Origin of the sequence: Enterococcus sp. DIV2419, assembly GCF_051711865.1 — a bacterium.
Classification (GTDB): Bacteria; Bacillota; Bacilli; order Lactobacillales; family Enterococcaceae; genus Enterococcus; species Enterococcus faecalis.
In genome coordinates this window covers 1,863,203-1,920,873 of sequence record NZ_JBIONS010000001.1, presented here as the reverse complement: position 1 = coordinate 1,920,873, position 57,671 = coordinate 1,863,203, and the positions used below count along the sequence as shown (strand labels likewise).

Here is a 57,671-nt window from a genome sequence, read left to right as displayed (position 1 = left end):
ACGAGAGAAGCGCTACTTCTCCTATTGAGAAGTAGCTTTCTTAATAATAATTGTTATAATGTGCATGTTGTTTCTATCATAAGATACTATCGCTATCATTGAGTGTGATGGATAAAGAAGGACAGCATTGTCTAGTTTTACAAGATGTTGTAAAAACGTAACATCCTTGTAATGACGTTAATTTGGTAACTATCTAGCATAATTTATAATTTGTGTTATACTAAGTGTGAGGTTTCAGAAATACTGTTAATTTTATAATATTAAATAAAAAAATGGCTCCACCTACTGGCATAGGTAGAGCCGTCAGAAATTCAGTTAAACAAACACGTAATTATTGGTGTGGTGCATTGCCACGAACTGAAATTCCAGTTAATAAAGCAAGTAAATCAAACATATATTTCACCTCCTTTATTATGATAGCTTCATTATAACATTATCTGTAAAATGATGGTATGTTTAATACAAAAAAAATAGAAAGATTGGAGTTTTGACTGTGAGAGTAGCGGGAGAAAAAATCAAAACAGCGCGTAAAAAGAAAAAATTATCGCAAGCTGAATTGGCAAAAGGAATTTGTACACAAGCAACAATTAGTAACATTGAAAACAAAAATGTGTGTGACAGTTTAGACATTTTCTCATCTGTATGTCTACGTTTAGACTTACAAGTGGAAGAATGTATCGAAGGTTCTAGTGAGAAAAAACTCGAAAGCTTATTAAATAAAGTAGAAGAATTATGCTTTTACTTTAAGCACGATGAAGCCTATGATTTGTTGAAAGACTATCCAGATGATATCGAAAGTTCAAACAGAATTTTAGAAACAAAATTTTTCTATTATAAAGGAATTACGAGTTTATTAGGTAAGAAAAATAATAGCGAAGCATTGTTCTATTTACATCGTGGTTCTGAAATTAGTCGTGATATTAATATTTATAATATTTTGAGCATGAATGCGATTGGTATTTTATATGAATTAGAAGATGATATTGAAAAAGCAAAAGTTTATTACGATAAATCTTTACAATTGCTAAGCGAATTCAAATTAGATTATCCATTAGAACAATGCCGTATTTATTATAATACCGCAAAATTCTATTCATTAATTAAAGACTATGCAAAGAGTATTGAATTAAGTGATAAAGGAATCGAAATTAATCGGACACACAGTTCTATTTACTCTTTAGATTGCTTATTATACGAAAAAGCGTTTAATAAACAAATGCTAGGACTAGATGCTGTTGAAGATTATCGTATTGCGTACTACTTTACACGTTTCTTTGAAAATAAAAAATTACTTGCTTATATTGAAAAAGATATGCAAGAGTTTAACATCAGTTTTAAATAATGAATTATCGTTTCAGATTTTAAAAAGAACAACCTAACTCAAGAGGAGTTAGGTTGTTCTTTTTTTCTCTTTATGACTTTAGTCAGTTGAAATCTCTAAAGAGATTCCGACAAAAAAACCACGCGTACTGCGCGTGGAGGCCAGAGCTTTAGCGATAAAAACTCCTTTCGATATAATAGATAAAGGCTACCAACCGTTATCAAATCGAAAGGAGTTTTTGAATGTCGAACGACGATAAAAGTTTAGCACATACTCGTTGGAATTGTAAGTATCATCTTGTGTTTACACCAAAATATAGAAGAAAAGTAATCTATGGTAAATTGAGGCGAGATATAGGGAAAATACTAAGGAAATTGTGTGAGATGAAAGAAGTCGAGATCATTGAAGCACATGCAATGCCCGACCATATCCATATGTTGGTAAGAATTCCGCCGAAGTTGAGTGTATCAGGTTTTATGGGTTTCTTAAAAGGAAGAAGTGCAGTAATCATTCATGAACGTCATGCGAATTTAAAATACAATTATGGAAATCGATCCTTTTGGTCAAAAGGCTATTATGTGAGCACTGTAGGATTGAACCAAAAAACGATAGCTAAGTATATACGAGAACAAGAAGCAGAAGATCGAGTAAGGGATAGTATAAACAAAAGAGAGTATAAAGATCCATTTAGGAAGTAACAACTAGATAAGAATAGAATGGTAGCGGTTGGCGGTCTCTAAAAAAAGCTCCCTTAAAGGGAGCAGCAGGTAGCGAGCCCTTCTAGGGCTATTAAAAAGCCACCCGCTATGCGGGTGGATATTTACTTTTAATTTGTTTCTTTGACAGCGTTACGGACGCTTTCGGCGACGACTTTTGCGACTCCTTCTTGGAATGGATCGGGAATAATATTGGTCGGCGTGAGTTCATTATCGGGAATCAATTTTGCAATACCTTTGGCAGCGGCAATTTGCATTTCAATCGTAATCTTTTTCGCCCGAGCATCTAAGGCACCACGGAAGATACCAGGGAAGGCTAACACATTATTAATTTGATTCGGAAAGTCACTACGACCAGTGCCGACAATATAAGCGCCTGCCGCTAAAGCTTCATCAGGAAAAATTTCAGGAACTGGGTTAGCCATTGCAAAAATAACTGGCTGCTCATTCATCTGTTGAATCCACTCGGGTTTTAAAACACCTGGTGCCGAAACACCAACAAAGACATCAGCGCCTTCAAGAGCAGTAGCTAAATCACCAGTACGATGTTCCCGATTGGTTAGCTTCGCAATTTCTGCATGGTGTGGTGGCAGAGCTGTATCTGTTTCACTCAGAATCCCTGTACGGTCAACAATGATAATATGTTTTACGCCAGCAGCTAAAAATTTTCTTGTGATCGAAAGACCAGCGGAGCCACCGCCGTTGATTACCACATGAATGTCCTCTATTTTCTTGTTGATTAATTTTAAGCTGTTGTACAAAGCTGCTAAAACAACAATCGCTGTCCCGTGTTGATCATCATGGAAAACGGGAATATCTAGTTCATCGATTAAACGCTGTTCAATTTCAAAACAACGAGGAGCGCTGATATCTTCCAAGTTAATCCCCCCAAAGGTTGGAGCCAAAAACTTCACTGTTTGGATGATTTCTTCAGTATCTTGTGTATCTAAAACAAGGGGAATCGAATCCACACCAGCAAAGCGTTTAAACAATGCAGCTTTTCCTTCCATGACAGGCATCGCTGCTTCAGGACCAATGTTACCTAAACCTAAAACTGCTGAACCATCACTGATAACGGCGACGGTGTTTTTCTTTGTTGTTAATTCGTAGGCGCGTTCTTTTTTTTCATGTATGGCAGAAGAAACAGCTGCAACACCTGGTGTGTAGGCAATTCCTAAATCTGCTTTTGTTTCAATCGGAACTTTAGGACAGACTTCTAATTTTCCCCCAAATTTTTTTGCTTGCTCAATCGCTAATTCTTTTACATCTTTTGTTGACATATCATTTTCCTCCTAAATAATTCACTTATGGTTAAAAAAGCATTCTAAAAATAGCAGTCATTGTTATTACTGTAATGGCACCGCCTAAACGTGTCGCAACTTGTGCAAACGGCATTAAGTTCATTCGATTGGCTGTACTTAAAATAGCCACATCGCCAGTCCCACCCATACCACTCTGGCAAGCGGAGACAATGGCAGCCTCAACGGGATTCATATTCATGAAGCGTGAAACGAAAAATCCTGTAGCAATAACAGTGAAAACGACACTAATTACCACAACGAAATATTGCCAGCTAAGCATTCCTACGACATCTTTTAAAGGAATATATAACATACCTAAGCCGACCATTAACGGGAACGTAAAATTGCCAGAGATAAATTTATAAAGCTGTTTTGATCCGCGTTGGGTTTCTTTCGGTACTACGTTTAAGTATTTTAAAAAGGCTGCGACAACAATCATCAAAACAGGACCAGGAAAGCCTGTTAAGTGTTGTAATAAACCGCCTGTAATAAATAAGGTACACGCAATTAAAACACCAGCACCCATTAATTTTACATCAATTGGTGCTTTGTCTTCTTCTAAAGCATCACTTAAATCATCTGAATTAGTAATTTTGATCAACTGACCTTGTCCAGAAAGTTCAGGGCGTTTTTCTCCTAAACGACTAAGTAAACCAGAACACATAATAGCAAAAAAATTACCAATAATGGTTGCGGGAATTAATTGCCCCACTAATTGTTCACTTGGCAATCCAGTAATGGCACTATAACCAAGGGATAAAGGAAGAATGCCTTCACCAATTCCACCAGCTAAAACAGGAGTGACAATATAGAAAAGGCTATGTTTCCAACCGAGACCTAACAGCGTTCCAACTAGGGTCCCAACACCCATTGCTAAAATCATTCCTAATGCCATCGGGACAATCATGCGCATTAAACCTTGGACTAAAATTTTGCGGTTCATTCCAAGGATACTTCCACAGACCAAACATGCAATATAGAAATAGAGAAAGTTTGCTTGTTTCATTAAAATATCTGTTGAGTCTAAGACATTTTGGTTGAGTAAATTGAAAAAGACCATAATTGATGGTACTAATAAAGATAAAATTGCGGGACCGCCAAAATGTTTCAAAATAGGAATATTTCCACCAATTGTTCCAAGTAACCAACCCATTGTTAAAATTACGGCAAAACCACCTAACATATTGACTGGTAGTTGTTCTAATAGAGCCGTAACAAGAATAATGCTAGCTGTTACAAGATAAACAGGTAACGTAACCGAACCAATCCTCGTTTTGGTTAATTTGTTGCGCCAATCTGTTTCATTAGCAGCTGTTGCGTGCAATTTCTTTTCCATGCTATTTCCTCCTATAACTTTAATCTATATTCATCATAATGTAAACGTTTTCTGTAGAGTAGATTATTTAATTAATTTAACTAAAGAAAAGTTTTTTAACCAAATCTTCCTATGCTATACTTTATTTGAAGAGAAAAGAGGGATGGAATGAAGCGTGGCGGGAAATTATGGTGCTTCTTATCAGTGATTTTTATTGCAACATTAATTATTATGATTACTTTCTTTTACGGAGTAACGACGGTCCAAACAATTAAAGAAGTTCGTAAAAACCAAGAGCAAGCACTTTTAGCCGTCGGGGAACAGTTGGCTATTGAACCGAATGTTATTGAAGCCTTAAAGAATGATCACTATTCAGATGAATTGGAAGCGTATACGGTTCGTTTAGGTGAAATCCATCAGTTGGATTTTATCGTGATTATGAATATGCAGGGGATTCGTTTAACACATCCTGATCGCCAAAAAATAGGTAAGCATTTTGAAGGTGGCGATGAAGTGCGAGCATTAAAAGGGGAGGAACATTTGTCTGTTAGTCAAGGGAGTTTAGGAGAATCATTACGAGGTTTTGTCCCAGTCTATGATCAAGGAAAACAAATTGGGGTTGTGGCAATGGGCATTAAAATGACCTCGCTTTCACAATTGATTGAACGAACAAAAAATGATTACACAGTGAGTGTCCTTTTAAGTGTTGGTTTTGGCTTTATATTAGCCATCGTGGTTTCTTATTATTTAAAAAAACAACTTCACGATTTAGAGCCAAGAGAAATTGCTCGTCTATTAGAAGAGCGAAACGCCATGCTTGAGGAAACGAAAGACGCAATCCTTGTGATTGATACCGATCAAAATATTTTATTAGCAAATATTGAGGCGACTAAAATGTATCATAATATAACAAATAGTGAAGAAAATTTACTAGGAAAGAAACTTTCAGCATTGGTTTTATCTCCTGAAAAATTAGTCGTACATTCAAAAACAGAGCAATTCTATCGTCAAAATGGCCAGGATTATTTCGTCTCAATCGCCCCGATTAATGTCCGTAAAAGAACAATTGGGCATGTTATCTTTCTGAAAAATGCGACGGAAACGTTTATTGTCGCAGAACAGCTTGTCAGCACAACGACATATGCTTCGGCATTACAAAGTCAATCACACGAATTTATGAATAAGATGCATGTCATTTATGGCTTAGTCGATTTAGAAGATTATGAGGCGCTAAAACATTATCTAGCCGATTTATTGAAACCAGAAAAGGAATTTGCACAGCGCTTAGCTATTTTGGTTAGGAATCCTATTCTAGCAGGTTTTTTAAGTGGGGAAAGAATCAAGTTTGCAGAAATTAAAACACAATTAGCTATTGAAATTTATCCAGAAATTCCACCAAATAAACGAGATGAAGATACGCAAAATTTGATTGCTATCTACCGTTATATTCATCGTTTCCTGATGGAGCAAACGTTGCCAGAAGAGATCATTGAAACCATTGATTATCAGCCAGGAAGTTTGACGACGACTTATTCGTTTGCTTATCCAAAAGAACAACTGGAACGCTTTGAACAAGAGTTTTTCACTTCTTATTTGGCAAGATTATTAGAGAATGCGGAAGCGACATTGACTTGGGAAAACCAACAAAACAATTGGCTTGTCCTTCGCATAAATGTTCATTACGAAGGAGCAGAGGAAAATGAACCTATTGATTATTGAAGACGATCCTATGGTTGCATATATACATCAAAAATATCTTGAAAAATTAATTCACCAACCGACTATTTTTACGGCGGCAACAATTGCTGAAGGTCTACAACTAACGAAAGAAAAACAACCAGCACTTGTTTTATTAGATGTTCATTTAAAAGATGGCAATGGCTTGACCTATCTGGCAACAATTAGAGATGAAAAAATTGATACAGAAGTTATCCTGATTACGGCTGCCAATGAGTTGGAAAACGTTAAACGAAGCTTACATTTAGGCGTTTTAGACTATTTAGTTAAACCCTTTTCTTTTGAGCGATTTCAACAAAGTATCGAAAACTATCAGAAAAAAGCTGCTCAATTCACGCTGGAAACGAAGGAGCTTTCGCAAACAAAAGTGGACCAATTGTTTCATTCTTCACAGACAAACGCACGTAAAAATGAACAAGCTCTTCAAAACCTGTCCTTAGAAAAAGGACTAACACAAGCAACATTACAATTATTGTTAAAAAAAATAGACGAATTTACCGACTATTTTACGATTCAAGAATTATCAGAAGCGAGTCAGCTTTCACATGTTTCTGTTCGCAAATATGTGTTGTTTCTAGAAAAGAATAACCTTTTAGAAAGTAAAAATAGCTATTTAAAAGTGGGGCGTCCCTATCAATCGTATCGGAGAATTTAGTATTTTTTATTTTTTAGTAAATAAAAAAAGTAATTGAAAAGTGGCGAAATACAGAGGATACTCCTTTTTATTCTCATTTAAAGAACTTAATTGAGAATGGAAAAGAGGATATTATTTGTAATTTTTTGAGAATATATGATATTCTTTATTATGTAAGAAATAATATTATATGGGAGGAACGAGCGATGAAAGTTATTGTTTTAGGATCATCACATGGAGGTTATGAAGCGGTAGAGGAATTACTAAATCTTCATCCTGATGCAGAAATTCAATGGTATGAGAAAGGTGATTTTATCTCATTCTTGTCTTGTGGCATGCAGTTGTACCTAGAAGGAAAAGTGAAAGATGTTAATTCTGTTCGCTATATGACTGGCGAAAAAATGGAGAGTCGTGGTGTGAATGTCTTTTCTAATACTGAAATTACAGCGATTCAACCAAAAGAACATCAAGTGACAGTGAAAGATTTAGTGTCAGGTGAAGAACGTGTTGAAAATTATGATAAATTAATCATCAGTCCCGGAGCTGTCCCATTTGAATTAGATATTCCAGGTAAAGATTTGGATAATATTTACTTGATGCGTGGTCGTCAATGGGCCATTAAATTAAAACAAAAAACAGTAGATCCAGAAGTCAATAATGTGGTTGTGATTGGTAGTGGTTATATTGGGATTGAAGCTGCCGAAGCATTTGCAAAAGCCGGCAAAAAGGTTACTGTTATTGACATTTTAGATCGTCCATTAGGGGTATATCTAGATAAAGAATTTACAGATGTTTTAACAGAAGAGATGGAAGCTAATAATATTACCATTGCAACTGGTGAAACAGTTGAACGTTACGAAGGCGACGGTCGTGTGCAAAAAGTCGTTACAGATAAAAATGCGTACGATGCTGATTTGGTCGTTGTAGCGGTTGGTGTCCGTCCAAACACTGCTTGGTTAAAAGGTACCTTAGAATTACATCCGAATGGCCTAATCAAGACAGATGAATACATGCGGACAAGTGAGCCAGATGTATTTGCAGTAGGGGATGCTACGTTAATTAAATACAATCCTGCAGACACAGAAGTAAATATTGCCTTAGCAACGAATGCTCGTAAACAAGGTCGCTTTGCTGTGAAAAACCTAGAGGAACCAGTTAAACCTTTCCCTGGTGTTCAAGGATCTTCTGGCTTGGCCGTCTTTGATTATAAATTTGCTTCAACAGGGATTAACGAAGTCATGGCTCAAAAATTAGGAAAAGAAACAAAAGCGGTGACAGTAGTAGAAGACTACTTGATGGACTTCAATCCAGACAAACAAAAAGCTTGGTTTAAATTAGTGTATGATCCTGAAACAACACAAATTTTAGGCGCTCAATTAATGTCGAAAGCAGATTTAACTGCAAACATTAATGCTATTTCATTAGCGATTCAAGCCAAAATGACGATTGAAGACTTAGCCTATGCGGACTTCTTCTTCCAACCAGCGTTTGACAAACCTTGGAACATTATTAATACAGCGGCTTTAGAAGCGGTGAAACAAGAACGTTAATAGAAGAGAAAATAAAACCCATGAGTATTTATAGTACTCGTGGGTTTTATTTTTATTTATGACTTTAGTCAGTTGAAATCTCTAAAGAGATTCCGACAAAAAAACCACGCGTACTGCGCGTGGAGGCCAGAGCTTTAGCGATAAAAACTCCTTTCGATATAATAGATAAAGGCTACCAACCGTTATCAAATCGAAAGGAGTTTTTGAATGTCGAACGACGATAAAAGTTTAGCACATACTCGTTGGAATTGTAAGTATCATCTTGTGTTTACACCAAAATATAGAAGAAAAGTAATCTATGGTAAATTGAGGCGAGATATAGGGAAAATACTAAGGAAATTGTGTGAGATGAAAGAAGTCGAGATCATTGAAGCACATGCAATGCCCGACCATATCCATATGTTGGTAAGAATTCCGCCGAAGTTGAGTGTATCAGGTTTTATGGGTTTCTTAAAAGGAAGAAGTGCAGTAATCATTCATGAACGTCATGCGAATTTAAAATACAATTATGGAAATCGATCCTTTTGGTCAAAAGGCTATTATGTGAGCACTGTAGGATTGAACCAAAAAACGATAGCTAAGTATATACGAGAACAAGAAGCAGAAGATCGAGTAAGGGATAGTATAAACAAAAGAGAGTATAAAGATCCATTTAGGAAGTAACAACTAGATAAGAATAGAATGGTAGCGGTTGGCGGTCTCTAAAAAAAGCTCCCTTAAAGGGAGCAGCAGGTAGCGAGCCCTTCTAGGGCTATTAAAAAGCCACCCGCTATGCGGGTGGATATTTACTTTGTATTCAATTGATTTTTCAACTCTTGTTGGACACGATTTAATTCTTGTTCATCCACACGTTGATAGGAAACTCCATCTTGCATAAAACCAGTACCTTGAAGTTGGTCTTGTTTCACTTTACCAAAGGCACTGCGATAATCTAAGGCAATTTTTTTCATGTCATCAAAACTTAAATCTGTCTTCATATTATCAGAAACAGCTGTTAAAATTTCTTGATAGTTGCTCACGCTATTAAGACTTAAGACTTTTTGGACGATGCCTTCAATCACTTTTCTTTGACGTTCTTGGCGGCCGTAGTCACCATTAGGATCTTCGTAACGCATTCTTGAATAGGAGAGTGCTTGTTCACCATCCAATGAAATTTTACCAATCGTAAAATCATACCCGTCTTGAGAAAAAGTCAGATTATTGTTCACTTCGATTCCGCCAACCGCGTTGACTAATTCTTTTAAACCAGCCATATTAATTGAAACATAATGATTAATAGGTATGTTTAAATAGTTTTCAACTGTATCCATTGCTAAAGATGCCCCACCAAAAGCATAGGCGTGATTCAATTTATCTTGTTTTCCTTGACCTGGAATATCAACATAGGTATCGCGAGCAAGACTGACTAAGGTTGTTTGCTTGTCACGAGGATTAACTGTTGCAACAATTGTTGTATCCGAACGACCTTGCTCGACACGCCCATCATCGCCTGTATCAATCCCTAATAATAAAACAGAAAAAGGTTCCTTATTGTTTAAATTGACCTGACTTTTTTTAGATCGTTCTACTGTTTCATAGGTTTTATCCATTGATTTAGAAACATCCCAATAAAGTTTTGCCCCCATTCCAACAACTGCAAGAAATAGAACCAAGATAATTCCAAAGATAATGGCAAAAATTTTCTTCCCTTTTGACATATTTTTCCTCCAATAATTTATCACAGGTTGTGATTTTTTTCTTATAGGTTAATCTTACTAATTTTTAGTGAAGAAGTATATAATAATTGTTGAAAGACTATAAAACTTTAAGGTATTTTGCATTATTTTTGCTTAATCTTTTGAAATATCTCAATTCTATTAAAATATGCGAATTAGTATATTACACGTTTTCAAGGTGTTTCATTGTTGATTAATTAGAATTTTAGTGGTATTTTTGTATTTGTAATTAGTACAGATTTTAATCGGAGGTATAACAGTGAGTAAAAAAGGATCAGATATCATAGTAGAAAGTTTAATCAATCACGAAGTGCCCTATATTTTTGGGATTCCCGGTGCAAAAATTGATGGAGTTTTTGATGCATTAGTTGATAAAGTCCCAGAATTAATTTTAGCTCGACATGAACAAAACGCTGCTTTTATGGCACAAGGGATTGGTCGTTTGACGGGAGAGCCTGGCTTAGTTATTGCAACTAGTGGACCTGGTGCCAGCAATTTAGCAACTGGGTTAGTAACTGCGACTGCAGAAGGGGACCCTGTTTTAGCATTGGCTGGACAGGTGAAACGGTCCGATTTGTCAAAATTAACTCACCAAAGCATGAATAATGCTGCATTATTTAGTCCAATAACAAAATTCAGTACAGAAATTCAAGATCCAGAAACATTATCTGAAAATATTGCCAATGCTTACCGTATCGCCAAAACAGCGAAAAAAGGTGCAACATTCTTATCGATCCCACAAGATGTCACAGATAGTCCGGTGACAGGCGAAGCAATTAAGCCTTTGTCGGCTCCGAAACTGGGCCATGCATCAGCAGAAACAATCGCAGCTTTAGCTGAACGAATCAAGCAAGCGAAATTACCTGTTTTACTTTTAGGAATGCGGGCCTCTGCACGAAAAGTTACCGCAGCCATTCGTGAATTGGTTGCTATAACTGGTTTGCCAGTCGTGGAAACGTTCCAAGGAGCAGGAATTATTTCAAAAGAATTAGAAGAACATTTCTTTGGGCGTGTTGGTTTATTTCGAAACCAACCTGGGGATCGTTTGTTAAAAAGAAGTGATTTAGTGATTGCGATTGGTTATGACCCAATTGAATATGAAGCACGTAATTGGAATGCAGAAAAAGATGCGCGCGTTATTGTTATTGATGAAGTTCAAATGGAAATTGATCAATATATGCAACCGGAAGAAGAGCTAATTGGTGATATGTCTAAAAATATTTTGAAATTATCAGAAGCATTTAGTGAACCAATATTAACAGAAGATGCGCAAGATTATTTAGAAACGCTTCAAGAAAAATTAACGATTAAAGAAGTAAAAACAAGTACAATTGAAAATCGATTACATCCATTAGAAATTGTTCAAACGCTTCAAGAAAAAACCACGAATGAAATGACAGTTACTGTTGACGTAGGGAGTCACTACATTTGGATGGCTCGCCACTTTAGAAGTTATGAACCGCGTCATTTATTATTTAGTAACGGTATGCAAACATTAGGTGTCGCTTTGCCTTGGGCAATCTCGGCTGCGCTGGTTCGTCCGAATACACAAATTATCTCTGTTTCTGGGGACGGCGGTTTCCTATTTTCGGCGCAAGAATTAGAAACAGCGGTTCGTTTAAAGCAAAATATCGTGCATATTATTTGGAATGATGGTAGTTATGATATGGTTAAATTCCAAGAAGAAATGAAATATAATCGATCCTCTGGCGTAGATTTTGGTCCAGTTGATTTTGTGAAGTATGCTGAAGCTTTTGGAGCCAAAGGGGTTCGAGTACATTCACAAGCAGAATTTGCCGCAGCTTTAGAAGAAGGAATGCAAACAGAAGGCCCAGTGATTATTGATGTTCCTGTGGATTATTCAGATAATCAAGAATTAGGTAAAACATTGTTACCAGATCAACTTTATTAGGAGATGGAAAAATGAGCGAACAATATGTTTATCAACATGGTACGCTAGGCGGTTTAATGGAAAGTTTGATGGCAGGAACGGCAGAAATTGGTACGTTACTCACGCAAGGTGATTTTGGAATTGGGACATTAGAAGGATCAAATGGCGAAATTATTTTATTGGACGGTACATTGTATCATGCAAATCAAACTGGCGAAATTACTATTCTAGAAGGCGAAGAATTAACGCCATATGCCGCAGTTACTCGTTTTCAAGAAGATGGCGCATTCCCTGTATCAACGGAAACCGATGAAAATATTAAAGCACAAATTTTAGAAAAAATTAGTCCTAATTTTTTTGCGGCAATTAAAATTAGCGGTCTTTTTGCGAAGATGCATGTCCGTGTGGCACCTAAACAAGAAAAACCGTATCCACCATTTGTAGAAGCAGCACGCAATCAACCTGAATTTACAGCGGAGAATATTCAGGGAACAGTTGTAGGGTTCTTTACACCTAAATTATTTCATGGTGCCTCTGCCGCAGGGTTTCATTTGCACTTTATCAGTGAGGATCACCAATTTGGTGGGCACATTCTTGATTTTGGCATTAAACAAGGGACTGTTTCGTGGATGGAAACAGCTGAATTGCGGCAGCATTTTCCAGTTCATGATGCTGATTATCGGAATAAAGAAATTGATATTGCAAAAGCTTTGTCCGCAATTGAAGAAGCGGAATAACTGAATAACAAGGCACATTTCTCCACGCCCATTCAAGTTGACTAACTAGGTCAACTTGAATGGGCTTATTGCTGTTCGTCGCTTTTTGTTGTTATTTTTCAAAAAAAAATAGTATCCTTTTTATAATAAGCAAATAACAATTGGAAAGGATGGCGTAATGGACACACTTTATAGAAGTTGGCAATTATCTGGTTGGCTCTATCATGACATTTTTGTCATCATTGTAGCAATTATTTTTATAGTAATTAGTGGTATTTTGGTTATTTCCTTAATAAGAAGGCGGAGTACAAGGAGACTGGTTCCCTATGCGTTAATTTTGTTGGTTTATCTTGCAGTGGTACATTTTGCTGGTTTAATCTTTTTCGGAATGTTTCGTTCAGTAACGATTGAAGAGAAAAGTGCGACGTTTTATTCTGAAAAAACGAAAGGCTTAACTTCAATCGAGCGAATGATTATTCCAAATGGACGAACGAATGGCATTAGCACTAGTAACTCATTGTTCCAAGTGATTTCTGTTAATAGTCAGACGGGCGAACGAATGTGGAGTAAACGTTTAGGCTGGCGTGATTATTTAATTGGTCAAACAGATCAATATGTGGTTTTGAATAATGCTGATAACGAGGCCATTTACTTACTAGATACAAAAACAGGGAAAAAAGAGTTTTCCGAAGCGGATTTAGTGAAGAAATTCCCTGAATTAAAAGACTATTTAAGCTCTAATTTCGTTGATTATCGTTTTATGGATAATCGCTATCTCTATATTTATGGATTAAACAATCGATATTATCAATTAGATTTGAAAAATTGGCAGTTAAAACAAAACCCAACCTTCAAAGAAGTCTTTTAAACACAAGAAGCGCCTAAATGGACGGTAGATTCAAATGAGAGTCAAATTGGTCAAGAGCTGTCATCGGAAGAACGTACAACAGTGCAAGGGAAACTAGAAGAGCAACTAATAGCACCAGTCTTATTAGGCAAGAAAGATGAAGCAAATTATTATGTTCTGTCATACAAGAAAAGACAAAGTAATCAAGCGATAGTTGGCTTATACAATTGGCAGAAAAAAACATACGAGTGGCAAACACCGTTGCTTTTAACTAAAGAAAATGTACCTATTGAAGCTTTTCAAGTAGAGGATGCGTTATTCATTAAAGTCCCGCGTTATTTATACAAAATTAACCTGAATAATGGTAATCAAGAGTATCAGTTTGATTACCGTTGGGGCCAAGTGATTCGTTAAACGAAAAGCGGTAAAGCATACTTAGACAAATAGAAGGAGCAAATAGTCCTTATGATATAAAAAAACGCTTAGAAGAGTAGTGATTCCGCTAGTTTTCTAAGCGCTTTTTTATTTTATGCAGGTCCAGAGATTAAATTCCAGATAATCGAACCTGTATATGCGCCAGGAAATAATTGTGAAACAGGGGTTTGGATTGCAAGAGAAATATCGGTCATGCGGCCACACCACATTCCTTGTCCTTTTCTATCACCAGCGTTACTCATTAAAGTCGCACCGTTACCGATAATAATTGGGTTGGTCGGGAAGTCGGGTGCAGCAGGATCTTCTGAAAAATCCAGTCCATACATTGTATTTGTCATAAAGAAACGCCTTAACGTTTTGTCATAGCGGGCATAGCCGCCTGTTAATTGAAACGTAATGATGCCTAGTAAAGAATGAGCTTCGTTTCGCATGTGTGGGATTTCAGCAGTGACATGCCAACCAGTTAAGGCTCCGCGAACATCCCCCATCCCGAAGTGTCTTATTGTATGAGTATTGCCTTCAGAAGGTCGGATAGGAACTGCCGTTAAATCACCAGAAATCGCTTGGGTTTTAAAAGTAAATTCTTTCGGAATAAAGAGCAAGTCAAAACTAGTGTTAGGATTTTCTAAATCAGGATCAATGGCATCGTTAACCGATTCATCGCCAGGCAGCCCTCCAAGTTCTAGTTTAACTGAAACAGGCGTTTTTCCAGAACGGGTGGCAAAAGAAACCGATGGGTCAAAACTAAAGAGACTGAATACTAGCAACAAGACGGCAAGTGATTGATAAGTGAGTAGATTGTTTTGCTTCAAGAAAGTTCCTCCTTTAGGTGCTGATAATCTAAGTATACGCAAAAGGAGCTGTTTTTATTTATCAGTAATTTACAGGTAATTCGAAAATATTGAGATAGATAGTGTTTAATATTAGTAGAGAAAGATGAGTCGACAATTTTTACTTGTTGATTCTGTCTTTTTTGAGCACAATTCGTTATATCAAGCATGCTAAAATATAAAAGAAATCATCAAGTATCACTAATCAAAATGGAGAGGAGGAGAAAAATTGAGTAAGTGTTTCGGGTTGTTGATGATTTTATTTGTATTATCTGGCTGTTCAGGAAGTAGGAATTCGCAACAGGAAGTCGTTATAGAAAGGTCTGCTAATAATGACAAAGCAAGACAATTTGTTGATCAAAAAAATCCGCATTTAGGAACGCAATTAGAAGCAGAATCTTATACTAAACAGGAAGCGATTGAATTTTTACAAAATGGTTTAGGGATACCAACGAATGACTCGGCGTTACATTATACGTTTAAGCAGTCAAATAAAGGAAGTTATGTTGTTCAAATTATATCTGGAAAGAATAGTGTCTCAAAAGAGAATGAATTGTTCGGATATTATCAGGTGTATCAAGATGGTATTATAGTGAAAATGATGGAAAAGGATCAAACGTTCCAAGAAAATTAAATGATAAATAAAAAAGTTGACAAAAAACACAAACAGTTTTGTTTGTGTTTTTTTGTTTAATGTTCGTGTTTTATTTTTTAATAACCTTTTCCGAAAAAATATACGAACGTTCGGGTTTAAAAACGAACAAAAAGATGAAAATGTGTTGAAATATACGTTTTCCTTGCGTATACTGATGAAGTGAAAAAACGAACGAGGAGTGTACGAATGAACAAGAAAGTTCCTTATTTAATTGTGGCACCGGGGCTAGTACTATTATTATTTTTCTTAATGATTCCATTAATTACTAGCATTTTGCCAACCATTTTTACTGATCATGGCTTGACACTAAATCAGTATGTTACTTTTTTTAAAGATGACTATAATGTTTCAATTTTCTGGCGAACGATAAGAGTTTCGTTAATTGTGACGGGTATTTCAATCGTGTTGGGCATTCCAACGGCATACTTTATTGCTGGAGTTTCCAAAAAATGGCGTGGCTTTTTAATGGCTATGACCTTGTTTCCACTATTAACCAACTCAGTTATTCGAAGTTTTGCTTGGATTAACATTTTAGGAAAAAACGGTGTAGTGAATACGTTGTTATTAAAAACGGGCTTAATTGAGCAACCGCTGAATTTATTGTATACAGAATTTGCAATTATTATCGGTTCAGTGTATTTATTTTTACCGACAATGATTATGACCTTAGTTGGGGTTATGGAAAACATTGAAGGAGAAATGCTAGAAGCGGCTGAGACGCTAGGCGCCAATCCAATGACGGCTTTTCGGAAAATTGTTTTACCTTTATCAATTCCAGGCACCATCGTAGGAAGTATATTAGTGTTTACAGGAACTTTAACGGCTTATACAACGCCACAGCTGTTAGGTGGTAACCAAAAAATGATGATGTCGACCTTCTTATATCAAAAGGCTAATACTTTAGGTGATTGGCAATCGGCGAGTGTTCTTGCATTTATTATGATTTTAACAACATTAATTGTGATGAAAGGCCTAGACATGGTCGCTAAGAAAGTAGATCGGAGAGAAGCAAATCATGCGTAAGCAAAAAGGACTATCTGTTATTGCAATTCTAGTTTTTCTGTTTTTATTTTTACCATTATGTTTGATTGTGGTGACTTCTTTTGGAACAGCCGCAGCGATTCAATTTCCGATTAAAGGCTTTACTTTAGATTGGTACGCCAAAGCCTTACAATCGGAAACGTTTATGGACAGTTTTAAGTTAAGCTTGTTGATTGGGGTATTAGCGACTGTTTTAGCATTAATAGTAGGGATTCCGGCTTCCTATGCGCTGGCTCGTTATTCCGTTCGCGGGCGCAACTTTATTAAAAGCTTTTTCTTATCCCCAACTGTGATTCCAGGAATTGTGGTCGGGTATACGTTATTTCAATATATTGTTATTAAATTAGGTTTGCCTGTCTTTCAAGGATTATTAATGGGGCATTTTTTAATTAGTTTGCCTTATATTATTCGAGTGGTTGGGTCAAGTATGGAACAACTAGATTATTCAATGGAAGAAGTAGCTTGGACATTAGGTTGTACAAGATTGCGAGCTTTTATTCAAATTGTTTTACCCAATGTGTCTTCAGGAATTTTTGCAGCCTTTATGTTAGCATTTGTCAATTCGTTTAACAATGTTCCTGTATCGATGTTTTTATCAGGTCCCGGTGTGACGATGCTGCCTACTTCTTTATTAAGTTATATGGAATACAATTATGATCCAACTGTTTCAGCAATTTCTGTATTGTTGATGCTACTAACAATGGGCTTAATGTTTTTAATTGAAAAAACGTTGGGACTAGCTTCCATTGCCTAAAACATGGAAGAAGCACGAGATAGAAAGAGGAGAAAATTTTGACTTTTGTGGATTTAAAAGATATTCGCGTCAGCTATGACGGAAAACAAGATATTTTAAAAGATTTAAATATTTCAATGGAAAAAGGAGAGTTAGTTTCTTTATTAGGACCGAGTGGTTGTGGTAAAACGACTACGCTAAGAGTGATTGCTGGATTAATTAAGCCAAACGACGGACAGTTTTTCGTTGACCAAGAAGAACTAACAAAGGTTCCTGTCCATAAAAGAAACTTTGGGATGGTTTTTCAAAGCTATGCGTTATTTCCCCATTTAACGATTGCAGAAAATGTCGCTTTTGGGCTGAAATTACGCAAAGAAAACAAACAAACCATGGACCAAAAAGTCACGGAAATGCTAAAAGTATGTGGTTTAGAAAGCTTGGGCGACCGTTATCCAAAACAATTATCTGGTGGTCAAAGACAGCGGGTTGCGCTAGCACGTGCTTTGATTATCGAACCTAAACTATTACTACTAGATGAACCGTTGAGTAATTTAGATGCAAAATTGCGAGTAGCAATGCGGATTGAAATCAAACGGATTCAACAACAATTAGGCATTACGACTGTTTTCGTCACACATGACCAAGAAGAGTGCTTTTCTATTTCAGATAAAGTGGCCATTATGAATAATGGCGTGATTGAACAATATGATTCACCAGAAACGATTTATCGTTTGCCTCGTACTAAGTTTGTCGCTGAATTTATCGGTTTTGAAAACTTTTTCTCTGTCGAAAAAATGGAAGCCGGTCATTATCGGACACAAACAAATCAAATAGTGAAAACGACTAATCCTGAACCAAATGTTACAACGACGGTGGCAACGATTCGTCCAGAGGACATTGAGATTGTTTCAGAAGCTGCTACTAATACTGTCGCAGGTACTGTCGCTGTCCGAACATTTTTAGGGAAAAGCTATCAATATGAAGTGGAAACAGCGTTAGGTACATTGCTGGTTAATGGAACAAGTGAACAGTTATATGAAACAAACGAAACCATTCACTTGGCCTTTCCAGCTGAGAAATTAGTTATTTTAGAAAAATAAAAACCATTTTGGAGGAAGATTTAAAAATGAAAAAACGCGTAATTTTAGGGACATTAGTCGCTGCAACGTTATTAATGACTGCTTGTGGAAACAGCGAAGCAACTACGAAAAGCGAGAGCAAAGGTGGAAGTAATGCTTTAGTCGTTTCAACTTTCGGATTAAGTGAAGATATTGTCAAAAAAGACATTATCGCTCCGTTTGAAAAAGAAAATGAAGCGAAAGTTACCTTAGAAGTAGGCAATAGCGCAGACCGCTTTACGAAATTAAAAAATAATCCCAATGCGGGAATTGATGTCATTGAATTAGCACAAGCAAATGCAGCACAAGGTGGAAAAGAAGGGTTATTTGAAAAAATTACAGAAAAAGAAGTACCTAATTTAAGTCAGTTAACGCCGGGAGCAAAAGAGGTTTTTGAAAGTGGTGCTGGCGTACCAATCGCTGTAAACAGTATCGGGATTGTTTACAACAAAGAAAAATTAGGCAAAGAAATTAAAAACTGGGATGACTTATGGTCAGCTGATTTGAAAGGTAAAATTTCTGTTCCAGACGTTGCCACGACGGCAGGTCCTTTAATGTTGTACGTTGCTAGTGAACATGCTGGTCAAGATATTACAAAAGATAACGGGAAGGCCGCTTTTGAAGCGATGAAAGAATTAAAACCAAACGTTGTTAAAACGTATTCAAAATCGTCAGACTTAGCTAATATGTTCCAATCTGGTGAAATTGAAGCAGCTGTGGTTGCTGATTTTGCGGTTGATATTATTCAAGGCGCAGCAGAAAATGTGACGTATGTCGTCCCAGAAAGCGGCACGTATGCCAACTATAATACAGTCAATATTCCTAAAAAAGCACAAAACAAAGAAACCGCCTTTAAATTTGTTAACGCACGGATTAGTGAAGAATCACAAAAGGCCAAAGCGATTTCATTAAATGAAGGACCTACAAATCAACAAGTAACGCTAAGCGAAAAAGAAGCGAAAAATAAAACATATGGTGCCATTGCCGAACGTGCCAAAACAGTCGATTTTAATTTTATTAATAGTCAACTAGCGGATTGGATTGATCAATGGAATCGGACGATGAATCAATAGTTTTAGAAAAGAGGGACAAAATGAACGTCGATGTATTACTAAAAAATGTGTGGCTGTATCAAACAGTCACTCAAACATTCGTTCAACGAAATGTTGCGATTAAAAATGATAAATTTTATTACATTTATGAAGAAGAGAACGTCAATTTGCAGCCCAAAAAAACAATTAATGCCGAGAATCAATGGATGATTCCCGGCTTAATTGATGCACACATGCATATTGAAAGTTCCATGACGACACCTACTATTTTTTCCAAAGCAGTAGTGCGTTACGGTGTGACAACGGTGATTGCCGATGCCCATGAAATGGCTAACGTATTTGGCTTAGAAGGCTTAAAAGCTTTTATGGCCGCTGAAACAGAACTAGATATCTTTCACGCAATTCCTTCCTCGGTTCCTTCGACCACTCCCGAATTAGAAACAACTGGTGGGATTATCGGCTTAGCAGAAGTAGCAGAATTACTCAAAGAGCCAAAAGTGATTTGTTTAGGGGAAGCCATGAATTTTAAAGGGATTTCCTATGAGCCAGATTCTTTAATTCGTCAAATTATCGATTTGTGTCAAAAACAACGACCAACCATGCCTTTAGAAGGCCACTGTCCTAAAATCGAAGATCAAGAGTTAGCAGATTTTCTATATAGCGGTATCACTTCAGATCATACCCATCAATTTCCTAAAACGTTAAAAGAAAAAATTGAAGCGGGCGTCTTTATTCAATTTCAAAATAAATCAATCACTCCTGAAAACATTCAGGTGATAGTAGACAATGACTTCTACAATTATGCAAGTATTATCACGGATGACGTGATGGCTGATGATTTGCTAAAAGGTCATCTAAATGAAAATGTCAAAAAAGCCGTTCATGCAGGATTGCCTATCGAAAAAGCCATTTATATGGCAACTTATACGCCGGCCAAACGAATGGGTCTCCATGATCGTGGCGAAATTGCACCTGGTAAAAAAGCTGACTTTTTGTTATTAAATGACTTAGAAAGTTTTGATATTAATACGGTTTATAAATCTGGAAAGGTCGTTTTTGAAAAAGGTGAGCCCTTCCATTATCCAGAAAAAATTGAAGAGTTTCCAGGCGCTTACCAACAAACCATCCAATGTAAAAAGTTAACAGAAGAAGATTTACTTTTAAAGGTGGCTACAACAAAAGAAACAGTTCGTTGTAATGTGATTCAAAAACAAGAAATTGGTACATTTACAGAGCGAATTACAAAAGAAATTCCTGTTGAAAATGGGTTGTTACAATGGCAAAAAGCCAACTGTGCCTTATTAATTGTGATGGAACGTTACGGAAAAAATGGCAATATTTCTTTTTCTTTAATGGATCAACCCCTTTCCGAGAAAGGAGCCATTGCGACAACCTGGGCCCATGATCATCATAATTTAATGGTGATGGGTAATACGATTGAGGATATTCTGTTAGCGCAGAATGAATTATTAGCGATGCAAGGCGGCTATTTGGTTGCTTCGGATCAGCAAGTGATGGCAACTTGTCCTTTACCAATTGGTGGGATTTTATCGCAAGCACCGATTGAACAATTAGGCGCTTCTTTACAAAAAGTTCGACAAGCTATGCAAGCGTTAGGCTATCAAAATATGAATGAAATCATGTCCTTTTCCACACTATCATTGCCTGTCTCGCCAGCCATTAAAGTGACAGATTTTGGGATGATGGATACGAAGTCACAACGTTTCTATCCATTAGTTTTTCCAGAGGATGGAGTTCTTTTGCATGAAAACACTCATTAAAAATGTGCATATACTAACAATGGATGAGCAATTTTCAGAAATCAAAGCCGGCTATTTAGTGATTGAAGAAGACACAATTGTGGAATTAGCATCAATGACCACACTTGATGAAAAGCGAGTGGCTGCAAATCAAGTAATCGATGGCCAAAATGGAATTTTAATACCTGGGATGATTAACACCCATACCCATGTAGGCATGATTCCGTTTCGTTCGTTAGGAGACGATGTGCCAGATCGACTCCGGCGTTTTCTTTTTCCATTAGAACAATTCATGACAAAAGAATTAGTAGGATGCAGTAGTGATTATGCAATTGCTGAAATGTTACTGAGTGGTATTACGAGCTTTTGTGATATGTATTATTTTGAAGATGAAATTGCTAAAAGTTGTGAAAAAATGAGTGTTCGTGCTTTGCTCGGAGAGACGATCATTGATATGCCCACTTGTGATAGTCCGGAGCCTTCAGGCGGTCTTTTTTACGCGGAAACCTTTATTCGCAAGTGGCAAGGCCATCCGTTGATTACGCCTATACTTGCGCCACATGCACCGAATACCAATTCACCAGAAGTGTTGACAAAAATTATTGAACTTAGTCGGCAATACCAAGTTCCTGTGACCATGCACGTTGCTGAAATGACTTATGAAATGGCTGAGTTTGAAAAAGCCTATCAAAAAACACCAATTGCTTTCTTAGAAGAACTGGGTTATTTGAGCGAGCCGTTTATTTTAGCGCATTGTATTTTGGCAACAGATGAAGATCTTGCGAGTTTAGCTGCGACTAATGGAAAAGCGCGTGTCGCTCATTGTATCGGTGCGAATACTAAATCAGCCAAAGGCGTAGCGCCGATTAAGCAAATGCTTGATCAAGGGATTATTGTCGGTTTAGGCACGGATGGACCTAGTAGTGGGAATACATTAGATTTATTCACCCAAATGCGTATGGTTGCGAATTTTCATAAGACAGCACACCAAGATCGCTCTTTGTTTCCTGCTAAAGAAATTGTTTATCTGGCAACGATGGGGGGCGCTAAAACGTTAGGCTTGGCGGAGCAAGTCGGCTCATTGGAAGTGGGCAAAAAAGCGGATATAACATTAATTGAAACGCAATCAGTTAATATGTTTCCGATTTTTGATGCCTATTCAGCGTTGGTTTATTCAGCAAATGCTAGCAATGTTGAAGCTGTTTGGGTGAACGGTCAACAGTTAGTTGCCAATAAAGAATTACAACAAGCTAATCTCAAAGAAATCAAGGAAAAATTATATCAGGCCATGAATACGTTTGTGAAAGAAGCTAAAAAAAGAGCTGCTCTCTAAACAAAGCAAGTAGAACGTATCGGATTGATTAAATAACGCTGGATTGACGTTTAGTGATTCAGGTTCTAATAGAGCGCAGACAAACTTTTAATGAAAGAGTTGTCTGTGTTCTTTTTTGTTATAAACATTTTTCTTTTTCTATATATATTTTTAAGGTAAGTTGTATTATAGTAAGTTTGAGAAGATGAGAATGAGAGGAAAAGCAATGAATATACAACGGTTTATAGAAAAACGCAAAGCACGTGGTTTGTCGCAAAGTGAATTAGCTAAAGGGATTTGTACGCAAGTTACGGTTAGTCGCTTTGAAAAGAATGGTCAAGTCCCAACTTTAAAAATATTGATCCAACTATGTAATCGTTTAGAGCTACCTTTGGGGGAACTCTTCCCGCGCGTAGGGATTAAACAACCTGAAATTCTTGAAAAAATGGAAGAAGCAGAATTCTTCTTGATTACCAGCGAACATGACCAATTGCAAACAATTTTAAAAAATATTCCTTTTGATGAAATCAAAGATTCCCAACTGTTATTAGAATATTATTATTTACAAGGCTTTGTCATGATTTTTCAAAATGCTTCGTTGATGGATTGCTTATTTACCTTTGAAAAACTTCTGTTTGAAGAGCAAAAATACACGAGCGATATTTACCGTTTGTTAGCTTTTACTGGAATTGGCATGGCCTATGCCAAAGAAGGCGAAATTGAGAAAGCAGAATTTTATTTCAATAAGGTCTTCAAGGAAATTTATCTTTATACTATTCAATCAATGGAAGATACTTGGCGAGTATTAAATGTTGTCTTTCACTGTGGTGTTTTTTATGCAGAAAAAGGCGATTTAGAAACAAGTGATGCTTTGTTAGAGTATGCGATTTCCATCTGTTCTGATAATCACGTCACGTATTACTTGGCAAGAGCAGCTTTCCAACTTGCGAAAAATGCCTTAGCTGAAGAAAAGCCGCAAGAGCAAATTTTAGAACTACTACAAGATGCCCGAGCGTATGCAAAAATCAATAAAAATCGCATCTTGTTGGAAGCAATTCAAACATTGAAAGAAACAATTTTATCTAAGAATAATTAGTTTATATAGAAAATTATATATTTATTTTCAAAATATAATAAAAAAAGCGTTTTTTAAAAGAGTTCAAGACACGTTACGACCTTAAATGAAAATTTTAAGGTCGTTATTTTATATAAAAAAATATATAAACGACTTGACTGGCATCAAATAAAGGCGTATGATTCATTTGTGAATAAATGTGAAATAAAACACAATCTTTCGTGGAGAGGAAGTCTTGAGGTGCAACAAAGTCAAACTATTTATTTGATGGGCACAGTAATAGATGTATTTGTAGACCATGAAGAACCTGAAAAAATTCTAGAAGAAGTGCATCAACGATTGATCACTTATAAACAACGTTTTAGTGCAAATGATTCAACTTCGGAACTGATGGCTGTCAATCAACAAGCTGGGCAAAAACCAGTCAGCGTTCATCCAGAGTTGTATCAATTAATTGCATTAGGGAAAAAACATAGTTGTGATCCAGCTAGTCATTTGAATGTTACCATTGGCCCGTTAGTTCAAACGTGGCGAATCGGTTTTAAAGATGCCCGTGTCCCGTCAGACGAGGAAATTAAAGCCTGTTTGAAAAAAATTAATCCAGAAAAGATTCACTTAAATCCCTTAAAACAAACGGTTTTTTTGGAAGAAGAAGGAATGAAATTAGATCTGGGGGCTTTAGCAAAAGGCTATATCGCTGATTTACTAATTGCCTATTTGAAAGAAGTCCATGTTACGTCTGCTTTGATTAATCTGGGCGGCAATATTGTGACATTGGGGCCCTCTACGCATCAAAACAAAAAATGGCGAATTGGTATTCGCAATCCGCAAAAATCCAGAGAAACAATCAGCTTACTTGTCGAAGTGGCTAATCAATCGGTTGTGACGTCGGGCATTTATGAAAGAAGTTTAACCGAAGCTGGGCGAGTCTATCACCATTTGTTGGATCCGACAACCGGATACCCATTGGAAACTGAAATGGCCAGCATCACAATTATCTCGGATGCTTCAGTGGATGGTGAGATTTGGACAACGCGTTTATTTGGTTATCCAATTCCAGAAGCGCTTGAAATCCTCAATCAACTAGATGGGATTGAAGGAGTCATCATTACACAAGACCAGCAAATTTTATATAGCAGCGGGTTAGCAGATACTCTTCACATTATCCATTCATAGAACCGAAAAAGAAAGGACAGCTCATTATGAAAAAAATTATCGGCTTAGTAGGAACGAACTCAGAGCAATCAACCAATCGTCAACTTTTGCAATTTATGCAACACTATTTTGCGCAGGAGGCTGACATTGAACTAGTTGAAATTGTTGACTTTCCTATGTTTAACAAGCCAGAAGACAAAGTTTTGCCAGAAATAGTTAAAACGGTTGCTGAAAAAATTGAAGCAGCAGATGGCGTCATTATCAGTACACCTGAATATGACCATGCGGTGCCGGCTTCTTTGATGAATGCCCTAAGTTGGTTATCTTACGGGATTTTTCCGTTTGTTGATAAACCAGTTATGATTACTGGTGCATCCTATGGCACGTTAGGTTCCTCTAGAGCACAAGCGCATCTGCGTCAAATTTTAGATGCTCCTGAATTGAAAGCACGAATTATGCCAAGCTCTGAATTTCTATTAGCGCATTCCTTACAAGCTTTTGATGAAAACAATGCGTTAAAAGATTCAGAACAAATAGATAAACTAGCTGGTTTGTTTGCAGATTTTTGTGTATTTATTGAAATTACAGAACAGCTGAAACATGCGCATGCGCAAAATAAAAAAGAAGCAGAAAATTTCTCATGGGAAACGATTTAACGAAATGGAGTGAATAAAATGAAATTAATTGGGATCGTCGGATCAAACGCTGATTCTTCTTATAATCGGTTACTACTGCAATATATTGGCAAAGAGTTTTATAAAATGTTCGACTTGGAAATTTTAGAAATTAAAGATATTCCAATGTTTAATCAAAGTAAGGATCAAACGAACAGTGTCTTGATTCAGAATATGAATCGCAAAATTTTACAAGCAGACGGCGTAATTATTGCGACGCCCGAACATAACCATACCATTCCTGCCGGTTTGAAAAGTGTGTTAGAATGGTTATCTTTCAAAATTCATCCGCTGGAAAATAAACCAGTAATGATTGTTGGTTGCTCTTATTATGATCAAGGAACCTCACGTGCGCAATTACATCTCCGTCAAATTCTTGATGCACCTGGTGTCAATGCAATCGTGATGCCTGGAAACGAGTTTTTATTAGGAAAAGCTAAAGAAGCATTTGATGAAAACGGCAACTTAATTGCGGAGGGAACACGTCAATTTTTAGAAAGCACATTACAAAAATTCGTGGAATTCATTGATGTGATTTCAAAATTAGAAGGAGCTAAGCCAAAAGACTTACCTGAGGATTTACATGCAAAAGGAACCATTGAAACAACGATCGAAGGGGTTGATATGGCAGCAGATGATTGGGTAGAACAAGCAGCAGAAGCGGTTCAGGCTGTGGAAGGCGACACATATGTAAAATTAGATCGAGGCATTTTAACCGTAGATCAGCTAAATTATTTCTTAAAATCAATGCCAATGGAATTGACTTATGCAGACAGTAACAATCAATTTTTATATTACAATAAAAAAATGGCTGCTGAAGAAATGTTTGCTAAACGGCAACCAGGACAAGTTGGTAATCCATTAGCGAATTGCCATCCGCCAAAAGCATTGAAAAATGTAGAATGGGTGATTCAACAATTACGGTCAGGAAAAACAGATGCTATTCGCGTTCATGTTCCAATGCACGGACCAGATACCTATGTAGTGCATAACTATCAAGCGATGTATGATGATAATGGAAATTACGCGGGAATTAATGAGTATATTTTAGACTTTAAACCAATTGTTGATTGGTATTTAAAACAAACTGGGCAAGAATTAGTCGGTGGAAAAAACGTCGATGCAGTCAGTGGTGCCTCCAAAAAAGAATCGCCAGAAACGGCAGATAGTGTCTCAAGTGCATCAGTCCATGAAGAAGAGTCAGCGACCGAAAAGCCAACAGTTGACAGCGTTTCTAGCGCTTCAATTAAAGAGTAAAATAACAGCAAAAAATAGCGGCAACAAGTAGTCATACTGTATTCAGATTAGCAATGCCAAATGAGGACTTTTATTGACAGAAGCTGATACTTAAAAGAGTAAGAACTTTATAGGAAGATAGTATAGAAGACGAACCAAAAGTTTCAATCATTTTTGACGAATAGGCTAGAAAAGAAACAGAAAATTAGTCAAACAAATCAGCTTTTCTTTAAATTTAAAGTAAAAAAATAACAAAAAAAGCCTCCTTGGTGACGCAAGGGGGCTTTTTTTGGTTAAAATAATACTTTTCTATGAAGATTCCTAAATATTGAAAGAATCATTTTTAAATTTGTGGAAAAAATAAGCAAGATTGACACTCACGTCTTGTCAAAAAAATAGATACTTAAGGCGTGATAGTTTGGAGTTGAAAATGTGACTACTTTGTTAGATGAATTATTAGACCAAGAATTCCGAGATAAATTACTTATTTATCAAACTTTTATGAATAGTGAAGGTCCATTATTAAAAGAAGAATTTTATGGATATTTTGATTTATCCACTCAAAAGTTAGAATCGTTGTGCCGTCAAATAAATTATGAATGTACACAGATTTCTTCAAGGAGTCAAATTATTTTTCCAGCTAAAGGACTGATTAGTGCGCAAAAATTATCGCAAATTGATTATCAAGCCTTAAGAAAATATTATTTTGATCAATCACTAATGGCCAAGTTGCTTCTTGATGTGGGCCTCTATCAAAAGCACACGATTCAAGAATTTTCTCAAATTCATTTTATGAGCAAAAGCAAAATTTATGCCTTCTCGTATAAACTAAATCTGATTTTAGCTAATTGGCATATTAAATTAAAGTCAACAGGCTTGGTTGGAGAAGAGAAAAATATCCGAAGTTTTTGTTTTCAATGCTTGTATTATTTTTATGGAAGTAATCAAGAAAGGCTGCCTAACATTTTGCTGGAAAATAGTCCTGGCATTAAACGATTTATAAACGATCTACAATTGATGTATCAAAGAACGTTTAGTCTTAATCAAAGCGCACAACTATTTATTCTTTTAACGATCCAACGTTTTCGTGTATTTTCTGATCATGTAGTGGACTCTTTTACGGAAGTTCATGTGCCTAGCTGTTTACAGCATGCGTTTGAAAAAATTTATACAAGCGAAACGCCTCTTTTTAAAGAGGATTTTGGCAAAGAGACTTCATATATTTTTCTTTTTTTAAGTTTAAATGAATACATTGATAGTCCGATTGTTTTTCCGGATAAGTTAACCATGTTAGACGAATTTATTGATCATATGAATAGTGTTATTCCTTTCTTTGAAAAGCGAATTACGGTGGAAACAAAAGAAAAATTAAAGTTGATTTGTTATCGCTGGGACCGCCTATACTTTTCAGTGGCTGCATTTATTCCCGCCAAGCAGAGCAGTTTCTTTGAAGAGCGGTTTCCTCAAATTCATCGCGCATTAGATGGTTTTATACAAAAGACAGAGTCGCTGCATCAAAAACGATTTTTAATGTATGAACGCGTGCATCTATATTATGATTTTATGTTTTGTTTGTTAAATGATCGGTCTTTTTGCGCAATTGAAAAAACGATTCATGTATTTGTTGATTTTTCTGGTGGGGAGGATTATAACCGCTTTATTGCAAAAATTATTGCTTCTTTCAATTATATGGATGTCATGATTGATCACAAATTAACCTTAGAAACCGATTTGTATTTGTCCGATTTTTATAGTTCGAAAGTACGGTGTCGTCAATTGACATGGCGTCATTTGCCGGAAACAAAAGATTGGCAAGTATTTGCTGAGGTAGTCAGAGAACTAAGAAAGGGAGAGACTCAGAAAAATGAGCACTATGAGAGAGACCCAATCGAGATGTGGCGAGAACAAGAATACGAAGGATAGTCAATTGAGACAAGCAGTTAACTATAAAGACTTAACTGGTCAAAAGTTTGGTGAGTTGACAGTAGTAGCACCAACGGCAAAAAGAAAAGAAGGGCTGATTGTTTGGGCCTGTCGCTGTTCTTGTGGGAGCTATGCAGAAGCTTCAAGAAGACAACTAATTCGTGGGTATCGAACCAAATGTGCGCACCATCGCTATCAAACAATGTTGAAAAAAAACTATCATGAATTAATCGTGGTACGGATTGAAAGTATTCAACAGACAATGAAAGCGTATTGTCTGTGTTCGTGCGGACAATCTTGCTGGGTTCGCTGTGAAAATTTGTTGAATGGCCATACCAAAAGTTGCGGTCATCGTAAAAAGAAGGATTACCGACAAAGAGTTGCTGGTGTAATTCCAGGGAAGTTGCAAAGTAAACGCCCTAAAAATAATAGCAGCGGACACAAAGGAGTGAGCCAGACCGCTTCTGGGAAATGGCTGGCTTATATCTCTTTGAAAGGCAAGCGCCATAACTTAGGTATCTTTACGAAAAAAAGTGAAGCAATTTTAGCAAGAAAATTAGCAGAACGTCGTCTATTTCAACCAATTTTACAACAAGAAATAGTGACTACAAATAAGGAAGTTTAGCAACAGAGAGGATGCGAAAGATGTTAGCAGGCTTATTTTCAGTAACTGGAATGATTTTATTGGGGATTTTATTTTGCTTAATTGGTTATCAAACGTTTCGAAAACATCATCATTAAGAGAAGAATGTTCTAGCTAGATAATTTCATCGACAGATGAAATTATCTAGCTTTTTTTATAAAAAAGCTAAGAAAAGGATAAGAGATTGTGGAAATTCTTTAGGTTGTTTAACAAAGCCTTAATTTCCTTTGTTTTAGATTGTGGTTAAGAAGATTTTTCTCTATACTAAGTCTTCGGAAATCAAAGAAAAGAAAGGAGCGAGTGATGTGGTTAAAAAAATTGGTTTAAGTATAATGCTCTTATTTTTTTTCTTAATTATCGCACTCCCAATCTATGCGTGGAAGATTGAGCCAAATTTAGTTCACGTTAATCAGGTGACTTTGGGAAAGAAAAATCAACGAGAACCATTGAATGTTGTGCAACTTTCGGATATACAAGTTTCAGAATTTTATGAGACGAAGCGGTTAGATAAAGTCATAAAAAAAGTCAATCGTGAAAAACCAGATATTATCGTTTTTACAGGTGATTTATTTGACAATTATGCCAAAAATCCGCAACAAAAAGAACCGATGATTGAAAAGTTAAAACAGTTACAAGCGACAATTGGAAAATATGCAGTTTGGGGAAATCATGATTATGGTGGCGGTGCTTCTGCGGTGTATGATGAAGTCATGGAGGCCAGTGGATTTACCGTTATGAAAAACCAAGGAGAAACAGTAACCTTAGCAGATGGACGCCGTCTTTTTATTGGTGGTTTAGATGACTCGTTATTAGGAAATCCTTCCGTTTCAGAAACATTATCCTATCGAGAAACGTATGACTATGCGTTATTAATGACCCATGAACCAGATGTCGCGGATGCATTTGTTTGTACGGGTACACAGTTAGTTTTAGCAGGACATAGCCATGGCGGACAAATTTGGATTCCTTTTTATCCAATCACAAATGTTTTAGCAGAAAAGTATACCAGAGGATTGTATCAGTTGGACCAAGAAACGCAACTATATGTTAATACAGGCTTAGGAACGACCGCCATTCATGCCCGTTTTGGGGTGATCCCTGAAATTACACATTTTACTATCTATATTTAAAAAGTCTGGTCGGATTGACCAGACTTTTTTCTGTTATTTAACAGAATTATTTTTAAGAAAAAGATGTTCATATTTTGGTGAAACGTTTCTATAAAATACTTTAAAATATCTATAAAAGAGTATTTTTATGGAAAAAGAAGCAGGGGAAATAATTTCTTTATAAATGGTCTATAGCGCTTTTTAATGCTGTTATTTTTAAATAAAACCATAATGTAAGGGTTTACAACCGCTTGAAGTGAATGTATAATCTGTTTGTAGAAACGTTTCACTAAAAAGAAAGGAACCCTGCTTATGAAAAAACTAAAAAAGTTTTATGATCAGCGGCAATTGCATTGGATGGTACTTCCGGGTGTAGCATTCATGATTGTCTTTAACTACATTCCAATTTATGGAATTATCATTGCTTTTAAAAATTATACGATTGTTGATACGGTTTCTTCTGCACCATGGGTTGGACTTGAAAATTTTCGAATCATTATGGAAGATAGTTTTTTTTGGGAAGCAGTTCGTAATACCTTAGCGATTAGTTTAATGAAACTTTTTTTAGGATTCGCTATTCCGATTATCTTAGCGGTAATGATTTTTGAAATGAGAGATGGCCATTTAAAAAAAGTGATTCAGACAATTTCTTATATTCCGCACTTTTTTTCTTGGATCGTTTTAGGCGGGATGTTGATTTCGTGGCTTTCAACAAATGGCTTTATCAACCAAGTCATGATGTCGTTAGGCTTAATGAATCAGGGCGTCAATCATTTGTTAGATCCTGATAAGTATTGGTGGATTGCTGTTCTTTCTGATTTGTGGAAAGAAGTAGGTTGGGGCACGATTCTCTATCTTGCTGGCATGTCTCGCATTGATCCAACGTTTTATGAAGCCGCGAGAATTGATGGTGCTTCAAAATTAACACAAATCCGAACGATTACTTTGCCCTTATTAGCGCCGATTATTTCGTTGAACTTAATTTTAAATGTTAGCGGTTTATTGGGATCGAACTTAGATCAAACGTTGGTTTTAATGAATGCTCAAAACCAAAACAAATCAGAAGTAATTAATTCATTTGTTTATCGTATGGGGCTAACGCAAGGGGACTTTTCTTATGCGACGGCAGTTGGTTTAGGGATTTCCGTTATTTCAATTGTTTTATTAGTCATTACAGATCGCATTACTAGAAAAATGAACAATGGTCGGTCGGTTATTTTATAAAGGAGGCAACAGCTGTGATTAAAAGAAAATCAAAAGAAAACAAATGGTTTTACTTTTTCAATACGTTAATTCTTGTGTTGTTTTCTTTATTAATTATCGTGCCAATTTGGAATATTTTAGTTTCCTCAGTTTCGTCAAGTTCGGGTTTAGCTGGTAAAGGCTTGGTTTTATGGCCGAAAGGATTTACGTTAGAAAATTATCGGAAAGTTTTTTCGGATAGTAGCATTCCGCGAGCGTTTTTGATTTCTGTTTTAAAAACAGTCATCGGTGCGTCGACGCATACGCTGTTCTGTGCAATTGTCGCCTATGGACTTAGTAAATCTAGACTAGTCGGGCGTAACATTTATACAACGATGGGTGTCATTACAATGTACTTTGGTGGGGGCATGATTCCCACGTATCTTTTGATTAAGTCATTAGGACTCTTAGATACCTTCTGGGTATATATCATTCCAGCTTTATTTAGCTATTATGATGTAGTCATCTTAATGAACTTTTTCCGAGAAATTCCACCATCTTTAGAAGAATCCGCCAAAATAGACGGCGCCAGTGAGTTTCAAATTTTTTATAAAATCTTTTTACCTTTAACAAAACCGGCATTAGCCACCATTATTTTATTTAATGGGGTTGGTCAATGGAATGACTTTATGACCACGAAATTATATATTACCAAAGAATATCTGTATCCATTGCAGATGAAAATTTATGAAATTATTGTTCAATCCAACTTGAGTACCATGACAGAGAGCGGCAGTACAGATATGGTGGTGCAGGCAACGACACGTGGTGTTCAGCTGGCAACAATTGTCATTACAACGATACCAATTTTAATCATTTATCCATTACTACAAAAACACTTTATCGGCGGTATGATGGCCGGTGCAGTAAAAGAATAAAGAAAGTAGGGAACAATATGAAAAAAGTTTTAGGCGGTTTATTGGTGGCAACGGCGGTCGTTAGTTTAGCGGCCTGTAGCGGTGGGGAAAAGAAAGCTGGCTCAGATGTCTCAATTAAGGATCGGTATGAATTAGATGAAAAGACGCCTGCTTGGAAGTTAGATAAGAAGAAAGAACCGACCAAGATTAAATGGTATATTAACTCAGATTGGACGGCGCTGCCTTTTGGAAAAGACGTGACCACTGCGCAGATTAAAAAAGACTTAAATGTGGATATTGAATTTATTTCCGGCGATGATTCAAAATTAAATGCCATGATTTCAAGTGGAGATATGCCTGATATCGTGACATTAACTGAAAAAACTGGACAAGCAGCATTGAAAGCAGATTCTTGGGCCTATTCTTTAAACGATTTAGCTAAAAAATATGACCCCTATTTAATGAAAGTTGTTAACCAAGATACGTTTAAATGGTATGCCTTAGAGGATGGAAAAACATATGGTTACCCTAATTACTCTAATACAAAAGCGGATTATGAAAGTGGAAATATCCCAGTAAATGATAATTTTGTTATTCGTGAAGATGTCTATAATGCATTAGGCAAGCCAGACGTTTCAACACCAGGAAATTTTGAAAAAGTCATGCAACAGATTAAAGAAAAATATCCTGAGATGACCCCAATGGGCTTCACCACAGTGGGCGATGGTGCAGGACCATTTTTAGACAAATTACAAGACTTCTTAGGTGTTCCTTTAGAGGATAAAAATGGTAAATACTATGATCGAAATTTAGATAAAGAATACTTAGAATGGTTAAAAACATTTAATGATGTTTACCGAGCAGGCAATATTAGTGATGATAGCTTCACAGATGATGGGGCAACGTTTGATGAAAAAGTGAAACAAGGAAATTATGCAACCATGCTCGTTGCTGGAACCAGTGGTCAAGGTGGGAACTTTACAGAATTTATGAAAAAATCTGGCACACGTTATATAGCCATTGATGGACCAAGTAGTACTTCTGGCCGAAAACCAACATTAAATCAAACCGGCATTTCAGGTTGGTTAAGTAATTACATTACGAAAGATGCGAAAGATCCAGCGAAAGTCACTCAACTATTCACATATTTAATTGATGAACCAGGACAAATTTTAACAAAATATGGCGTTGAAGGAGTTACTTATGCGTACAATGATCAAGGGAAAATTGATTATTTACCAGAAGTGAAAAAATTAGAACAAACAGACAATGATGCCTACAACAAAAAATATGGCATTAGTCGTTTCCTATACTTTAACAACGACCGTGTCAATAAACTAAAAGTGCCAATGGAAAGTGCTTTAACGCAAATGCAAGAATGGGGCAAAGGAAAATTAGTCCCACATTTCGTAATTGAAAATATTAATCCAGATGCAGGAACGCCGGAAGCTCGGGCGAATGAAGCGATTGAAACCAAACTAAATACAACCGTTATTTCAATGATTCGTGCGAAAGATGATAAAGCCTTTGACAAATCTTTAGAAGACTACAAAGCATTCTTAAAATCAAATAAATGGGATGCAATTGAAAAAATAAAATCTGAGAAAATGGCGGAAAACAGAGACAAACTTAAGTAAGAGAGGAGGAGAGAAAAGCGGATAAAGCAACGAGAAATCCGCTTTTCTCTTTTAATATGAATAAGCTATTTGCATATGAAGGTTGGTATTATCGGATTTTTTCTTTTATTGCCAACTTGATCATTATTAATTTTCTCTTTTTAATTACCTGTATAACAGGCATCTTTAGCGGTGTCGGCTTAATTGCGTTGTATCGAACGATCTATCGTTTGTATCGTGAAAAAGATATTCCTGTTTTGCGAACGTTTTGGACAGCGTTAAAAAATAATATCATGCGAGGTTTTATTTTAACAGGTGTCTTGTTCGTTGCTTTTTTACTGGGCGGTATTGTCGTAACAAGTTTATTTAAAATAGCTACTAGTTTAGGTTTCTTAGCTATTTTTCTATTAAGTTTTGTTGCATTATTTTTGACGAGTTTTCTTTTTCTCTTTTCCGTTTTTAATTGGTCCGTTAAAAAGACATTAGGTGAGACGGTTTATGTGGTCTTAAGTAATAGTGCCAATGCGATTATTTTGTTTATTTTACCTCTTTTAACGTTTGTTTTTTTCTATAAGCTTAATTTGTTTTTATATATTGCGTTAGGATTCGGGACAACGGCTTTTCTTCAAGTTGCGTTTTTTCAGAAAGTGTTAGGTGTGGAACATGAATGAGTATTTTGAGTTTTGGGAAAAGACTAAGGAAGAACTTCAAAAAATACCGCTAGATATCCATCGGCGGGTCATTGACTATCCATTGGAAAATGTTCAAGTGGAACAGGTCGACTTTTTAAGTTTCCTAGGTGAGCGCATCTTTGGCTATTTGTTACTTCCTAAAATGGCGGGGAAACAGCCAATAGTGATTGATTGTTTAGGCTATATGAATCATATTCAAGAACCTTGGCAATTTGCTCATTGGACACAAATTGGTTGTGCTTGTTTTGTCATTGATAATCGAGGTCAAGGGGGATTAACCAAAGATCGCGTGCCATATCAAACAATTTGGCATGAAGCACCAATGGGACGAGGATTTCTAGACAAAGAAGATTGGTACCAACGCCGCTTGTTTGCCGACCATTTACGTAGCGTAGAAGTGGTGCGTACCTTTACTGAAATTAATCAGGACCAAATCATTCTTCGTGGTGGTTCCCAAGGGGGTGGCGTAGTGTTAATGGTGAACAGTTTAGTCGACTTCCCGATTTTAGCTACTTTTGCAGATGTTCCAAGTCATTCTTGTTTAGAAAATCGAGTAGCAGAAGGAACGGGGTCGTATCAAATTATTCATCAGTACTTACAAGAGCATCCCCAAGCGCATGAAAAAATTGCCGCGGTTCTTCCTTATTTTGATAGTCGTCACTTTGTTTCGCAAATTAAAAATCCAGTCTTTGCTTCTGTTGGGAGTCATGATCCGATATGTCCAATGAAAGATTTTTTCCCTTCTTATCATCAGATAAAGGCAAGAAAAGCAGTCAGAGTGTATTGGAAAAAAGGCCATGGTGGCGGTGAAACAACCCAGATTCGTCGTGAAATGCGTCAAATTCAACAACTATTGCAGGAGGTTAAAAATGAAAGTAGCTACGTATAATGTCCGGGTAGATACAGAGTATGACCAAGATTGGCAATGGTCTTTTCGTAAAGAGGCTGTTTGTCAGTTAATCAATTTTCATGATTGGAGCCTTTGTTGTATTCAAGAAGTACGACCGAATCAAGTCAGGGATTTAAAGGCGTATACAACATTCACCTGTCTTTCTGCGGAAAGAGAAGGGGATGGTCAAGGAGAAGGACTAGCGATTCTCTATAACGAACAAAAAATTCAGGCTATTGATACAGGGTATTTTTGGTTATCTGAAACACCTCAGCAGCCAAGTATCCATCCTGAAGCTGGCTGTCCAAGAATTGCTTTGTGGGGACTATTTAAGGAAACGACTCAAAATACGCCTTTTTTAGTCATCAATGTTCATTTGGATCATATTTCAGCTCATGCTCGTTTAGCAGGAATGACCGTTATCTTAGAGGAGTTACATGACAAAATTGCACAGTATCCAACTTTATTAATGGGCGATTTTAATGCAGAGTCGGGGGAAGCGGTGCATCAACTTGTTCAAAAAAAATTTCAAGATAGCAAAAATTTAGCTACTCATTATGGCCCAAGAGGAACATTTCAAAATTTTACTTACACAAAACCTTGGGCGGAATTAGAAGAAATTGATTATATTTATGTAAAAGGTTGGCAAGTACAGCAAACCGCAAGTTTAACAGATAGTATCGATGGACGTTTTCCCTCCGACCATTTTCCTTTAGAAGCAGAAGTATGTATTGAAGAAAGGTGAGAGTATGAAAGAAAATCAACTGATTCAATTAGTCGAAGAAATGACGATTGATGAGAAAATTAATCAATTATTACAATTAGCAGCAGCGTTTTATTCAGATAAAGCAGAAGAAAAGACCGGCCCTATGTCAGAGCTAGGACTAAGTCAAGAAACGATTGATACGGCGGGGACAACACTGGGTGTTTCCGGTGCAAACGAAGCAAAACGTGTTCAAAAAGAATATATGCAAAATCATCGATTAAATATTCCAACACTTTTAATGGCGGATATTATTCATGGTTTCAGAACTATCTTTCCGATTCCTTTGGCTTTAGGAAGCACTTGGGATGAAGCAGCGGTTGAAAAAATGGCGAAAATTTCAGCAAAAGAAGCTGCTGTTTCAGGATTACATGTAACCTTTTCACCAATGGTTGATTTAGTGCGCGATCCACGTTGGGGACGTGTCATGGAGTCAACAGGTGAAGATCCATTGCTCAACAGCCGCTTAGCTGCTGCAATGGTTAGAGGTTACCAAGGAGAAAATTTAAAAGAAGACAATTGGCGAGTAGCCGCGTGCGTGAAGCACTTTGCGGCATATGGTGGTGCCTTAGCTGGTCGGGATTATAATACGGTAGATATGTCTGAACGGCAGCTAAGAGAAATGTATTTACCTGGCTATAAAGCTGGATTAGATGCGGGTGCAAAACTTGTCATGACGTCCTTCAATACAGTGGATGGGATTCCTGCTACAGGCAACCAATGGCTGTTTAGAGACGTATTACGAAATGAATTTGGCTTTGAAGGAGTTGTGATTTCAGACTGGGGAGCGATTAAAGAATTAATTCCTCATGGCGTTGCCAAAGATGAAAAACAGGCAGCAGAATTGGCTATCAAAGCTGGTGTAGATATTGAAATGATGACCACGTGTTATCCAGATTATTTAAAAGAATTACTTGAAGAAGGCCGGATTGCTGAAACACTTATTGATGAAGCAGTTATGCGAATTTTAAAACTAAAAAATGAGCTAGGCTTATTTGAAAATCCCTATCGTGGTGCGGATGAACAAGCGGAAGCAGAAGTGATTTTAAGCAAAGAACATCGAGAAATAGCTAAAAAGATTGCTCAAAAATCAATGGTTCTTTTAAAAAATGAAAATATTTTGCCTTTTACGCCGCAAGAAAAAATCGCGCTTGTCGGCCCAGGGGCCCAATCACAAGATATTTTAGGGGCTTGGTCATGGCAAGGAAAGAAAGAAGAAGCCATTTCACTCGTGGCTGGGGCCCAAAAATTAACCACAAATCTTCTAGTTGCCCAAGAACCCTTTGATTACTTTGAACCGACCGTGGCGGCCATTGAAGAGGCTTTAACATTAGCTAGTCAAGCAGATAAAGTAGTAGTGGCACTAGGCGAAACAGATTGGATGAGTGGGGAAGCTGCCAGCCGCAGTGATATTCGTCTACCCGAAAAACAATTAGCAGTAGTGGCACAAATTATTGAGAAAAATCCCAATGTTGTTGTCACGGTCTACAGTGGCCGGCCCTTAGATTTACAAGGGATAGATGTTGCAAAAGGAATTGTGCAAGCTTGGCAACCTGGAACAGAAGGGGGCAATGCGCTAGCAGAAATTTTGTGGGGACAGTACAATCCAAGTGGTCGTTTAAGTATGTCGTTTCCAGAAACGGTTGGTCAAGTGCCAATTTTTTACAATGTCGACAATACTGGGCGCCCTTATGAGTCAGCACCAGAAGAAAAATATGTTTCTAAATATTTAGATGTCTCTAATTACGCTAAATATCCCTTTGGATTTGGCTTAAGTTATAGTCATTTCTCTTATCAACCAATTCAACTAAGTGCATTAACATTTACCAAAGAAGAACCAGTCACTGTCTCTGTTTTAGTAAAAAATGACAGTCCAATCGCCGGAGAGGAAACCGTGCAATTTTATGTACGTGATTTGGTGGGACAAGTGGTTCGCCCAATTAAAGAGTTAAAAGATTTCCAAAAAGTTTGGCTGGAACCAAAGGAAGAAAAAGAAGTTCAGTTTCTTCTTTCAGAGGATATGGTGCGCTATGTTCATTCAGACAATCAGGTAACCAGTGATGCAGGTGAATTTATCGTAATGATTGGTGGAAATAGTCGCGATGTACAAACCGCAACAGTCACGTTAAATGAATAAGATGGGAAGGATAAGTTATGCAGATAAAGAAGCTTAAGCAAGCAGACACAGTTGCTACATTTCTAGAGACAGGTGATTTAAAAGAATTGAATAGCTGTGGCATGATGATTAATCAATTAGAAGGCAATCCTTTAGACGGCAGTATGAATCAACTCTATTTGCGGATAATTACAGGGGATACAATTAATTATCGACCAATGATTGGTTCCAATAGTCAAAGTGATTTTTATCTTTCAGATAATCAATTGACATGGCGGGGTGAATTTGAAGCGGTTCGTTACCAAGTTGACTTTCGTTTGGGGCCAAGCAATCAATGGTTCTGGCGGGTTAATGTCACTGGAACTGGCTTAGTAGATATTGTTTATGGTCAAGATATTGGCTTAGCGACAAAAGGAGCTGTTCAGTCAAATGAAGCGTATGTGTCGCAGTATCTTGATCATCACATTTGGCAAGAGGGCGAAGAGCTTGTTGTTTTATCAAGACAAAATCAACCGCAAAATGAGAAGTTTCCAGCCCTTATTCAAGGGAGTTTTCAAAAATTAGTAGGCTACTCAACGGACGGCTATCAATTTTTCGGACGTTCATTTAAACAAACGAACACACCAGAAGCATTGAGGAAAAGATATTTAGCAAATGAAGTCTATCAATATGAATTTGCTTACACCGCTTTACAAACGGAAGCCGTCCAATTAACGAATGAAAGTAAGGAATTTGTTTTTTATGGTGCGGTAACAGAAACACATCCGCAAGCATTAGCTGAACCTTTTTTATCGAAAGAAGACTTACAAGCTATTTATGAAACTGTGACATTCGATTCATTAGAAGAAACACAGGACTATCCTCCGAAACTTTTAGGAGAACCTATCACAGGAAATCCATTAACAGAAGAAGAGTTGGCCGCACTTTATCCCTTTCAGACACAAATTGAAAAAGTAGCAGGTCAGACGTATTCCTTTTTCACGGAAAATTACCATCACGTTGTTCTTCAAGAAAAAGAAATTGCCATGGAAAGAGCGCATGGCCACATTTTATTAAGTGGTAAAGACTTAACGGTTGACGAACCTTTGCTTAGTACGACAGTGTATATGTATGGCATTTTCAATTCACAAGTAGTTTTAGGAAATACGACCATGAACAAATTAATGAGTAATAGCCGAAACGCTTTAAACGTTATGAAACGCTCTGGTCAACGAATCTACATTTTAGAGAATGGCTTATGGCGCTTACTAACAATGCCTTCTGCTTTTGAAATGGGGTTGAACTCTGCTACGTGGTATTATAAGTTGCCAAAGGATACAATTCGTGTACGCACCTTCACTTCGCCTGATTCAAGAGTGATTCAATTGGAAGTGACCAGTCAAAAGGATGCGTATATGTGGGCTGTTTCTAACCATTTGTTATTAGGACCTGAAGAAGTACCAACCTATCAATTAGAACAAACTGGCAAAACACTTCGAGTGACGGGAAATCATTCTGCTACAGAAAATTATTACCCAGAACTAACCTATGCATTGACAGTTGATAAATCATTTCAAGTAACCGATAGCACATTATTTGGTGGAGCTGAAGCGGACTTATTAGTCTTGGCAATCGAAAAGACCCAAAAATTTTCACTACTTATTACGGGCAGTATAGAGGACCAAGCATTAGTCAATACACCATTAGATTTTGAAAAAGCAGAAAGTCAATATTTAGCATTCATTAATGGCTTGTTACATCATTTTGAGTTAACACACACAGACTCAAGTGTGCAGCAAATGAATCAATTAACTCGTTGGTATACTCATAATATGCTCGTTCATTATTTGTCGCCACATGGCTTAGAACAGTATGGTGGAGCAGCTTGGGGCACACGAGATGTGTCGCAAGGACCGACAGAATTTTTCTTTGCGACGCAACAGCCTAAGATCGTGGCCTCCATTATTCAGCATCTATTTGAAAATCAATTTGAGGACGATGGCAACTGGCCGCAATGGTTTATGTTTGACCGATACGAAGAACAAAAAGCCAGTGAAAGCCATGGCGATATTATCGTCTGGCCATTGAAAGTAGTGACTGATTATTTGGAACAAACCGCAGATTATTCAATCTTAGCTACGGAAATCCCTTATACAAGTCGCAAAGATAATCACAAAACAAAAGAAACAGCATCTTTATTTGAACATTTGAAAAAAGAAATAAATTATATTGAACAACATTTTTTACCAGAAACTTTTCTATCCTGTTACGGTGACGGCGATTGGGATGACACGTTACAACCTTATGATAATCGTCTTAAAGAGCAAATGGCTAGTAGTTGGACCGTTGCCTTAACGTATCAAGTGTTGAAAAAATTTGCGGCTTTAATTACGGAAATCGATGCTACTTATAGTCAGCACTTAGCAATTTTAGTCGCAGGAATAAAGAACGATTTTCAAAAATATATGTTGGCGGATGAAACGATTCCAGGGTTTATTTATATGGAAACGCCAGAAACTTTTGAACAAATGATTCACCCAAATGACAAAAAAACAGGGATTCAATATCGATTATTGCCAATGACTCGTAGTATGTTAGCTGAATTATTAACACCGGAACAAGTAAGTCATCATTTAGAAATTATTGAAAAAGAATTAACGTTTCCTGATGGCGTGCGCTTAATGAACAAACCAGCGAACTATCGAGGCGGTGTGAGCACTAATTTTAAACGAGCAGAACAGGCGGCTAATTTTGGTCGCGAAATTGGTTTACAGTATGTTCATGCGCACATTCGCTATACAGAAGCGATGGCGAAAATTGGTCAGCGAGACAAAACCTGGCAAGCATTAATGCAAATCAATCCAGTTCAATTAAAAGAAGTGGTTCACAATGCAGAGTTACGTCAAGCCAATGCCTATTTTAGTAGTTCCGATGGCGATTTTAAAACAAGGTATGAATCACAAGAAAATTTTGGTAAACTAAAAGATGGAAGTATTGGGGTAAAAGGTGGTTGGCGAATTTATTCAAGCGGGCCGGGAATTTATTTAAATCAATTAATTACAGCTGTTTTAGGGATTCGGCAAAAGGCCCAAAGTGTGGTTTTCGACCCCATGTTACCAGAAAAATTGTCTGGTTTAACACTAACTTACCAATTGTTTGATAAACCTGTCACATATAAATTTTATCCAAATCAGTCAGCGAAAATAGTTATCGATGGTCAAGAAGTTCCGTTTAAGTTTGAAGAAAACCCTTATCGAGAAGGGGGAATGGAAGTTCAAAAAGACGAGGTGCTTTCATTATTAAATGAAGCAAGTGTTATTGAAATTTACCATTAGAAAGGAGAAGTAGTCCATGGTAGGAATTAAAGATATTGCAAAAAAAGCAGGCGTATCAATCTCGACCGTTTCTTACGCATTGAATGGTAGTTCAAAGGTAACTGAAGAAACACGAACGCGCATCCAAGCAATTGCTGAAGAGCTAAACTATGTTCCTAACATGGCTGCTCGCACATTAAAACGTCGTCAAACCAATATTATTGGTGTCTATTTGGCCGATTATGGCGGTAGTTTTTATGGTGAATTGTTGGAGGGAATTAAGAAAGGCTTAGCACTGTTTGATTATGAGATGATTGTCTGCAGCGGTAAAAAGTCACATCTTTTCATTCCTGAAAAAATGGTGGATGGGGCAATTATTTTAGATTGGACATTTCCAACAAAAGAAATTGAAAAGTTTGCTGAACGAGGCCATTCGATCGTTGTCCTTGATCGAACCACTGAGCATAGGAATATCCGGCAAGTTCTCTTGGATAATCGCGGCGGTGCCACGCAGGCAATTGAGCAATTTGTCAATGTGGGTTCAAAAAAAGTTCTTCTGCTTTCTGGACCAGAAAAAGGTTATGATAGCCAAGAACGATTGGCTGTTAGTACACGAGAATTAACTCGTTTTGGGATACCTTATGAAATTATCCAAGGCGATTTTACCGAACCTTCTGGCTATGCGGCTGCTAAAAAAATTTTGAGTCAACCACAGACAGAACCAGTCGATGTTTTTGCTTTTAATGATGAAATGGCGATCGGTGTCTATAAATATGTTGCAGAAACAAATTACCAAATGGGGAAAGACATTCGGATTATTGGTTTTGATAATTCTGAACTAGGTGCGTTTGTGCAACCGCGATTAGCAACAATTGCCTATTCTAAACATCGATGGGGCATGGTGGCTGCAGAGAAAATTATTCATTTAATGCGGGGAGAAGCTGCTGAGAGCGAACACATTTACACACGTTTTATAGAAGGAGAATCTTTTCCGTCTGAATAATAAATAAAAAGTTTGGTCCAATGCAAGCTAAGCTAGCGGACCAAACTTTTTTCTGTAATGGTAATTTCTTCTGATGCAATGGGTTCATCCAGACTGAGAAGGCGATCTCTAAATTTAAAATGGACCGGCTTGTTCTCATTAATAAATTCATACGGGTAAGCGCCTTGGATTGTTTCACCAGGATTGATTTCATCTGCTAAACGATCTAATTTGTCTTGGAAAGGTGAATCTGTTAAGACTGCATATTGTAAATTTTGGGCTTTTCCGTGGACAGTTTGACTAACTTCCATAAAACTTTGAATCATTAGCTGAATATTTTGTGTTTTTTCGGTTGTATTGGTTAATTCAAACAGGACATAAAACATTGGTTTGCCTTGATAATCTTTTCCTTTATGCAAGGCAGTTAAGGCTAAACGACCATCTGGAACCAACAATGTTCGATTTTCATACGTCCCAATACTTGTCGCCAACACTTCATCAGGTGCGGGCGCACTTTGACTTGCTGGGCTGCCACTTACAGTTGAACAAGCACTTAATAAGGTACTTAGAACGAGTAAGCTCATTAAAATGTAGGGTTTCCTCATATAAAGTCCTCACTTTGGTTGATTGACTATGTAAAAAACAAATTGCTTGTATCTATATAAAAAAGAGTGCTACAAGCAATATTTTAATCGTAGTTCTAGTAAATAGCAATACTTTTATCAAAATTCATGTTTGGAAATATAATTTGAAAAATATTTTTAACTAACAGAAAAACATTTCTAACAAAAAGTATTAGCTCAAAGTAAAGAGATCATTTTGTTAGAAATGAGAAATGGCAACATAAAAGTTTTCTATTTTTCTGCAATTAAAACAGTTTCGAAGGTGAATTCACTAGGAATATGATTCGCAATTGAGTATTCAAAAATATGCCCATTGCCTAGGTAAGCAATTTGTTCTGCACGCATCAGAAAATCATTATCGGTTAAGTTTAAATATTTTTTTTCCAAAGCAGAAGGACGGATCCCAGAAATGCTGACCCGCGCACTTTGAATTTTTTGATGCAATTGTTCCGAAATATATTGATAAATGGAGACTTTCAATTCTTTCATTGTCAAGTTCGGAATTAAAGCAACGGGCATCCAAGTGTATTCAATAATTGAGGGCACATCTTCGATAATCCGTAAACGAATAATTTTGTAGACTAACTCTTCTTCTGTAATACTTAATTTTTCAGTCACCCAAGGCTCAGGTACTTCTGTTGCAAAGCCTAAAACCACGGATTCAACTTTTCCATCGTAGGTTGAGTAAGTGCCGGTTAACGGAGAAAATTTAGTAATGGTTCGATTTTGAAAGTCTTGAACAAAGCTGCCCGAGCCACGTCGTCTGACAACATAACCTTCTTGCACAAGCAAATGTAAGGCTTTTGTAATGGTTAGTTCGCTGACCTGATATTTTTCTGCAAGAAGACGACCTTGGGGTAACTTTTGATTAATTGGATAAACACCTGCTTCAATATCCTGTTTTATAGCTGCATAAATTTCTTTATAACGTGTATTTGTCCGCATCAGAGTCCTCCTTTATCACCAGTATTTCTCTCATTATACCATGAATTTAACATGTTAAAACTATATATTTATTTTTAACGTAACCACTTAATAATCAAGTACTTAAATAAAAGTAGTTGACTTATCCTTTTTAAAACTATATAGTTTTAAAAGTAAACAGAAGAACTTATTGATCTGATTGGTACTTTTTGTGAAAACCTTTTACAATAAAAGGGCAGCACAGAAAAGAGGGAGGAATGACAATGGAACATCACCAACTAAAAGCATTTCCGCAAGATTTTTTATGGGGCTCTGCTTCGGCAGCTTATCAAGTAGAAGGTGCTTGGAATGAAGACGGCAAAGGCGCATCTGTTTGGGATGAATTTGTTCGGCTACCAGGAAAAACGTTCAAAGAGACAACTGGTGATTTAGCCGTCGATCATTATCATCGTTTCAAAGAAGATGTGGCTTTAATGAAACAACAAGGTTTAAAAGCATATCGTTTCTCGATTGCATGGACACGAATTTTACCTGAAGGGCGTGGTCAAGTAAATCAAGCGGGACTGAAATTTTATTCAGATTTAATTGATGAGTTATTAGCGGCAGGAATTGAACCAATGGTAACTTTATATCATTGGGATTTGCCAGCTGTTTTGCAAAAAGAATATGGTGGCTGGGAATCAAGAAAAATTATTGCTGATTTTGTGGCCTATGCGAAAATTTTATTTGACGCTTTCCGTGGCAAAGTTCGCTATTGGATTAGTTTAAATGAACAAAATGTGTTTACTTCGTTAGGTTATCAATTAGCCGTGCATCCTCCCGGCGTAACAGACAATAAACGGATGTATGAGGCCAATCATATTGCTAATTTAGCCAATGCAGCAGTGATTAATGCGTTTCATGAATTAGAAATGCCTGGCAAAATTGGCCCTAGCTTTGCTTATACGCCTGTTTATGCCGTTGATGCGCATCCTGCCAATGTTTTAGCGGCAGAAAATGCAGAAGATTTGTTGTCGCATTTTTGGTTAGATGTCTATCTTTGGGGAGAATACCCAATTGCCGCATTAAATTACTTACAGGAGCAAGGTGTGGCCCCAACGATAAAAGAGGGCGATTTAGCGTTACTACGTTCAGCCAAACCTGATTTTCTAGGTATTAATTATTATCGGACGGATACGGTTGCTGCTAATCCATTAGATGGCGTCGGAATAGGGAAGATGAATACAACGGGTGAAAAGGGTTCTGAAACGGAATCTGGGGTACCGGGTTTATTTAAAAAAGTAAATAATCCATATGTTGAACGGACGAACTGGGATTGGGCCATTGACCCGCAAGGTTTGAGAATTGCCTTACGACGATTAGCTAGTCGCTATCAAGTGCCTATTTTAATTACTGAAAATGGGTTAGGCGAATATGATACCTTAACAGAAGATAAACAAATTCATGATACGTATCGCATTGATTATTTGCGAAGCCATATCCAAGCGATTCAAGAGGCGATTACGGATGGCGTTTCAGTTATTGGTTATTGTACATGGAGTTACACCGATTTACTGTCGTGGCTTAACGGCTATCAAAAGCGTTATGGTTTTGTCTATGTGGATCAAGATGAAACACAAAAAGGTTCCTTAGAAAGAATCCCGAAAGACAGTTATTATTGGTATCAAAAAGTCATTGAAACAAATGGACTAATCTAATTATAAGAAAAGAGTGTGGAAAATATGACAGTAAAAATGGGGTTTATTGGATTTGGTAAAAGTGCCAATCGTTACCATTTACCTTACGTAATGATTCGAAAAACACTAGAAGTGAAAACAATTTTCGATTTACATGTTAATGAAAAAGCAGCAGCGCCCTTTAAAGAAAAAGGCGTAAATTTTACCACTGACCTTAATGAATTATTGACGGATCCAGAAATTGAATTGATCACAATCTGTACGCCTGCGCATACACATTATGATTTAGCCAAACAAGCCATTTTAGCTGGTAAATCAGTGATTGTGGAAAAACCATTTTGTGATACGTTAGAACATGCAGAGGAATTATTTGCTTTAGGGCAAGAAAAAGGGGTAGTAGTGATGCCTTATCAAAATCGACGTTTCGACGGCGATTACCTAGCGATGAAGCAAGTAGTAGAGCAAGGCTTTTTAGGAGAAATCAATGAAGTGGAAATGCATATTGATTATTATCGACCAGGAAGTATCACGGAACAAGGACCTAAAGAAAATGGTTCGTTTTACGGACTAGGCATTCATTTAATGGATCGCATGATTGCTCTTTTCGGGCGTCCAGATCAAGTCACTTATGATATTCGTAATAATGAAGTGAGCGAGGCAGTCGATAATTATTTTGACGTTGATTTACATTATGGTTCAAAATTAAAAGTAAAAGTTAAAACGAATCATTCTGTCGCTAGTCCGTATCCACGTTTTATTGTTCATGGCAGCAATGGCTCGTTCATCAAATATGGCGAAGATCAACAAGAAAATGATTTAAAAGCCGGAATCATGCCGGATGCACCAGGCTTTGGAGAAGATTCACCAATGTATTATGGAGAAGTGACCTACCGTAATGGCAATGGCGACTGGATTAAAAAACAAATTAAAACGCCTGTAGGTGATTACGGTCGTTATTATGATGCCGTTTATGAAACGTTGAAAAATGGTGCACCGCAACTAGTAACTGAAGAGCAAGCATTAACTAACATCGAAATTTTAGAAGCAGGTTTTCTTAACCCAAGTCCAAGTGTTTATCATTTGAAAGAAAACTAAAGCGTATTTAAATGACTTGAAAAGCGCCTGCCCTACAGTCCAGACAACTGTGAGGCAGGCGCTTTTATTTATAAAGAGTTGTGAATTTTAATATAAGAAACGTATATTGTTAGTAAAAATAAAAAAAGGAAAGACATCTTAGTAGCACTACTTCCCCAAGAATTGCTACTAAAATGTCTTTTGTGATGCTCGCTCAATTGAAGAGCCTTAAATAGGATATCGAATATCCAGTATAAATGCAAGTAAACTACTTTATAGTTAATATTAGTATACTTCATAAAATAATTTTTCAAAGAGAAAAAGGCTTGTTATGAGAAAAAATTAATTTTTAACTCGTTTTTTCTAAGCAAGATTCAGGTGAAAAAGACAATAATTACTGAAGCTGAATGGTAATTAAAGAGGTTCTTTGCTAAAATAGGAAAGACAAGAAAGTTTGGTTAACGAAAGAACCAAATCAGAAAGGAGGACAACCAGTGGAAAGTTGGCTTTTTTTACTACTGATTGCCTTGATTGCGTTTGTTGCAAAAAATCAAAGTTTATTAATTGCGTCAGTTGTTGTGCTTGCTTTAAAAGCTTTACCAAATAGTGCGAAAATCATGTCGTGGTTGTCAGATAAAGGCATTAATTTAGGCGTCACAATTATTTCAATTACCATTTTAGTCCCGATTGCTACAGGACAAATTGGTTTAAAGGATTTAATCCAATCATTCAAAACACCGATGGGATGGCTGGGGATACTTTGTGGAATTCTGGTGGCTGTTTTATCCTCAAAAGGAGTAGGTTTAATTAATCAATCGCCTGAGATTACGGTGGCCTTAGTTTTTGGAACGATTCTTGGCGTCGTTTTTTTAAAAGGAATTGCAGCTGGTCCGATTATTGCATCGGGCATGATGTATGTAATCATTACTACCTTTCAAGCCTTTCAACACTAAAAAAGCAAACAAAACGCGTAAACGTTTTGTTTGCTTTTTTAGTGTTGATAAATGTCCACATTACTATCTAATATGCCACTTTCATTTTTTAAAGTAATGGTTCCCGCATTCGGATGAATCACTAGCTGTAAATGCCCTGTTAAAAACATTTGGTCATACGTCGAAGTATAGACATGAAAAGAATCATTAGCAATTGTTTCGGTATAAGGCGCTTCTGCTTGATCAACAGGAACGATAATGAAACGATCGCCAATCATACAACAACCTTCTGCGGAAGAATAAGGATTAGAGCCGTCATTTGCTACCAATAAGAAGGTGTTCGTTTCAGTTAAGAAAGGGGCTAAACGTTGTTTTACTTCTTCAGAAATAGTCAGAGACATTTGCCTCACTCCTTTAAATAGTATGTAAAAGGAAGAGGGTAGCTTGTCGCTATGCCGCTCTTCAAAGGTTTTGTTATTTGCTTGTTTCTTTACTGCTTTTTTTGAAAAGAGCAATAGAAAAGGCGACAACTAAGACAACTGTTGCAGCTAAAACAAATGGATTTTTTGTTGCTGATGTGAACCCTAGGACTGTTGAACCAATCGCACCTACGTAAGATAAAATAATCGCTGCTTTCTTTGGTGTTGAAAGTTCTGTAAAGCTATCGCGGAAGGCGACACCTAAACCTAAAGCGCCAATAAAGGCAAACATCCCAAAAATAATGTGTAAAAAGACCATGAATTTCACCTCCAACAGTCAGTATAGAGAGAAATAGCTAGTTTGTAAACTAATTGAGCTTACTTGTGTTATTTATCACTTGATAAATGTCTTTGCCAATGCAAAAAAACAACGTACAATCAATCGGCAGTACGTTGTTTTTTAGTTTAATATAATTAGGAAGCAGAAGCCTTATTTTGCTGGATTTTTTTGATCGATTCTTCTGTTGGCGTCACATATAACGTTCGTTGGTTTTCATAAATCACATAACCTGGTTTTGCTCCATTGGGTTTATGCACATGTTTTACTTGGACATAGTCAACAGGCACTTGTGAAGAAAGTCGATATTTTGAAAAATAAGCTGCTAGAAGTGCGGCTTCAGTAAGGGTTTCTTCGCTAGGATGTGCGTCACGAATAATTACATGAGATCCAGGAATATCTTTGGCATGGAGCCAATAATCAGTTTTTTTAGCGGTTCGTAAAGTCAATTGATCATTTTGCAAATTGTTTTTTCCAACGAGAATAGGTGTGCTATCTGTGGCATAAAAAAGATCGGGTTGGCTTTTTTTCGGCTGTTTTTGTTTTTTATTTTTTTTACGTTTTAAATAGCCTTGCTCAATCAGTTCTTCACGAATCACTTCAATGTCCATTGGTGTCGCAATTTCAAGTTGTGCCACAACTGACTCTAAATAAGAAATTTCTTGTTGCGTTTGCTGAATTTGTGTCTTAACAACTCGGACAGCATTTTTCAATTTTTGATATTTTTGAAAATATTTTTGTGCATTTTGATTAGGTGAAAGTGCAGGATTTAGCGAGATACGCAACGGTGCATTTTCTTCATAATAATTTGGTAATTCCACCTCGGTGGCTCCTTTTGGGACTTGTGCCATGAAGGTTGTTAATAGTTCTCCGTCGCGACGGTAATTTTCAGCGTTTTCTGTATCGGCTAAGGTTTGTTGTAATTTTTTAAGTTTCTTTTGATTTCTTTTTAGTTCATTTTCAATTTTGCGAATTAGTTCGCCGCCTTGTTGTTTGACACGGTCTTTCTCTGCTTTACCAGAATAAAAGGCATCTAGTAATTCACTGAGTGTCGCATACGTTGTTTGTTCACCAACTAATGATTGATAAGGAATGGGCGTAAAATATTCCTTTTTTTCAGTGATAGTTAATGTCGGTACAACAGCTTCAGTGACTGAGGACCAAAATTCCGTCCAGATGGCCATTTTTTCATTTGGTTGTGCAAGTAAACGGGCACTTAATTCGTCTGCTGTATCTTTGCCTAGACCTTGGAAATGTTGTTGTAAATAGCGTCCGTTTAATTCAGGAGCTGTAGAAAGAAGCGCAAAGACTTCTTCTTTTGTGGCCGTGAGCGGATTAAGTCCCATTGGTTTTGGCGGTTCAATATAAGTTGCTCCAGGAAGCAACGAACGATAACTATTTTGGCTCATTCCAATGTGTTTTATCGCATCTAAGATTTTTCCAGAAGATTGGTTAACTAAAACGATTGTACTGTGACGTCCCATTAATTCAACAATCAAAACAATATTTTGTAAGTCACCTAGTTCATCTCTTTTTGAAAAGGTGAAGTGAATCACGCGATCATTTTCTATTTGTTGAATCGTTTCTAAAATGGCACCGTCCAGAAATTTTCGTAACATCATCACAAAATTAGGAGGTGTTTCCGGATTGCTATAGGTAATTGTAGATAGTTGTATGCGCGCATAACTAGGATGTGCTGATAATAATAATTTATGGTTTTTACCTTTCGCACGAATGACTAAAACGACTTCGTTTTCATAAGGCTGATGGATTTTTGAAATCCGGCCACTTACGAGTGTTTCTGTCAACTCATGAACCATGCTATGAGTAAATACGCCATCAAATGACATAATAAATCCCTCGTTTCTTTCCGACTAATAGCTTTATTATAGCGGAGTTTTTGAATTTAAGAAAGAAGCTTGTTAAAAAGGAGTTGGGTTTTCCTTAGAAAGCTGGGGAAGTTTGCTGGTTTTTTTAGTAATTAAAGCGCAAGGGTAGGCAAGAAAGAAAATGATTAGTATAATAGATAAGAACTAAAAGCGAGGAGCGATTAGAAGTTGAATAATTTTATGGAAGAACTAAAAGAGGCACTTTATGAATTAAGACAAAGAAAACTGTTAATGATTACCGCTATTGTAGCATTAGTATTAATAATTGGCTCAATCATTTTTATTCCAACGATGCAAAAAAATATTCGAGCTGCTCAAGTTGAATCGTTAGTCGCAGGACCCATCAAATCAGAGAAAGTCAGTGTCTTAGATTACAAAACAGCAGACAAGAAAATCCAAGAAACAGGAGCCATGTCAGTCATGTTTGCTAAACCGTCTGGCAAGCAATACGATCAAATGGTGAAGCTGTTTAATTCAGATAAAATGAATGAATTTCATCGATCGCTGTATATCTATCCGTTAATTTATAATGCTGGCAAAGCACAAGAGCAATACAATGTTAGCGGCGATGAGATCACGCTTGTTTTCTTTGAAAACGGCAAAGAAAAGACACGGACGGTTGTCGAAAAATCTATGGATTTAAAAACACAATTAATACCAGAATTAAATCGATTACCAATGGCTGGCGTTTTGAAAGACCAGCAAAAAGCGGCGCAAGAAGCTGAAAAAGAAGCAGCAAAGACCGCTGAAACACAGACGACGACCAGCACGACTGGCGTTGCTAAATCTACTGAAACGACGACAGAAAGTACTGATACAGTACCAGAAACTGGTGAATAATAGCTAGCTATGTTAAACTTAGATTGTAGAAAGTTTTAAGGAATTAGAAAGAGGGGATTTTCGATGGCATTAGTAATTTCAATGACGATTTTAGTAAGTTTATGGCTGATTCAATCGCAAAAACAAGCAGTTAAAGTTCCCGTGAAAATTGAAAGAAACCGAAACAATTAAGTGGTAAATATGCTGAAATAAAGAAAAACGAGCCTCTCATAAGAGTGGCTCGTTTTTTAGAAGTAAAAGAAATGCAAGAAAATAAAAACTTTTTCTTGACGAACAAAATCAATATAGTGTAGACTACCTTTAACAACATAACTAGGAGGGAAAATACATGACACAATTATCTAACGTAAAAGAAATGCACCAATCATGGCAAAACTGGCGTAGATAGTTGTATGTATGATTCTTTCATAGATACAACTTTAGAAGACTTATTCTAAAAAGTGTATCTATGCTGGTTATATTCAAGAAGAAAAAACGACCACATAGAGGACCCATCTATGTGGTTTTTGTTTTGCATAAAAACAACGACCACTCCTAAACACTTAGGATAAGTCGTTGTTTTTTTGCTACGAATCACTACGATTGGCACGAAGTGACAGAGTAGATGATGAGTAGCACAAGGTGAACGAAGAGAACGTTGTCACAATCGTAGAAAAGTGCTCCTGCGATTCTCACCAAAATTGCGATCCTCGTCGCAGTTAAATCCTGACAAGCACTACGATTGGCACAAAGTGACAGAGTAGATGCAGGCTGGGTATACTCGCCGAAGTTTAGCCTTTAAGAGTGATGAGTAGTACAAGGTGAACGAAGAGAACGTTGTCCCATTCGTAGAAAAAGTACTCCTGCGATTCTCACCAAAGTTGCGATCCTCGTCGCAGTTAAATCCTGACAAGCACTACGATTGGCACGAAGTGACAGAGTAGATGCAGGCTGGGTATACTCGCCGCAGTTTGGCCTTCAAGAGTGATAAGTAGTACAAGGTGAGGGAAGAGAACGTTGTCACAATCGTAAAAAAAGTGCTCCTGCGATTCTCACCAAAATTGCGATCCTCGTCGCAGCTAAATCCTGACATTTGTAAAAAAGTGTTCCTTGGATTTTGACTAAGCAGAGGATTACGAATCTCAGTTTCACTTTCAACGGAAGAAATGCCCTATAGATAATGGTTTTATTATTAAAAAGAAAAAGTTGCCAAACAAAAGGGCAGTTAGGAGAATGCAAAATGAAAAATAAACGTTTAACGTTTGTCGTGTCTTTATTAGCTATTTATTTAATTGGTGCTTTTTTTGTGAATCAAAAAGTGACAAATTCAAAGAAAGAAACAGTTACTGTAGGGGTTTTGCAGTTTGTCAGTCACCCCGCATTGGACGAAATTTATAAAGGTGTTAAAGAAGGGTTAAAGGAAAATGGCTATGACAAAGGCAAAAACTTAGAAATTATTTTTCAAAATGGTCAAGCCGACCAGAGTAAGTTAGCAATCATGAGTCAACAATTAGTACAAAAAAAGGCAGACGTTTTAATTGGCATCGCCACGCCAGCTGCGCAAGCGTTAGCCAACACTACCCAAGAAATCCCAATCATTTTAGGCGCCATTACGGACCCTGTTAGTGCTGGATTGGTGAAAGACAATCAAAAGCCAGGCGGTAACATCACGGGTGTTAGTGATCAATCACCTTTGTCAGCCCAGATGGATTTACTAAAAGAATTGATACCAGCTGCCAAAAAAATAGGTATTCTCTATGCTTCCTCAGAAGAAAACTCTCGATACCAAGTAGCTGAAGCGCAGAAAGCAGCTGAAGCCAAAGGATTGACAGTGAAAACATATGCTGTGCCATCAAGTAATGAAATTGCACAAACGGTTCAAGTGATGACTAAGGAAACAGATGTGATTTATATACCAACTGATAATACGATTGCTAATGCCATGCAAACGGTAGTCGGAGAAGCAAATCGAACCAAGACGCCGATTATTCCTTCGGTGGATACAATGGTAGAACAAGGCGGTTTAGCAACTGTAGGGATTAATCAACATGCATTGGGGGTACAAGCCGGCAAAATGGCAGCAGAGGTTCTGTCTGGAAAAAGTCAACCAGCAACTACACCCATTTATACCTTTAATACAGGCGACACAATTATCAATGAAAAACAAGCGCAAAAGTTAGGAATTACGATTCCCGCGGAGTTAGCAAAAAAATCGAAATTGATTAACTAATTATCAAAGAAAGTAGGAGAAGCGATGATTGTTTCAGCAATTGGACAAGGAATGTTATGGGCCTTGTTAGGACTAGGTATTTTTATGACTTATCGTATTTTAAATTTTCCAGATATGACCACAGAAGGTTCATTTCCGTTAGGAGGGGCGGTTTGTGTAACTGCCATTACAACAGGGGTTTCACCATTTGTAGCGACTCTTTTAGGGGTCGGAGCAGGAATGCTTGCCGGTTTAGTGACTGGTTTACTATTTACAAAAGGAAAAATTCCAATTATTTTAGCAGGAATTTTAGTGATGTCTGGTTTAAATTCCGTGATTTTATTTGTGATGAAGTCGCCAAATAAGTCTTTATTAAACCAACCGAAGATTCAAGATGTTTTTCAAAAAATGGCCTTACCCGATTATTATGATACTATTTTTTTAGGGATTAGTGTTTTGGCTGTGGTAATGATTTTACTGTTATTTTTCTTTAACACTAGTTTAGGACAAGCCTATATTGCGACAGGTGACAATGAAGAAATGGCTCGCTCGATTGGCATTCAAACGGATCGCATGAAAATTTTAGGATTGGTTTTATCGAATGGCTTGATTGGCTTATCTGGCGCTTTGATTGCCCAAAATGATGGATATGCGGATGTAAGTAAAGGAACCGGTGTCATTGTGATTGGCTTGGCTTCACTCATTATTGGTGAAGTACTGTTTGGAGAATTAACGTTTGGTGAACGGTTGATGGCGATTGTTGTAGGGAGTATTATTTATCAACTATTGATTTTATTAGTGATTAAATTAGGCTTTGATACGACGTATTTGAAAATCTTCTCAGCAGTGATTTTAGCAATCTGTTTAATGATCCCACAATTGAAAAAAGCATTACGACTACACGGCTTTTCTGATAAGGGGGAAACGAAATGAAACCAGTTGTTGAATTAAAAAATGCGACAAAAATCATTGATAATGGGATGAATGAAAAAAAAGTGATTTTGGATCATGTGAACTTAGCCATTTATCCTGGGGACTTCATTACTGTTTTAGGTGGAAATGGCGCAGGCAAGAGTACGCTATTCAATAGTTTAGCAGGAACTTTGACACTAACAGAAGGACAATTTTTAATTGAAGGAGTCAATCGCACCAATCTTTCTGAAGTCAAACGGGCCAAATCTCTAGCGCGTGTTTTTCAAGATCCTAAAATGGGGACAGCTCCAAGAATGACTGTGGCAGAAAATTTATTGCTTGCCATGAAACGCGGACAAAAACGTCCCTTAACATTACGGAAGATAAATGAGCAACGCGCCTTATTTACAAAAATCTGTCAAGAAATTGGCAATGGCTTGGAAAATCATCTGGATACACCGACAGGTAACCTTTCTGGCGGTCAACGCCAAGCCTTAAGTTTATTAATGGCCACTATCACAAAACCAGAATTATTACTTTTAGATGAGCATACTGCTGCCTTAGATCCCAAAACATCCAAGCAGTTGATGCACTTAACGGAACAACGGATTGAAGAAGGGAACTTAACTTGTTTAATGATTACCCATCGAATGGAAGATGCTTTACGATATGGCAATCGTTTAATTGTTTTACAAAAAGGTAAAATTGTTCAAGATTTAAACGCTGCTGAAAAAGCACAATTAACGCTACAAGATTTGTTGCTGTTCTTTGAAGAAGTAGAATAAAAAAACAAGCTCAGAAAATGAGCTTGTTTTTTTATTTTTTGACCAATCGGAAGAGTCGCTTGGGGAAAAAACGTTTGACAATTCGTTCCAGTAGCGAGGTCACCATAAAGCCCGCTGCGATAGCTGCAGCAGTAAAGACAACTTTTAAAATCAACTGCAAACCGTCATCAATATTTCCTAATAAAATGCTCCGAACCGCTTGATAGGCAGGGCCTCCTGGCACTAAAGGAACCAAACTTGGAATATAAAAAATAATCATCGGCATTTTTTTGTAACGGGAAAAAAAGATACTAGCGATTCCTAACCCGACCGTTCCTAAAAAGTTTGCAAAGGTTTGACTAGCATCAAAAGTTTGCGTTAAGAGATAATAAATCATCCAGCCTGTCATGCCAGTAATGCCACAAGCCACCAGTGCTTTACGAGGAATGTTCGTGATAATACCAAACGTCACAGTCGCTAAAAAACTAAAGAGAAGATGAAAAATTAGTTCCATTTGAACACTCCTTACATAAATAATTTAAAAATCAAGGCAATTCCCAGGCCAACAGACCCAGCAATAAAAATAGCTTCTGTCCCTCGCGCCGTCCCGCTGATGAGGTGGCCGGCTAAAATGTCGCGAAAAGAGTTCGTAATCGCCACACCTGGAACTAATGGCATCACCGCACCAATAATAATATTATCGATGTTGACCGCTAAGTGAAAATGCACAGCCAAATAGGCCAACAAACCAATGACAAAAGCGGCTGCGAATGAATCGAGGTAAGGAACTTGGAATAACTTTTGGGTAAAAAGATAACTAGCATACCCAATCACGCCAACAAAAAAAGTTGCAATAAAATCTTGCCAAGTGCCACCAAAAATGTACATTAACGTACAACTAACAATCCCGGCTGCTAACAAGCGTAACGAAATTGAAAAAGTGGGGGTATCCGTTTCTAATAGAGTTAAACGCTGATAAAGCTCTGGTAAAGTAATATCTTTTTGCGCAAATTCTCTTGATAATTGATTGACAAGGCTAACTTTTTCCAAATTAATCGAGCGCTGGGGGATGTTTTCTAATTGCGTATAATTACTGGAACGAAAACCCACGAAAATCCCTGTAGCCGTCGTGTAACAAACGCTCTCTGGCTCGCCAGCATTTGTAGCAATCCGAGTAATTGTATCTTCGGTTCTATATACTTCAGATCCGCTTTCCAGCATAATTTTTCCAGCTAAAATGCAAGTATCAATAATTAATTGTTTTCTTTTTTCGCTATTAACCAAAGGAATGGCTCCTTTCATTTCGAGTTCACTTTTAGTGTATCATTTTTTTTAAGAACTGTACGCAATTTAAAACAGAGATAGAAAAAAAGTGTGATTTTTTACAAAAATGAAACGAATCTTAAGAATAAATGAAAACAAATAAGGAATTAGTAAAAATTATGGGTTAGTTGTAAGAATCTAGGATCTTTCCTTGCATTTTAGTAGGAAACATCCTATCCTAAACATAGAAAAACAAAGGGGTCAATAAAAATGGACAACCAATGGTTACTCTACGGAATTAGCAGTGTTGTATTAATTATTTTAATCAGAAGAACAATCCTATCAGGAAACATCGTATTAAGTTGTTTGTTGGGAGCGATTTTGCTGATTCAAGTAGTGGGAGTAGCTCTCTGTGCACAGCAGAAAAAGAAAAATGAACATACAAAAGAACTACCTTCTTCTAAAGTACATCAATAGAAGAAGGTAGTTTTCTCTTATAGTAAATCAAATTTTTTCAAGCCATTAACAATGCCATTCTCAGTATTTTTAGTTGAAATAAAGGTGGCTTTTTCTTTTAGTTCTTCTCGCGCATTACCCATGGCAATTCCATAATCACAGGCCTCAAACAGCGCCAAATCATTGATTCCATCACCAAAGGCATAAGTGGGAATGCCGTTTAATCCCAAGGTGTTAAAAAGATTTTTGACACCAGAGCCTTTAGAGACCCCTTTACGAACAATATCAATTGAAAAAGGACCATTGCGATAAAAGGTCAATTCAGGAAACCGCTCATAGTAATATTCATCATCATCGCCATGTTGACTTAAGACCAACATCATGTTGACGGCATCATTCTCATAACCTGTGGGATCAATTTCTGGAACAG

51 protein-coding genes and 1 pseudogene (1 of these 52 cut by a window edge) are annotated in these 57,671 nt (G+C 37.0%); 40 read left to right on the top strand and 12 right to left on the bottom strand.

The genetic code is table 11. The annotated features are described in order from the left end of the window. Positions 1-493 precede the first annotated feature (493 nt). Positions 494-1,342 (top strand): helix-turn-helix domain-containing protein, encoded by an 849-nt coding sequence (locus IGI97_RS08985; protein ID WP_002382173.1) that lies wholly within the window; start codon positions 494-496, stop codon positions 1,340-1,342. Positions 1,343-1,563: 221 nt separating this feature from the next. Next, positions 1,564-2,019: an IS200/IS605 family transposase gene (gene tnpA / locus IGI97_RS08980; protein WP_010712524.1), complete on the top strand. Its 456-nt coding sequence runs from the start codon at positions 1,564-1,566 to the stop codon at positions 2,017-2,019. 128 nt (positions 2,020-2,147) lie between these two features. Here the strand turns inward: tnpA (IGI97_RS08980) and IGI97_RS08975 are convergent, their stop codons facing one another. Together IGI97_RS08975 and IGI97_RS08970 are read right to left on the bottom strand one after the other, a co-directional pair. Next, positions 2,148-3,317 carry an NAD(P)-dependent malic enzyme gene (locus IGI97_RS08975; RefSeq protein ID WP_002361648.1) on the bottom strand — a complete coding sequence of 390 codons (1,170 nt, stop codon included), beginning with the start codon at positions 3,315-3,317 and terminating at the stop codon, positions 2,148-2,150. Between the two features lie 31 nt (positions 3,318-3,348). Beyond that, entirely contained in the window at positions 3,349-4,674 is a 1,326-nt protein-coding gene (locus IGI97_RS08970) for a 2-hydroxycarboxylate transporter family protein (protein WP_002357930.1), read from the bottom strand. A gap of 147 nt (positions 4,675-4,821) precedes the next feature. Here IGI97_RS08970 and IGI97_RS08965 point away from each other — a divergent pair, with 147 nt between their 5' ends. From IGI97_RS08965 to tnpA (IGI97_RS08950), 4 genes are all read left to right on the top strand, one after another. After that, a complete protein-coding gene (locus IGI97_RS08965) occupies positions 4,822-6,372 on the top strand; it encodes a Spo0B domain-containing protein (protein ID WP_104846182.1) in 1,551 nt (516 codons plus the stop codon). Beyond that, positions 6,353-7,045, top strand: coding sequence for a response regulator (locus IGI97_RS08960; protein WP_002357928.1), 693 nt, complete (start codon positions 6,353-6,355; stop codon positions 7,043-7,045). Before IGI97_RS08965 ends, IGI97_RS08960 begins: the two co-directional genes overlap by 20 nt. Positions 7,046-7,230: 185 nt before the next feature. Then, positions 7,231-8,574 carry an NADH peroxidase gene (locus IGI97_RS08955; protein WP_002357926.1) on the top strand — a complete coding sequence of 448 codons (1,344 nt, stop codon included), beginning with the start codon at positions 7,231-7,233 and terminating at the stop codon, positions 8,572-8,574. Positions 8,575-8,781: 207 nt separating this feature from the next. Continuing rightward, entirely contained in the window at positions 8,782-9,237 is a 456-nt protein-coding gene (tnpA, locus tag IGI97_RS08950; RefSeq protein ID WP_010712524.1) for an IS200/IS605 family transposase, read from the top strand. A 122-nt stretch (positions 9,238-9,359) separates the two neighbouring features. Here the strand turns inward: tnpA (IGI97_RS08950) and IGI97_RS08945 are convergent, their stop codons facing one another. Next, positions 9,360-10,271, bottom strand: coding sequence for an LCP family glycopolymer transferase (locus IGI97_RS08945; RefSeq protein ID WP_002404487.1), 912 nt, complete (start codon positions 10,269-10,271; stop codon positions 9,360-9,362). A gap of 277 nt (positions 10,272-10,548) precedes the next feature. Between IGI97_RS08945 and alsS the strand changes: the two genes are divergently transcribed. From alsS to IGI97_RS08930, 3 genes and pseudogenes are all read left to right on the top strand, one after another. After that, positions 10,549-12,201, top strand: a complete 1,653-nt coding sequence (alsS, locus tag IGI97_RS08940; protein ID WP_438738458.1) for an acetolactate synthase AlsS — start codon at positions 10,549-10,551, stop codon at positions 12,199-12,201. A gap of 11 nt (positions 12,202-12,212) precedes the next feature. Then, positions 12,213-12,917 carry an acetolactate decarboxylase gene (gene budA / locus IGI97_RS08935; RefSeq protein ID WP_002357922.1) on the top strand — a complete coding sequence of 235 codons (705 nt, stop codon included), beginning with the start codon at positions 12,213-12,215 and terminating at the stop codon, positions 12,915-12,917. A 157-nt stretch (positions 12,918-13,074) separates the two neighbouring features. Next, positions 13,075-14,157 (top strand): annotated as a pseudogene (locus tag IGI97_RS08930) (PA2928 family protein). 113 nt (positions 14,158-14,270) lie between these two features. On the opposite strand, the gene IGI97_RS08925 reads toward IGI97_RS08930, so the two are convergent. After that, positions 14,271-15,032, bottom strand: coding sequence for a WxL domain-containing protein (locus IGI97_RS08925; protein WP_438738456.1), 762 nt, complete (start codon positions 15,030-15,032; stop codon positions 14,271-14,273). A gap of 229 nt (positions 15,033-15,261) precedes the next feature. Here IGI97_RS08925 and IGI97_RS08920 point away from each other — a divergent pair, with 229 nt between their 5' ends. The 23 genes from IGI97_RS08920 (at position 15,262) to IGI97_RS08810 (ending at position 42,965) form a co-directional block, all read left to right on the top strand. After that, positions 15,262-15,642, top strand: coding sequence for a hypothetical protein (locus IGI97_RS08920; protein WP_438738806.1), 381 nt, complete (start codon positions 15,262-15,264; stop codon positions 15,640-15,642). A gap of 207 nt (positions 15,643-15,849) precedes the next feature. Next, the gene (locus tag IGI97_RS08915) at positions 15,850-16,686 is read left to right on the top strand and encodes an ABC transporter permease (RefSeq protein ID WP_002382189.1); all 837 of its coding nucleotides are present in this window, start codon (positions 15,850-15,852) and stop codon (positions 16,684-16,686) included. Continuing rightward, positions 16,679-17,458: an ABC transporter permease gene (locus IGI97_RS08910; protein WP_002357916.1), complete on the top strand. Its 780-nt coding sequence runs from the start codon at positions 16,679-16,681 to the stop codon at positions 17,456-17,458. Before IGI97_RS08915 ends, IGI97_RS08910 begins: the two co-directional genes overlap by 8 nt. A 38-nt stretch (positions 17,459-17,496) precedes the next feature. After that, entirely contained in the window at positions 17,497-18,537 is a 1,041-nt protein-coding gene (locus IGI97_RS08905) for an ABC transporter ATP-binding protein (RefSeq protein WP_002413403.1), read from the top strand. 26 nt (positions 18,538-18,563) lie between these two features. Then, the gene (locus tag IGI97_RS08900) at positions 18,564-19,628 is read left to right on the top strand and encodes an ABC transporter substrate-binding protein (protein ID WP_002357914.1); all 1,065 of its coding nucleotides are present in this window, start codon (positions 18,564-18,566) and stop codon (positions 19,626-19,628) included. Next, positions 19,604-21,388 (top strand): adenine deaminase, encoded by a 1,785-nt coding sequence (locus IGI97_RS08895; RefSeq protein ID WP_002401414.1) that lies wholly within the window; start codon positions 19,604-19,606, stop codon positions 21,386-21,388. The genes IGI97_RS08900 and IGI97_RS08895 overlap by 25 nt, the downstream gene beginning before the upstream one ends. Continuing rightward, a complete protein-coding gene (locus IGI97_RS08890) occupies positions 21,372-22,700 on the top strand; it encodes an amidohydrolase (protein WP_010825171.1) in 1,329 nt (442 codons plus the stop codon). Before IGI97_RS08895 ends, IGI97_RS08890 begins: the two co-directional genes overlap by 17 nt. A gap of 184 nt (positions 22,701-22,884) precedes the next feature. Further along, on the top strand, positions 22,885-23,775 hold the full coding sequence (locus IGI97_RS08885; protein ID WP_002382193.1) for a helix-turn-helix domain-containing protein: 891 nt from the start codon (positions 22,885-22,887) through the stop codon (positions 23,773-23,775). 219 nt (positions 23,776-23,994) lie between these two features. Then, positions 23,995-24,930, top strand: a complete 936-nt coding sequence (locus IGI97_RS08880) for an FAD:protein FMN transferase (RefSeq protein ID WP_438738453.1) — start codon at positions 23,995-23,997, stop codon at positions 24,928-24,930. A 26-nt stretch (positions 24,931-24,956) separates the two neighbouring features. Further along, positions 24,957-25,565 (top strand): NADPH-dependent FMN reductase, encoded by a 609-nt coding sequence (locus tag IGI97_RS08875; RefSeq protein WP_002357907.1) that lies wholly within the window; start codon positions 24,957-24,959, stop codon positions 25,563-25,565. Positions 25,566-25,583: 18 nt separating this feature from the next. Continuing rightward, on the top strand, positions 25,584-26,840 hold the full coding sequence (locus IGI97_RS08870) for an NADPH-dependent oxidoreductase (protein WP_048949599.1): 1,257 nt from the start codon (positions 25,584-25,586) through the stop codon (positions 26,838-26,840). Between the two features lie 411 nt (positions 26,841-27,251). Next, entirely contained in the window at positions 27,252-28,742 is a 1,491-nt protein-coding gene (locus IGI97_RS08865; RefSeq protein WP_438738451.1) for a helix-turn-helix domain-containing protein, read from the top strand. Continuing rightward, positions 28,693-29,367 carry an AP2 domain-containing protein gene (locus IGI97_RS08860; RefSeq protein WP_029655936.1) on the top strand — a complete coding sequence of 225 codons (675 nt, stop codon included), beginning with the start codon at positions 28,693-28,695 and terminating at the stop codon, positions 29,365-29,367. The genes IGI97_RS08865 and IGI97_RS08860 overlap by 50 nt, the downstream gene beginning before the upstream one ends. Before the next feature lie 257 nt (positions 29,368-29,624). Further along, complete coding sequence (locus IGI97_RS08855) at positions 29,625-30,515, top strand: metallophosphoesterase (protein WP_438738449.1); 891 nt, start codon at positions 29,625-29,627, stop codon at positions 30,513-30,515. 291 nt (positions 30,516-30,806) lie between these two features. Further along, entirely contained in the window at positions 30,807-31,718 is a 912-nt protein-coding gene (locus IGI97_RS08850) for an ABC transporter permease (RefSeq protein WP_002382199.1), read from the top strand. A gap of 14 nt (positions 31,719-31,732) precedes the next feature. After that, positions 31,733-32,614, top strand: coding sequence for a carbohydrate ABC transporter permease (locus tag IGI97_RS08845; protein ID WP_002357901.1), 882 nt, complete (start codon positions 31,733-31,735; stop codon positions 32,612-32,614). A gap of 17 nt (positions 32,615-32,631) precedes the next feature. Then, entirely contained in the window at positions 32,632-34,230 is a 1,599-nt protein-coding gene (locus IGI97_RS08840; RefSeq protein ID WP_438738447.1) for a sugar ABC transporter substrate-binding protein, read from the top strand. A 56-nt stretch (positions 34,231-34,286) separates the two neighbouring features. After that, positions 34,287-34,880 carry a DUF624 domain-containing protein gene (locus IGI97_RS08835; protein ID WP_002357898.1) on the top strand — a complete coding sequence of 198 codons (594 nt, stop codon included), beginning with the start codon at positions 34,287-34,289 and terminating at the stop codon, positions 34,878-34,880. Then, positions 34,873-35,790 carry an acetylxylan esterase gene (locus tag IGI97_RS08830; protein WP_438738445.1) on the top strand — a complete coding sequence of 306 codons (918 nt, stop codon included), beginning with the start codon at positions 34,873-34,875 and terminating at the stop codon, positions 35,788-35,790. The genes IGI97_RS08835 and IGI97_RS08830 overlap by 8 nt, the downstream gene beginning before the upstream one ends. Then, on the top strand, positions 35,771-36,535 hold the full coding sequence (locus IGI97_RS08825; RefSeq protein WP_142956619.1) for an endonuclease/exonuclease/phosphatase family protein: 765 nt from the start codon (positions 35,771-35,773) through the stop codon (positions 36,533-36,535). Before IGI97_RS08830 ends, IGI97_RS08825 begins: the two co-directional genes overlap by 20 nt. Positions 36,536-36,539: 4 nt before the next feature. Next, complete coding sequence (locus tag IGI97_RS08820; protein WP_438738443.1) at positions 36,540-38,690, top strand: glycoside hydrolase family 3 N-terminal domain-containing protein; 2,151 nt, start codon at positions 36,540-36,542, stop codon at positions 38,688-38,690. Positions 38,691-38,707: 17 nt separating this feature from the next. Beyond that, entirely contained in the window at positions 38,708-41,983 is a 3,276-nt protein-coding gene (locus IGI97_RS08815; RefSeq protein WP_438738441.1) for a GH36-type glycosyl hydrolase domain-containing protein, read from the top strand. Between the two features lie 16 nt (positions 41,984-41,999). Beyond that, entirely contained in the window at positions 42,000-42,965 is a 966-nt protein-coding gene (locus IGI97_RS08810) for a LacI family DNA-binding transcriptional regulator (RefSeq protein ID WP_002363772.1), read from the top strand. 32 nt (positions 42,966-42,997) lie between these two features. Here the strand turns inward: IGI97_RS08810 and IGI97_RS08805 are convergent, their stop codons facing one another. After that, positions 42,998-43,528: a DUF5067 domain-containing protein gene (locus tag IGI97_RS08805; RefSeq protein ID WP_002384665.1), complete on the bottom strand. Its 531-nt coding sequence runs from the start codon at positions 43,526-43,528 to the stop codon at positions 42,998-43,000. 270 nt (positions 43,529-43,798) lie between these two features. After that, positions 43,799-44,512: a GntR family transcriptional regulator gene (locus IGI97_RS08800; RefSeq protein ID WP_002366529.1), complete on the bottom strand. Its 714-nt coding sequence runs from the start codon at positions 44,510-44,512 to the stop codon at positions 43,799-43,801. A 242-nt stretch (positions 44,513-44,754) separates the two neighbouring features. Between IGI97_RS08800 and IGI97_RS08795 the strand changes: the two genes are divergently transcribed. The 3 genes from IGI97_RS08795 to IGI97_RS08785 all read left to right on the top strand — a co-directional run bounded on the left by IGI97_RS08795 (position 44,755) and on the right by IGI97_RS08785 (position 48,194). After that, on the top strand, positions 44,755-46,188 hold the full coding sequence (locus IGI97_RS08795; RefSeq protein ID WP_002375063.1) for a glycoside hydrolase family 1 protein: 1,434 nt from the start codon (positions 44,755-44,757) through the stop codon (positions 46,186-46,188). Positions 46,189-46,212: 24 nt separating this feature from the next. Then, positions 46,213-47,262 (top strand): oxidoreductase, encoded by a 1,050-nt coding sequence (locus tag IGI97_RS08790; RefSeq protein ID WP_438738438.1) that lies wholly within the window; start codon positions 46,213-46,215, stop codon positions 47,260-47,262. A gap of 473 nt (positions 47,263-47,735) precedes the next feature. Next, positions 47,736-48,194, top strand: a complete 459-nt coding sequence (locus IGI97_RS08785) for a DUF441 domain-containing protein (RefSeq protein WP_002357887.1) — start codon at positions 47,736-47,738, stop codon at positions 48,192-48,194. Positions 48,195-48,232: 38 nt separating this feature from the next. Here IGI97_RS08785 and IGI97_RS08780 read toward each other — a convergent pair whose 3' ends face one another. From IGI97_RS08780 to efbA, 3 genes are all read right to left on the bottom strand, one after another. Continuing rightward, positions 48,233-48,574 carry an iron-sulfur cluster biosynthesis family protein gene (locus IGI97_RS08780; protein WP_002391631.1) on the bottom strand — a complete coding sequence of 114 codons (342 nt, stop codon included), beginning with the start codon at positions 48,572-48,574 and terminating at the stop codon, positions 48,233-48,235. Positions 48,575-48,647: 73 nt separating this feature from the next. Next, positions 48,648-48,911, bottom strand: coding sequence for a hypothetical protein (locus tag IGI97_RS08775; protein ID WP_002381957.1), 264 nt, complete (start codon positions 48,909-48,911; stop codon positions 48,648-48,650). A gap of 155 nt (positions 48,912-49,066) precedes the next feature. Further along, complete coding sequence (efbA, locus tag IGI97_RS08770) at positions 49,067-50,779, bottom strand: fibronectin-binding protein EfbA (RefSeq protein WP_202522479.1); 1,713 nt, start codon at positions 50,777-50,779, stop codon at positions 49,067-49,069. 219 nt (positions 50,780-50,998) lie between these two features. Between efbA and IGI97_RS08765 the strand changes: the two genes are divergently transcribed. The 4 genes from IGI97_RS08765 (at position 50,999) to IGI97_RS08750 (ending at position 55,543) form a co-directional block, all read left to right on the top strand. Continuing rightward, positions 50,999-51,658, top strand: coding sequence for a hypothetical protein (locus tag IGI97_RS08765; RefSeq protein ID WP_438738803.1), 660 nt, complete (start codon positions 50,999-51,001; stop codon positions 51,656-51,658). Positions 51,659-52,877: 1,219 nt separating this feature from the next. Further along, positions 52,878-53,867 (top strand): tryptophan ABC transporter substrate-binding protein, encoded by a 990-nt coding sequence (gene trpX / locus IGI97_RS08760; RefSeq protein WP_438738436.1) that lies wholly within the window; start codon positions 52,878-52,880, stop codon positions 53,865-53,867. A gap of 24 nt (positions 53,868-53,891) precedes the next feature. Further along, a complete protein-coding gene (locus IGI97_RS08755) occupies positions 53,892-54,779 on the top strand; it encodes an ABC transporter permease (protein WP_002357879.1) in 888 nt (295 codons plus the stop codon). Further along, positions 54,776-55,543, top strand: a complete 768-nt coding sequence (locus IGI97_RS08750; RefSeq protein ID WP_438738434.1) for an ABC transporter ATP-binding protein — start codon at positions 54,776-54,778, stop codon at positions 55,541-55,543. The genes IGI97_RS08755 and IGI97_RS08750 overlap by 4 nt, the downstream gene beginning before the upstream one ends. 31 nt (positions 55,544-55,574) lie before the next feature. Here the strand turns inward: IGI97_RS08750 and IGI97_RS08745 are convergent, their stop codons facing one another. Then, on the bottom strand, positions 55,575-56,036 hold the full coding sequence (locus IGI97_RS08745) for a threonine/serine exporter family protein (RefSeq protein ID WP_002377734.1): 462 nt from the start codon (positions 56,034-56,036) through the stop codon (positions 55,575-55,577). An 11-nt stretch (positions 56,037-56,047) separates the two neighbouring features. Beyond that, positions 56,048-56,824 carry a threonine/serine exporter family protein gene (locus IGI97_RS08740; RefSeq protein ID WP_002395070.1) on the bottom strand — a complete coding sequence of 259 codons (777 nt, stop codon included), beginning with the start codon at positions 56,822-56,824 and terminating at the stop codon, positions 56,048-56,050. A 231-nt stretch (positions 56,825-57,055) separates the two neighbouring features. Here IGI97_RS08740 and IGI97_RS08735 point away from each other — a divergent pair, with 231 nt between their 5' ends. Beyond that, positions 57,056-57,262 (top strand): hypothetical protein, encoded by a 207-nt coding sequence (locus IGI97_RS08735; protein WP_002357875.1) that lies wholly within the window; start codon positions 57,056-57,058, stop codon positions 57,260-57,262. Positions 57,263-57,279: 17 nt separating this feature from the next. Here the strand turns inward: IGI97_RS08735 and IGI97_RS08730 are convergent, their stop codons facing one another. Then, positions 57,280-57,671: the 3' portion of a Cof-type HAD-IIB family hydrolase gene (locus tag IGI97_RS08730; RefSeq protein WP_002363786.1), read on the bottom strand. It continues 388 nt past the right edge of the window; 392 of the gene's 780 nt are visible here — the last part of the coding sequence; its start codon lies off the right edge, out of view; the stop codon is at positions 57,280-57,282.

Excerpts from the sequence above, each read along its gene's own strand:
- tnpA (WP_010712524.1), top strand. The coding sequence starts at position 1,564 with ATGTCGAACGACGATAAAAGTTTAGCACATACTCGTTGGAATTGTAAG.
- IGI97_RS08975 (WP_002361648.1), bottom strand. The coding sequence starts at position 3,317 with ATGTCAACAAAAGATGTAAAAGAATTAGCGATTGAGCAAGCAAAAAAA.
- IGI97_RS08970 (WP_002357930.1), bottom strand. The coding sequence starts at position 4,674 with ATGGAAAAGAAATTGCACGCAACAGCTGCTAATGAAACAGATTGGCGC.
- IGI97_RS08965 (WP_104846182.1), top strand. The coding sequence starts at position 4,822 with ATGAAGCGTGGCGGGAAATTATGGTGCTTCTTATCAGTGATTTTTATT.
- IGI97_RS08960 (WP_002357928.1), top strand. The coding sequence starts at position 6,353 with ATGAACCTATTGATTATTGAAGACGATCCTATGGTTGCATATATACAT.
- IGI97_RS08955 (WP_002357926.1), top strand. The coding sequence starts at position 7,231 with ATGAAAGTTATTGTTTTAGGATCATCACATGGAGGTTATGAAGCGGTA.
- tnpA (WP_010712524.1), top strand. The coding sequence starts at position 8,782 with ATGTCGAACGACGATAAAAGTTTAGCACATACTCGTTGGAATTGTAAG.
- IGI97_RS08945 (WP_002404487.1), bottom strand. The coding sequence starts at position 10,271 with ATGTCAAAAGGGAAGAAAATTTTTGCCATTATCTTTGGAATTATCTTG.
- budA (WP_002357922.1), top strand. The coding sequence starts at position 12,213 with ATGAGCGAACAATATGTTTATCAACATGGTACGCTAGGCGGTTTAATG.
- IGI97_RS08920 (WP_438738806.1), top strand. The coding sequence starts at position 15,262 with ATGATTTTATTTGTATTATCTGGCTGTTCAGGAAGTAGGAATTCGCAA.
- IGI97_RS08915 (WP_002382189.1), top strand. The coding sequence starts at position 15,850 with ATGAACAAGAAAGTTCCTTATTTAATTGTGGCACCGGGGCTAGTACTA.
- IGI97_RS08910 (WP_002357916.1), top strand. The coding sequence starts at position 16,679 with ATGCGTAAGCAAAAAGGACTATCTGTTATTGCAATTCTAGTTTTTCTG.
- IGI97_RS08900 (WP_002357914.1), top strand. The coding sequence starts at position 18,564 with ATGAAAAAACGCGTAATTTTAGGGACATTAGTCGCTGCAACGTTATTA.
- IGI97_RS08895 (WP_002401414.1), top strand. The coding sequence starts at position 19,604 with ATGGAATCGGACGATGAATCAATAGTTTTAGAAAAGAGGGACAAAATG.
- IGI97_RS08890 (WP_010825171.1), top strand. The coding sequence starts at position 21,372 with ATGAAAACACTCATTAAAAATGTGCATATACTAACAATGGATGAGCAA.
- IGI97_RS08885 (WP_002382193.1), top strand. The coding sequence starts at position 22,885 with ATGAGAATGAGAGGAAAAGCAATGAATATACAACGGTTTATAGAAAAA.
- IGI97_RS08875 (WP_002357907.1), top strand. The coding sequence starts at position 24,957 with ATGAAAAAAATTATCGGCTTAGTAGGAACGAACTCAGAGCAATCAACC.
- IGI97_RS08870 (WP_048949599.1), top strand. The coding sequence starts at position 25,584 with ATGAAATTAATTGGGATCGTCGGATCAAACGCTGATTCTTCTTATAAT.
- IGI97_RS08860 (WP_029655936.1), top strand. The coding sequence starts at position 28,693 with ATGAGAGAGACCCAATCGAGATGTGGCGAGAACAAGAATACGAAGGAT.
- IGI97_RS08850 (WP_002382199.1), top strand. The coding sequence starts at position 30,807 with ATGAAAAAACTAAAAAAGTTTTATGATCAGCGGCAATTGCATTGGATG.
- IGI97_RS08840 (WP_438738447.1), top strand. The coding sequence starts at position 32,632 with ATGAAAAAAGTTTTAGGCGGTTTATTGGTGGCAACGGCGGTCGTTAGT.
- IGI97_RS08835 (WP_002357898.1), top strand. The coding sequence starts at position 34,287 with ATGAATAAGCTATTTGCATATGAAGGTTGGTATTATCGGATTTTTTCT.
- IGI97_RS08830 (WP_438738445.1), top strand. The coding sequence starts at position 34,873 with ATGAATGAGTATTTTGAGTTTTGGGAAAAGACTAAGGAAGAACTTCAA.
- IGI97_RS08825 (WP_142956619.1), top strand. The coding sequence starts at position 35,771 with ATGAAAGTAGCTACGTATAATGTCCGGGTAGATACAGAGTATGACCAA.
- IGI97_RS08820 (WP_438738443.1), top strand. The coding sequence starts at position 36,540 with ATGAAAGAAAATCAACTGATTCAATTAGTCGAAGAAATGACGATTGAT.
- IGI97_RS08815 (WP_438738441.1), top strand. The coding sequence starts at position 38,708 with ATGCAGATAAAGAAGCTTAAGCAAGCAGACACAGTTGCTACATTTCTA.
- IGI97_RS08810 (WP_002363772.1), top strand. The coding sequence starts at position 42,000 with ATGGTAGGAATTAAAGATATTGCAAAAAAAGCAGGCGTATCAATCTCG.
- IGI97_RS08805 (WP_002384665.1), bottom strand. The coding sequence starts at position 43,528 with ATGAGCTTACTCGTTCTAAGTACCTTATTAAGTGCTTGTTCAACTGTA.
- IGI97_RS08800 (WP_002366529.1), bottom strand. The coding sequence starts at position 44,512 with ATGCGGACAAATACACGTTATAAAGAAATTTATGCAGCTATAAAACAG.
- IGI97_RS08795 (WP_002375063.1), top strand. The coding sequence starts at position 44,755 with ATGGAACATCACCAACTAAAAGCATTTCCGCAAGATTTTTTATGGGGC.
- IGI97_RS08790 (WP_438738438.1), top strand. The coding sequence starts at position 46,213 with ATGACAGTAAAAATGGGGTTTATTGGATTTGGTAAAAGTGCCAATCGT.
- IGI97_RS08780 (WP_002391631.1), bottom strand. The coding sequence starts at position 48,574 with ATGTCTCTGACTATTTCTGAAGAAGTAAAACAACGTTTAGCCCCTTTC.
- IGI97_RS08775 (WP_002381957.1), bottom strand. The coding sequence starts at position 48,911 with ATGGTCTTTTTACACATTATTTTTGGGATGTTTGCCTTTATTGGCGCT.
- efbA (WP_202522479.1), bottom strand. The coding sequence starts at position 50,779 with ATGTCATTTGATGGCGTATTTACTCATAGCATGGTTCATGAGTTGACA.
- IGI97_RS08765 (WP_438738803.1), top strand. The coding sequence starts at position 50,999 with ATGGAAGAACTAAAAGAGGCACTTTATGAATTAAGACAAAGAAAACTG.
- trpX (WP_438738436.1), top strand. The coding sequence starts at position 52,878 with ATGAAAAATAAACGTTTAACGTTTGTCGTGTCTTTATTAGCTATTTAT.
- IGI97_RS08755 (WP_002357879.1), top strand. The coding sequence starts at position 53,892 with ATGATTGTTTCAGCAATTGGACAAGGAATGTTATGGGCCTTGTTAGGA.
- IGI97_RS08750 (WP_438738434.1), top strand. The coding sequence starts at position 54,776 with ATGAAACCAGTTGTTGAATTAAAAAATGCGACAAAAATCATTGATAAT.
- IGI97_RS08745 (WP_002377734.1), bottom strand. The coding sequence starts at position 56,036 with ATGGAACTAATTTTTCATCTTCTCTTTAGTTTTTTAGCGACTGTGACG.
- IGI97_RS08740 (WP_002395070.1), bottom strand. The coding sequence starts at position 56,824 with ATGAAAGGAGCCATTCCTTTGGTTAATAGCGAAAAAAGAAAACAATTA.
- IGI97_RS08735 (WP_002357875.1), top strand. The coding sequence starts at position 57,056 with ATGGACAACCAATGGTTACTCTACGGAATTAGCAGTGTTGTATTAATT.